The following is a 49473-nucleotide window of genomic DNA, read 5'->3' as shown; positions in this document are numbered from 1 at the left end:
TTCGGTGCTGCCTCTGCTGACTCGCTCAAAGGCTGCTAATAATGTTTCAACTTCTGTTTCTCTGCCGTAGAGTTTTTGAGGGATTTGAAACTTATCTGTAATATCTTTTTGGGCGATCGCAAAATCTGCAATTCCTCCCGTAGTTTTTAATTGTTCTAGGCATTCTTCTAAGTCAGCGATAATTCCCCAAGGGCTTTGATATCTGGCTTCAGCGGTTTTCGCTAATAGCTTCATCACAATATCAGAAACAGCTTTAGGAATTTCTCGATTGATTTGATGGGGCGGTACTGCTTGTTTAGCAATGTGACAGTGGATTAATTCCATTGCATCGCTGTAATCCCATGGCAATTGCCCCGTTAGGAGTTCGTAAAAAGTGACTCCTAATGAGTAAAAATCTGTGCGGTAGTCTATTGCTCGGTTCATTCTGCCTGTTTGTTCCGGCGATATATAGCTAAGAGTGCCTTCTAAAACATTAGGATTTTTCAGGGTAGGATTTTCGCGCTTTAAAACAGTAGAAATGCCAAAATCTATAATTTGAACTCGCCCTGTGGTTGAGTTAATAATAATATTGCTGGGATTGATATCTTTATGAATGATTTTATGTAGATGAATTTCACCTAAAGCCCTGGTTGTTTTAATACCTATTAATAAAAACTCTTCTAAGGTAAGTTGTTGAGAAGCCAACAAGAGCTTTAATGAGTCTCCACCACAATCCTCGAAAATGATAGCCAAACTGTTATGGTATTTTTCTAAGCTGTAGGTTTTAGGCACACTTTCTAGGTTAAGATTGTGTGTGATTTCGTATTCCTGCTTGTATCTAACTAACGAAGCTGGCATCGGATAATCTTGTTTGAGAAATTTGAGAATTACCGGTTGGTTGTTTTGCTTTCTCACTCCTCGGTAAACTAAAGAATTATTACTTTCATGGATTTGGTTAATAATGTCGTAGCCCGGTAAGTTAATCATTCTTACAGCCTCTTGTCAGTATTAATACTCAATTATTTTTTTTAGAAATTGTTAATTAATTAAGTAGATGTATCCTCTAATACATAAATAATATCCGAAACTTTAATAAAAACTTAAGTTTAAAAATAAAAGTTATTTTATATTAACATTTCTTAACAAGAAGACGGCTAAACATTACGGTCAGGAGTGCGATCGCTCCACAGTTTCCTGCAAAATCCGGCAAAACAGAGTGAAGTGCGATCGCCGTTAGTCTTCCTAGGAGATGTGGGCGCTGCATAATTAGAGTATAAATAGGGGAATTACCATGTAATGAAAGCGAGTACAAATCGCCTCTTTTTCCTTCTTCATTCCACATCTTCATTAGGCCTCTTGCAAAAATAATTAGGACGGGCTCTCCGGCAGATCAATTGATAAAAAGGATTTTTGCAAGAGGTCTATTACCAAGGATTGCCAATCATTGTAAAGGCTGCCCAATAATAAGGATGCAAAAGCACTCGATCGCCCCGCGCCGCAATTTCCGGAGGCAAAGTTAGACTCGTAGAAAGCCCTTCGACTCGCAGCATCCCGTCTTGAATCCGCACGCGCCCCTGCAGCATCTCCAATTGCGCGCGCCGCAAAGCCTCCGCTTTAATCATCAAATTGCCACCGCGTCTGGGGGTTCGCAACTGGCGGTAAAACTCCGTCATCAGCCCCAAAGTCCCCTCATCGCTGACTTCCCACAAACTCGCCAAAGCCGATTTAGCACCGCTAGCTACCGCCAAACCCGCAAACCCCAACTCCGCCTCTTCGTCGCCCAAAGCGGTACTGCACGCGCTTAAAACTAACAGATTCACCGGCGGTTCATTCCACCGCAACTGCCGCATTTGATCGATACGCAATTTAGTATCCCACAACTGAATGTAAGAATTTTTCGGTTCCCCAGGCTGGAATTCGCTGTGAGTTGCTAAGTGAATGATGCCAAAAGGCCGATTTGCCCGCTGAGCTTGCAAATTTCCGAGAGTAAAATCTTGATTCAAAAATGATTTTCCGCGATCGGGCGGCGCGATCGACTCTAACTCCACCGGCACCGCCGGTAATGGCGCTTTATCTTCAAATACCGACGCCCCCATCGCCAAAATTTCATCATCAGCAATATTGTCGTAGCCGATATCAGTTAAACTCAGACTCGGCATCACGCTAATGCTGTATTTCTCAACTAAAAAGCCTTTGCCGTCGTGAAGGGCCGCAAACGGCACGCTCCGCAAACCTGCTGCCGGAATTACAATTAAATTGTCAATCTTTAAAGCTGCCAATTCTGTGGCAACTGGCGCAACTAACCACCGATAAAGTTTTTGCGCCGTATCCAAATAACTAATGCTGCTTCTTTTGCGGGGATTAGTTATTTCGCTTTGAAATGCGTCAGCTAGTTGTAACACCTGCCAGCGTGTTGTCGCTGGAATTAAAACGCGCCTCGGTTCAGCGTTAGCTGTTACTAACACTAATTCTAAATGATCCCCGTTAGGAACATCGGAAACTTCTTTGCCATCCGGCTGCAACCTCTGGGTCAAGTTATGTTGTAAGGGATGAGGGGGATGGGATGCGAGGTTGGTTCTCACAGGCAATAGATTAGATAAATCCTGACTGGCCACCACTACAGAATCATTTTGTTTGGCGGCGCCTGCATCCGCTCTGCTGACCCAATTCATATAAATAATTGCCGATTTAATTCCGGTAATTTCTTCGTTTTTGCGAAGATTTTCGTAAATCACCGACATATTACTAATCGGTCTTCTTGCGGGCAAGTCTAGATATTTTTCGTATTCGCGAGTAAAGGTTTTCTCAAATGCTAAAACTCCCGACTCTACCGAATCGAATCTGCGAGAAGGAAGGAAAATATCCGGGTTAATTTGGGAAGTTTTGTCTCGACTTTGCGATCGCAATTCTACTTGCACAGATGCAGGAAGTGACAGCGCCGGATCGGGATTTACGGGGACTACTGGCACTACAGGCGGTACCGCAATTGGTGCGGGAATTGGTTCGGGAATTGGTGCAGCAATTGGTGCGGGAATTGGTTCGGGAATTGGTGCAGGAGTAGAGGGCGCGCCCGGTGTAATTAGGGAAATCTGATTTGGTAAACTTCCTTGGGTGTAAGTTTGTCCAAAAGAAAAAGTGGGCAAAATGGCGTTTCCCGCGCCAGCATTAATGCTTCCTAGGGTTCCATTGTCGATCGCGCCGCCAACTACAAACGGTCGATCGATAGCGCCTCCGTGGCGAATTGCGATCCTCCCCGCCCCCGCACCTCCGGCAGTAGAAATACTGGAAAAATTGCCCGCTATATCGTTGAAAACATTGTTCGAGCGAAACAAACCGAGGGTTGTCACATCAACGCTACCACCAGTACCGCCAGTGCCGCCTTGAGCGTTGATAAAGCCCAACTGAATGTTATCAGTCGCGTTCAGGGAAACGCCCCCGCCGTTGCCGTTTGAAGTGCTGCTGGAGTTGAGATCGAGAGCCGAAATGCCCGATGAAGAGGTGACGGCAATATTTCCGCCGATCGCCCCGGAAGCGTTCAAAGCTCCCGCAGTTAAACGGCCGGCATTGCTTTGGAGAGCGATCGCGCCTCCAGTTCCCGTTGCCGATGAAGAGTCGATCGCACCTGCTGAAACAGTATTTCCCTCAACCCGAATCCTCCCACCGTTCGAGGTAATATTACCAGTCCGAACCTCGCCGCTTCCTTGCAGGTTCACGCTGCCGCCATCCGTCCTTAAATTACCCTCTAAGAGGACATTTTCTGCCTTGATATCGGCTCCCAAAGCGGCCGTACTGTCCCCCCCGAAGGTAACAGAATCTCGCGCGTTAACGCTCAAACTGCGGGCTGTAATTGTGGAAGCAGCCGTCACGCTAGCAGCGTCAGCCGAGAGCAGGCCCAACCTCTGAGTTTGACCGACTAGGCCCTCAAAAGTAATGTTGCCGCCAGCGCGCAGCGTCAAATTATTAGCTCGGCCCGGGATGCTGTCGAGGGTATTGGCAAAAGCGATATTGCCGGTAGTGGCCGCTAGGGCGGCGCTGCGATCGACTGTGACGTTACTGTTGAAAGTCATGTCGCCAGATGTCGCAATATTGCCCGAAACCTCGGTACTGCCGGCGTGGACGTACAAACTCGCCAGCGGTGCAGCTTGACCGACTGTACCGCCGAACAGCACTCGCTGAGCGTCTAGTCTAAGGGCGCGAGCTCCGTCTAGGCTACCGGAGAACAGAATGTTGCCGGTAACTTCCGCGATCAAAGCCACGTCAGCATTGAGGGATGCGTTTCCTGTAAAAGTCAGATCGCCGCCAGATGTCGCAATGTTGGCGTTGAGATCGGTTTTGGGCGCGTCGAGAGTCAAGCTAGCGCTGCCGGTTGTGCTCAGGGGATTGTCGATCCTGATCGAGCTGCCTTGAAGTGTCAGCGGGCTGTTGAAGGTAATGGGTGCGACGATCGCGATCGACGAGCTGCTACCGTTTTCGCGCCCGATCGCGATCGAGCCGAAACCCCCCGCCAAAGCGCCGATATCCCTTGCCGTCAAGTCTAAAATGCCCAAAATATCGCCAGTGCCACCGAGCCGAATCGCTCGGTTATCGTTGGGTTGCAAGCGAATTGTTCCCCCCGCACTGCTGACGGAATTGCTGCCGCCCCTAAAGTCAATGCCGTTAGCCGTGAGAGCGATATTCCCGCCGTTAGCAGTGACTCCGCCCAGAGAGATGCTGCTGGCGAAAAAGTTGATGTTGCCACCTTGAGTCTCGATTAAATCGTTGGGGTCATTGACAAAAAACACTCCGCCCGATCTAAATGTTACGGTGTCTCCCGCGATCGCTTGCAGCGAAAGTTTGTTATCGGGCAAGTCTTGGATGCTGATGTAGCCTGGGGTTTCTAGAACCACGTTGCTGCCGGCCGCCATCTGTTCCAACTGCACTTCTGAGATCGATGTTTCATTGGGTTCTGGTGCCGCTTCGAGTCCGCCACCGGTTGATGGCGCGCTGCTGTCGCCGTTACCGCTGACGATCGTAATATTTGCCGGATCTAGCAACAAATTGCCGATCGCACCGTTAGTTGCGCGGGTATCGACCTTTCCTTGGAAAGTTAAAGCATTTTTGCCGGAAACTTCTACTCTTCCGCCGTTACCTGCGGCGATGCCCCCGCGAGCACTAATCTTGCCAAAGAAGCGAGTTGTATTGTCTGACCAAATTACCGCAGTGCCGGCATTACCGCGGTCGATCGCGTTGGCTGCGATCGTAGAATCAGGACTAATATAAGTTACCAGTGCGTTCGGAACAGGTTCCATCCCCCGGAAACCGCCTCCGACCCGCACAGTACCTCCGCCGTTCGTCCCGGAAGCATCGATATTTGCGCCGAACAGTCCGACTTTTTCCCCTAAAATATTAACTGTGCCGCCAGCATTCCCAGAAGGAGCAAATACATTTACAGAACCGGAGACGATCGCACTTCCCCCATTTATCCCCACTGTTTGGCCGCCAGTCAGTACCAATTGACCTTGTTCGTTAGTCGTTAAACCTGTGGCTGACGCTACGCCGGGGCCCGTCAGCAACTGAGGCAAAGAAACCGGGGCGATCGCATCTTTTTCCGAATGCAAAGACGGAGTAATTTCTAAACTCAACAAATTGCCGATTTGACTGATACGGACTGCATTTTTTCCCGGAACAGCAGCCACAGTAATTTGACCGTTGGGAGCGGATAATTTGCCTGTATTAATAACTGTGCCACCGACTAAAGTTAAACTTTGTCCGGTGCCCACGGCTAAGTTTCCCGCATTGACAATTGTACCAAATTGTAAGTTATTAAAATTAAGTTGATTGGGATTTCCCACTAAAGCTTTGTAATCATTAATTCCGCTAGAATTAAACCAGCGATCGCCGAAACCAATACCTGTAGCAGTTGTCGCCAAAAACGACCCCGGCACGTTTAATCTAGCATTTTGACCGAAGACAATTCCCGCCGGATTCATTAAGAATAAATTCGAGTTGCCACCGGTTACAGAAATCAGACCGTTAATTACGGAAACATTGTCGCCGGAAATCCGCCCTAAAATATTTTGAATAGTTGGATTAGTTAGAAAATTAGCTATTTGACCTTCGCTGAGATTAAATTGGCTGAAGCTGTGAAACAGATTTCCCCCGTTTCCCGACAGTTGTCCGCCGCTAATGTCTGTGCGATTTTGCTCGGACTTAACAACAGTATTCGTGCCGTCAGTAGCGGGAACGACAGGTTGCGATCGCACTGCTAGCGGTAGCAGCCCAAAACCTAATGTCAAAATTAGAGCAGAACGAAAATAGGTCATTGGAGGAAGCTATTAGTCATTAGTCATTAGTTCTTAGTCATTAGTCATTAGCCGGAAGGAAGAGGGAATTCAGAAAAGCTAATTCTCCATTACCAATTTTAATCTCTTCTCGTTTTGATTTTTTTTGAGCTGTAATGTTCCGCCAAAGTGCCAATAAACTTAAAAAGGTCGATCGAATACCGCCACAGCCGGGGGTCGATCGCACTCCAAAACCACCCGTTGCCAGAATGTCGGAAATTTAAGGCAAATTTTGTATTGATCTGTAACAAGTGTATTGACAAACTCCCCCCAGACTCCTATGATTGGAGCACGGATGGGGTGAGAAAGTAAAAACCCACACAATAACTGGCTCCTCTAATACAGTTAAAAACAAAATACTGATGCTTTTAGAGATCAACCATGCAAACTCCAGCTTTCCCATTTCTAACTGAACAAATAGTTGAGCAGATATTTTCGTCAGGCGAACTGACTCGCAATGACAGACAGCGAATTCAGTCAATGCTCTTAAATGAGTCGATCGGCGAGAATGAATTGAGCTTAATTGAAAGAGTCATGGAAGGCGTAGTCAAGGGAATACTTGACGTGCTCAATTAGTTGATAACTGGCGTTAACTTATCTAAATGTAGGGTGCGCCGGGCCGCGCACCTTACCCTAATTTTAAATAAAAAAATCGAAAAGCGAAAAGCAAAAATTCTGTCACCGTTCTAAAAATCATCATCAGGGCCGTCATCCGGACCCTCATTCGATCCCTCCTCCGAGCTCTGATCGCGACGCACAAATTCAGAAGGAGGCCTATCGTTACTCCAGGCCCACCACACGCCATCGCACTGGCAGCGGTAAAATTCTTGCCACTTGCGACGGTTGAACTCGGTATATACTGGCGATCGGCGATTAATCCAGACCTCAGTGGCATCCGTACAGCTAGCGCCGCACTTGGGGCAGCAAAACTCATTAGCGTGAACCGCCGTCGCAGTCCATTCAGGAGGATGTGGAGCAAAAGCTTCCATGTGTTAGAGTTTCTATCTAAACTGCTGGTAATTACGGCAAATCAAGGGTTGCTAAAGATCCGCAGAGTTCGGAATGACCTAAGCAATGACATAAGTACGCTGTTGAGTGCGTAATTTATCGGCCCGTTATTTTTTTTAGTATTTGCCGTCAGATGAATAGTATAACTGATGTGGTGCAAACCGTCGATCGGCATTCTTAAGTATTTCAAGGACTAGGCTTATGTCAATCTACAATCTTATCTCGTTTCTGGGAATTTTTGGCTTATGTGCGATCGCCTGGATTTTTTCAGAAAACCGACAGTCCAAGTATATTCCCTGGCGCGTCATCACCTGGGGCATTGGACTGCAATTAGTCTTAGGATTTTTAGTATTCCTGTTCCCCCCAACTCGCATCGCCCTAGAGTGGTTTACTGGCTTACTCGATGGAGTATTCACCGCTGCTGACGCTGGAGCGAGATTTGTATTCGGGAGCAATGTTGTACCTATACCGGGTAAAGATCCGGCAGTTAATTTAGGATATATTTTTGCCTTTCGAGCTTTACCGACCGTCATATTTTTTTCTGGCCTCATGGCCTTGCTATACAACATCGGCGTGATTCAAATTATCACCGAACTTTTTGCCAAAATCTTTTATACGACTATGCGGTTGAGCGGCGCAGAAGCCCTCAGCGGCGCTGCTAATATCTTCGTAGGAATTGAAGCGGCAATTGTCGTCAAGCCTTATTTGCCGAAAATGACTCGTTCGGAACTTTGTGCAATCCTCTCTTGCTGTTTTGGGACGGCAGCTTCTTCAACTTTAGCAATTTACGTTAGTTTTCTCAAGCCAGTTTTTCCCAATATTTTAGGACACTTAGTTTCAGCTTCAATTATCGCCATTCCCGCTTGTTTTGTTCTCTCCAAAATCTTAGTACCCGAAACAGGCGTGCCGCTGACAATGGGCGGCATTCCCAAGGAAGAACGGAAGCCTAAAGGCCGCGAGTTTGTGGGCGAAGAAATTTCCGAAATGGACGGCGAAGCGATTCCACAAGAGACTGTTGGGGGAGAACCCATCGAACGAGTCAGCCCTCTCGATGCAGCGATAATTGGTGCATTGGACGGTGTAAAAATGGCAGTAGCTATTGCCGCTGTTTTGATTTTAATTTTAGGCTTAGTTTCCTTAATCAATCAATTCTTTGGTTGGCTGGCCATTTTGCCCGGCCCAATTGGTGGCTTGTTCAAAGTTGTCACCTTAGCCAACATTATGGGATTTTTATTTTATCCCCTGACGCTATTAACAGGAGTCTCCATTGACGACTCTTGGCAAGCATCAGTAATCATCGGTCGCAGGCTGTTAGAAACAGCCATTCCGCCCTATCAAAGTTTAGCAGAAGCATCGGCCAAAGGACTGGTGAGCGACCGTACAGTTTTAATAGTCAGTTACGCCCTTTCCGGCTTCGCCCACTTAGCCTCCGTCGGCATATTTGTCGGCGGCACGATCGCCCTAATTCCATCCCGCCGCAAAGACATTTCCGAGCTCGGTTGGAAAGCATTATTTGTCGGCACTTTAGCGACAATGATGATCGCTTGCATCGCGGGCACCTTCGACACCGGAGACGCCAGCATTTTAGGCGCTAAAACAGCCCCTGCTGCCCCGCTAACAGCCCCTGATTCTCCCAAACCACTGCCATCCCCAGCCGCGAATTCAAAGCCATCAGTTGCCCCAGCAATTTCCAGTCCGAAGCCTTCGCCGAAGACTGAAAAAGCAACTCCGAAAGCTCAATAATGTCCCAAATCTGACTCTAAGAAAAGTCCTTAAATGAGCTACGGGACAAGGACACGGCAAGGCCGTGTCCCTACAGATTAGACTCAAATTGCAAGCATTCCCAAACAATCTAAAAATTATCTGCGTTTATCTGAGTTTATCTGCCTTGAATCTGCGGTTGACATATTAATCAAAATTTTCTGCAATAAATCTAATTACCAATAACCACTTCCCAAAAAATATGAATCCAGATCCAGAAATTCGCCGCCTGTTAGATGTGATGCCAGCCTCCGGCCGCATGACGTGTAAAATTATTAATAAGCCCCAACAATCAACGGTAATTGACTGCGATTTTCCTTTGCCTTGGAATCAATCTCGCCCGATTTATATTAATTTTGATTTGTGGCGGCTGCTATCTAAGCCGCAGCGGGATTTACTGCTATTGCGGAATGTAAGTTTTCTGTGCAATTTTAAGTGGTTTAAACCGGATATTTATCAAGGTGCGGCTTTGGCGGGAATTGTCGGGACTGTTGTAGAATTGTTGCAGGGAGATGCGATCGGCACTGCGATCGCGGGCGGTTTGACGGGACTGGCCATGACTCGAATTTGGCGCGACAACCGCAGTTCTCAAGTAGAGTTAGATGCTGACGAAGGGGCGATTAGAGTAGCGGGAAGGCGTGGTTACAACGAAGCGGAAGCGGCAGGACATTTGCTTGGGGCGATCGAGGCTGTGGCGCAAATTGAAGGGCGCAGTTTGGATTTTAATGAGTTGATTCGGTGTCAAAATTTAAAGGCGATATCGGGGATTTCGGCGGTGGGCGTACCCGATAGTGTGAGGCAAGATTGAAAAAAACCTAGATATAATCAAGATGGAAACCCATAAAATCCACAACGATGCTAATCCTGCCAAAACTGGAAAACCTGCGCGATACTCTACCTATAGAAGGAGCTGTCGGAATTGAATTAGTGGAAGGCATACCAATTTTTAGAGCATCCACCGCTGTCAAAAATCGCATCCAAGAACTGTTGGACAAACAACAAAGTTTGCCCCTCAATCCTGACGAAGAACAAGAACTCAATCTTTACGAAGAAATCGACGATTACCTCAGTTTTGTCAATCGGACTGTCCGCAATATTTTCTTGGGGCAGATTCAGCCTACTGTGTAGAAATGTCCGCTCGCCGTCAAATTCCTGAAAATATCCAAAATCAAGTTCGTCAGAGAGCAAACTGTCTGTGCGAATATTGTCATGCCTCCGAACAATGGCAGTACGTAGAGTTTACTATCGAACACATCATTCCCTTAACTAAAAATGGGACTAACGATATTGACAATTTGGCACTAGCTTGCTTTCACTGCAACCGCAAGAAATCTGATAAAACTAGAGCGATAGATGCTCAGTCAGACGTAGAAGTACCGTTGTTTAACCCCAGACAAGATAGTTGGGGCGAACATTTTATTTGGTCTGCGGATGGATTATCAATAGTTGGTTTGACTCCAATTGGACGAGCTACATTTACAGCATTAGTCTTAAATAGAGAGAGTCATTAATATTCTGACCGCTGACAAAGCTATCAAATGACATCCACCTGCAGGCGATTTAATTCAATCAGAAAGTTGAGCATACTGAGAGTGACTCAAACTTTGAGGAGCTACCTCTGCGGCAAAATTTGTACTGCAATGAAAGATCGATTCCTGCGGAAATCTTCGCTAACGCACTTATTTTAATTATTTTAATCGAAAGTGCGATCGACCGAGCCATCCCCTAAGACCTACCTATGACCTAGAACAGTGATAAACTTGATATTCATACCCATCCACCGCAGGCAACTCGCGCGATTCAAGCTGACATTTTTGTGGTTCTAGATTGACAGGTGCGCGAAAATTAACCAGCCACAAATCAAGCGGACGTTCTAATTGACTGAGCGTTTTGTCAAGTGTCCCTGCCACTATTTCCGCCCCATCCTTTCTCTGGTTAGCCAAAAGAAACAGCGGAGAATCAAAGGCTTTAACTTCTTCTTTCTTCCTAACATCCGTTACACCCGCTACAAAATCCATTGCCGAACTTCTTTCCCATTCCCACCCTATCCCCATCAACTCTCCTATTTCTACATGAGTCTTTTGAGTAGTGGCAATTAGGACGGGAACTTTCGAGAATTCGCGGATAACCGGAATTAAAAGGTCGGGTTTGTAATATTTGCGGTAGCCGAGATTGGAATTTACTGTGACACCGCTAAAAAAACCCATTACTAAAATTAGCACGACTGCTTTTTTGCCAGCAATTTTCACAGCAGGTAAATTAAACCATTGACTTTTTGTTGTAGGTGTCTTAAAAATAACCGCCAAGGTTGCTCCTAAAAGCAATATCACCCCCGGAAAGTAGACGAAATTGTATCGAGCCCCGCGAGTTAGGTCAATCCCTAGAATATATGCAAAGCTGAAAAATAGGAAAATTGAGCCTAGCACAAATCCGCCGAAAATAACAGTACCTAAACGAGTATCTGGCATTGTTAAGGAATTTTTAAGAGCGCTAAACAGGATGGGCAGCACCAATATAAAAAATATTGTCATTGCGATCGCCGATGCAACTACTACTGCCAAATTTTGCGATTCAACGGGCAGCAGAGACATCACAGTGATCCATCCAGCTAAAGCTTGAAAAATCGGATTAATCACATTTAAAAATGTGCGATCGCCGCTGACAATCCAATTAGTTAGTTCGTTGCCGTATTTATTTGACAAAAATACCGGCAGCCAAACTAAACCGCCAGCCAAAGTACCCATCGCTACGGAGAAAAGCCGCCAGAGGATGTGAAATTGCCAAATATTAGGCTGCTGGCTGTTGTCAATTGGCAACTTTCCATTAAACTGCTGCCAGATTACTGCAATTAATGCTATTGCTTCCGCACACAAAGTCAGTGCAAAAAAGTAGTGAACCGCAATTCCTAAACAATTAACCACTACCCAAAGCAGCACCGCCCAAATAGGCAATGGAGCGCGCTGCTGTAGCTTTTTGGCAGCTAATGTCAAGCAAAAAAGAGAGGCAACAACTAATAAGATTCCTAAAGTGTAATGGCGAGCTTCTTGAGCGAGATAAATGCCGTAGGGAGAAACTGCCATCATCGCGGCCGCACATTGACCGACTAAACGAGAACTAAAAGTAAATTTGCCCAAAAAGTAGATAGCAGGAACTGAAATCACGCCCAATAATGCAGGAAGAGCTCGCCCAATCCAAACTAAACTATCCTCAGTCGGCCCAAACAGTCGCATCCACCAGTGGGCGAGCATAAAATACACTGGTGGATGGTTGCTTTCTAGCAGCAAATGGTTTAGAACATCTGCAATGCCAGCATTGGGACGCAATTGTAGCGGTTGTAATAATGTAGAAAGGTCGATCGCGCGATCGAGCGGCACCCCTCGAAAACTGTTGCCCAAACTAAAAACTAGAGTCGAAAACTCGTCCGTCCACAGCGGTTTCGAGTCCAAATTGGCAAAGCGCAAAATAAAGGCGAGCGCCGTCCACAGCAATAGCAACAACAGTTGTTTGTTCTTGATCATTAATTCAGTCATTCAAAGGCATAGGGAAGAAGAGCCATTAGTCATTAGTCATCAGTCATTTTATCAACGATCAATTACTAATTACCAATTACCGATTACCAATTACCTATCTACTTCCGTTACCCGCCAGCTCAACTTCATATTAATCCAGAAGTTCCACAGAGTCACAGCCGCGATCGCAATTAAATTAGCCAAATATTCATTCATCCCAAAAACATTAAACAGCAAATTAACCAGCAGCACATTCAAAATCAAACCCATCAAGCAAATCGTATTAAATTTCAACAGCCGTTTCAATCGCTGGCGCTTTCCTGGCTGCCGCTTAGAAATATCGCCAAAAGTCCACAAATCATTCCACAAAAAGTTACTGATAATTGCCAATTCAGCAGCAACGATCAGACTGCGAGTCAGTTCCCAATTGAGGATATCCCGCAGCACGTACAAAACCCCCATATTCACAAACACGCCGCTGAAACCCACGATGCCAAACCGCAGAAACTTGCCCATCGGCCAGCGGGCAAACCGCAACCGAAGCAAATGTCGCAAATACTCAATATACTGTTTCCAAGTAACTTTGCTCTCGCCTTCTTGCCGTTCCTGAAACACGTAACCAACTTCTCCAATCCAGCGGATGTCCCCCCTGCCGAGCACTTCAATCAATATTTTGTAACCAGCAGGATTCATGGTTTTGCCCGCTATGCAACTGCGACGCACCATAAAATACCCGCTCATAGGATCGGAAACTCGGCCCACGACTCCCGGCAGGATCACCAACCCCAGAGTTTGAGCGCCCCGCGATAAAAATCGCCTGACAACGCTCCAATCGCTCACCCCGCCCTCGGCAACGTGACGGCTCGCAGCAGCTAAATCTGCTCCCCGCTGAATTTCTGCTAAAAGCTGCAACAGCGTCTCCGGGGGATGCTGCAAGTCGGCATCGATGACGCCCAAAACCTCGCCCCGAGCTGCCTGCCACCCGCGAATTACTGCTGTGGAAAGTCCCCGCTCCTCTTCCCGGCGCATTACCCGCAATTGCGGATATTCCGGTGTCAGGGACAGGGCAACTTCCCAGGTGCGATCGGGGCTGTCGTCATCGACTACAATTAATTCGTAGTTGCCGGGAATACTGCCATCGAGCAAGTGGCTCAATTTTTCCACAATACTCTTGACATTCTTGCACTCGTTGTAGGTAGGAATGACCAGGGAAAAATAAATTGGCGGTGTGCCTGCGTCTGTAAAATTTGAATTAAAAGTCTCTAAAGCAGGAATTTCCAAAGGCCCAGACGGCACTGGCAATAACTGATTTACTTGGTTGACTCCGATCATTTCAGTGTCCAGAAAATAAAGGATGGTTTTGTAAGACTTGAGATTTTAGAAGATCGTTCCTCTATAGTTGATTCGTTAAAATATAAAAACGCCTTAATTCTAGGCAGCAATTCTGTAGCTTAGCTAACAAAAAAACTGTGGATGCAATTCTCGATCGAGCTTTACAAGGTTATAACATCTCTTCCGCAGAGGCCTTGATCCTTTTGCAGCAAAGAGACCCAGACGCGCGAGCTTCTATTCAAACAACCGCTGATTTGCTCCGCCGCCGACAATCAGGGGATACTGTCACCTATGTTATCAACCGCAATATTAACTTCACCAATATTTGCGAGCAGCATTGCAGTTTTTGTGCATTCCGCCGTGACGAGGGAGATGAGGGCGCTTTTTGGTTAGATGCAGCTCAAATTCAGGAAAAGGCAACTGATGCAGTGCAGCGGGGTGCCACGGAAATTTGTATGCAGGGCGGCTTAAATCTTCAAGCTAAGCTGAACGGCGCATCTTTGCCTTATTATGTGCAATTGGTGAAAACTATTAAGGATAAATTTCCTCAGTTGCACTTGCACGCTTTTTCACCTCAAGAGATAGAATTTATTGCCCGAGAAGATAATCTCTGTTTCAGCTATGTAATTTCGGCTTTGCAGGATGCGGGAGTTGGTTCGATGCCCGGAACTGCTGCAGAAGTTCTCGACGATTCTGTGCGACGGGTAATTTGCCCGGAAAAACTAAATTCGGCAACTTGGCTGGAAATTGTGGGAACTGCTCACAGTCTGGGTTTGCCGACAACGAGTACGATGCTGTGCGGGCATATTGAGACAGCCGAACAGCAGGTTTTGCATTTAGAAAAAGTACGATCGCTCCAACAAACTGCGATCGACCAAAACTATCGAGCACGCATCACAGAATTTATTTTACTACCATTTGTCGGGCAAGAAGCACCGGCTCCTTTGCGGAGTAGAGTCGGTCGCGACCAACCAATTTTAGCAGATACATTGTTACTCACCGCTGTATCGAGAATCTTCTTAGGCAATTTGATTTCCAATCATCAACCGAGTTGGGTAAAATTAGGTTTAGATGGAGCTACAGAAGCGCTGAAATGGGGTTGCAACGACATCGGCGGTACATTGATGGAAGAGCACATTACAACGATGGCCGGTGCGGTTGGCGGCAGTTGTCAATCTGTGGAAGATTTGCAAAATGCGATTAGTTCTTTGGGGCGGAGTTATCAGCAAAGAGATACAATTTATCGACCTTTAGGGGTTGACAATGTGGCAGTAAGTGTGTGATTTTTTGGATGCGAAGTGCGAAGTGCGTAACGTCTCCTACGAGTTTAGCCGTTAGCGAAGCCCTCGGAGAGGATCGCACTTTCAAATTCTTCTAGCGCTTGCAAATTTCCCACCTGCCAAGCACGTTCCACTGTAGCCGGAATCAGTTGCGCGATCGCAATTCCCGGAAAATTCGGACTCATATCCGATTCTACATACTCTCCATCTTGCAGCAAATAAATGCGAAGTCTGCCGCTGTCGTAAACCCATACTTCTGGAACTCCAATAATTTTATAGGCCTCGATCTTTGTTTTAGAAGTTACATCCGTCTCAATTGCTAAATCGGGCGGCGGATCGTCCGGTAAAAGTCGACGGCGGTTAATCATCCGCTGATAATTTAGAATATAAAAGCAAGCATCAGGTTCAACTCCTGCTGCACCTTCCCGTTTGAAAGTAGTAGAACCGAAGGGTTGGTATCTTATGCCCGCCGACTTGAGTAAAATTTTGACAATATCAGAGATTAAATCTCTGGGAATTTCGTGTTCGGGTAAAGGAACCATAATTTCTAAAGTCTCTTGGCTGTAAGCAACTCGTGCCGATCGCTTTTCTCCCAATTCCTCCAAAATTGACTCAAATTCCAGCCAAGTTATATTGGGAATAGTTACGACACTGCCGGGAGCAAGCTCGATCTGGCTAACAGGTTTGAGGACGGGAGTGATAACAATCATAAGCTGAATTGCGAGCTAGTTGTTAAGTTTGTGCCAAGGGCAGGCAGGATGCCTACCCCACAAGAGTTTTTGGATATATCTGTTGAGTTTAGCACGGGCAACGAGAAGAGATTCGCGATCGCACTTTTGACTCAATTCTAGAAACATTGATCGCACATTTATGAATTCATTGCAGCCGGATTAATTTGACTAACAGACTCATGATTTCTCCCTGATCGGGTGTAATAATGATGCGATTGTCGGGAATGGCGATCGGATGAGTCCAACGAACAGCTTCCTCGTAGCGCAATGCGTGCAGTTGGTGGATAGTTCGGCGTACCCCCAGCGGCGAACCGATGATGACGTGACGGACTGCTTCGCGATCGCCCTCAAAGGTTTGGTTGGTTAAAAGATTGGGCGATGTTTGGTTCGATGATGAATCTTGCAACATAGCTTTGACTAATAATTTTGGATTGGTTTGATGCTTTGTAACGGTAAAACCGCGTACAATAACAAGTTGAAGAAAAGACAGCAATTCCCCTACAGCACAAGTGGCTTAGCTGGTGCTGTCTAATCTCTATTGGGTTAAATCTAAATTAATTTAGGGTAGATGTCAATCATTTTAGGCAAAACCCAAATAAATTAATATAACTTAACAAATAGCCTATGGAAACCTCAGAAAGAGCCGATCGATCGCCCCTAATGCGACTGAGAGTTCAGCGGTTTATGACTCAAAAGCAGCTAGCAGAAGCACTTGGCGTTACGGAAGCGACGGTAAGCAACTGGGAAGCTGGGCGATCGGTACCGAAGCTAACGCCTGTTCAATACAAGAAGTTGTTAAAGATTTTGCAAATTACTTCCGATGAATTACCAGACCAATTTGGTTTTCCCAGCGAGGGCGATCGATAGAATATTAAGAGTGGCAAATAATAATGATACTGTTTACCTTCTCAGCCAATTAAAAATGTGGTGGTTCATCAAAATGACAACTCTGACCGTAGAAATTCTTTGTTCTGAGGCGGCAATATTTTCAGCAGCCGAGTCTCAACACCCGGAACCTCTGCTTTACGGAATCACAGACGGAAAGGCTGTTGGAACATATTTGGAGCAAAAGTTCAGACTCTATCTCAAGCAGCAATATGAATTTATAGATGGCAATTCAGCAAGCGGCATCGATTTCCCAGGGATATTGGTTGACGTGAAGGTAACAAGTGTTAGGCAACCGCAGTCGTCATGTCCTTTCAAATCTGCAAGGCAAAAGATTTTTGGGCTGGGATATTCACTGATTATCTTTGTTTACGAAAAGACAGACAACAGTACCATCCGAACTGCAACGCTGAATATTTTGCATACAATTTACGTTAGTGCCGAAAGAACAGCAGATTTTCAAATGACCCGTGGAATTCGCTATATTTTAGATAACGAAGGCAATAAAGATGATTTGCTTGCTTTCATGTTTGACAAAAATCTACCTGTTGACGAAATTGAAGCAGGTAACATTGCAGACGAAATACTGAGAAACCCACCCTTGCAAGGTTTTTTGACCATTTCTAATGCGTTGCAATGGCGACTTCAGTATGGAAGGGTCATTGAGCGTGCCGGACAACAGGAAGGTGTTATCGCAGTTTATAAATCTAACCAATGAGTTCTAACAATCGCAAAACCAAACTAGAATACGGCGATTTTCAGACACCGCCGGCATTAGCCGAGATGGTATGTCGAAAATTAGTAGAACTTAATGTCAATCCTGGCACCATAATTGAGCCGACGTGCGGTATCGGTAATTTTATTCAAGCTGCTGCACGTTCGTTTCCATCCGCAGCCAAAATTATTGGGGTTGAAATAAATCAAAATTACTTAAAAGAAGTCAGACTAAATAAGCAATTATTTCAGGATGAGAGATGCGATATTTGGCACGGAGATTTCTTTGATTTTGATTGGAAATCATTAGTCGATCGATGTAGCACTCGACTGCTTGTACTCGGCAACTTTCCGTGGGTGACCAACTCGCAACAAGGAACTATTGGTAGCGAAAATTTACCTAAAAAAAACAATTTTCAAAATCACAGTGGCTTAGATGCTCTCACAGGTAAGAGTAACTTCGATATCTCAGAATGGATGCTGATTCAGGCGGTGCAATGGCTGCAAAAGCGCGATGCCGATCTAGCGATGCTTTGCAAGACTTCGACTGCTAGAAAGTTATTGAATTACCTTCACTCTCAAAAACTCAATCTCGCTGACTGTGCAACTTACAAAATAGATGCTAAAAAATATTTTGATGCAAATGTTGATGCTTGTTTGTTAGTCTGCAAATTTGATGCTCATTCGCGAAACTACTTCTGCGATGTATTTAGCAGTTTAGAAACTTCAGACTGTCACCGAATTGGATATCACAACAATCTCTTGGTTAAGGATATAAATTCTTTCAGTAAATTGAGTAATTTATATGCTGTGAATTCAGGGACAAAATGGCGATCGGGTGTAAAGCACGACTGTTCTAACGTGATGGAGTTTCGCAAAATAGACAATTATTTTGTAAATACATTCGGAGAAGTTGTCGATATTGAGGACACTTATCTGTTTCCGCTAATCAAAGGCTCTGGTGTTGCTCAAAATCGAATTAATGCTACCGATCGATATATGCTCATTACTCAAAAATTTATCGGGGAGTCAACTGAAAATATCAAAAAAATAGCTCCTAAAACCGGGCGCTATCTGGAGGATTGCGGGCAATATTTAGATAATCGAAAAAGCAAAATTTATCAAAACAACCCTCGATTTTCGATTTTTGGAGTTGGCGATTATACCTTCAAACTTTGGAAAATTGCGATTTGCGGGCTTTATAAAAAACTGGATTTTAGGTTGATCGGTGAAATAGCTGATAAACCTGTGGTTTTTGATGATACTGTTTACTTTCTCGGCTTTGACGACGAGGAAGTTGCGCGTCAAACTTTTGAGCTTTTGAATTCACCGGCGGCGATTAACTTTTATTCAGCGATCGTATTTTGGGATGAAAAGCGCCCGATTAAATCCAGTATTTTAAATTGTCTGAATCTGGCACTACTGGCAGATTGGGAGTTTGTAACTGCAGATGCACGCAGATAAACGCAGATGGATAGAGATATAATTTATATTATCAGTAATTCTGAAAACCTATAACTCTAACTTTACCCAAGCTCGTCAACTTCGAGGAATTTGTGGAGTGGCTGCCTGAAAATTCGGCAGTAAGCTGATTATAACTCACATTTTTCAGCATTTGCATGAACAGGCAAGATGCCTGTTCCAGAAGAGATCAATTTTCTTGTGGGGTGGGCCGAAGAACCCGGCCCCAAAAAGATTTATCTCTCCCCCTTTTACACCTTAAACTTCTCCACAATCCGTCTCATCGCCTCCTCCACATTCTCCCGACTATTAAACGCCGAAATGCGGAAATAACCCTCACCCGCCGCACCAAAACCAGAACCCGGAGTTCCCACCACATTGCAAGTTTCCAGCAACTTCTGAAAGAAATCCCAACTCGACAAACCGTGAGGCGTTTTCACCCACACATAAGGTGCATTTTCGCCACCAAAAACCTCGATTCCCGCCGCTGTCAACTTCTCGCGAATAATCGCAGCATTTTCCATGTAAAAATTGACTAATGCCTGAATTTGTGCCTTGCCAGCCTCAGAATAAACCGCCTCAGCACCGCGCTGCACGATGTAAGAAACTCCGTTAAACTTAGTAGATTGGCGGCGGTTCCACAACTTCCAAATTTCGACATTGGACCCATCTGCAGCTTTTCCAGTCAAAGTCTTCGGTACAACTGTTAGCGCACAACGAGTACCCGTAAAACCAGCATTTTTGGAAAAAGAACGAAATTCGATCGCACAATCACGCGCCCCTTCAATTTCGTAGATAGAATGCGGTAAACTCGGATCGGTAATATACGCTTCGTAAGCCGCATCGAAGAAAATAATCGAACCGTTAGCTTTAGCATAATTTACCCAAGCTTGCAAGTGTTCCTTGGTTGCAGTTGCCCCCGTCGGGTTATTTGGGAAACACAAGTAAATTAAATCGACTTTTTTGTCGGTGGGAATTTGGGCAGTAAAATTGTTTTCCGCTGTAATTGGCAGGTAAACTAAGCCGCCGTATTCGCCATTTTCGTTCGCATCTCCCGTGTGTCCAGCCATCACGTTAGTGTCTACATACACCGGATAAACTGGATCGGTAACTGCGATCGTGTTATTGTTGCCAAAGATATCGAGAATATTGCCACAATCGCACTTAGAACCATCAGAAATAAAGATTTCTGAAGCATCAACATCGCATCCCCGCGACTTAAAATCGTGCTCGGCAATTTTCTCCCGCAGCCACTCATAACCTTGTTCCGGGCCGTATCCTTTAAAGGTATCCCGCGAACCCATGTCTTCCACCGCCTTCACCATCGCCTCCCGACAAGCAGCCGGTAGCGGTTCAGTTACGTCGCCAATCCCCAGCCGAATGATGGGCGCTTCCGGATTCGCCTCTGCATAGGCTTTCACCCTGCGCCCAATTTCGGGAAACAAGTAGCCGGCTTTGAGTTTGAGGTAGTTGTCGTTGATAGTTGCCATAGTTCGATCGCTACAAATGTCGTAGAATAGCTTACTCCCAATTGTCTCTCTCAAGCAGCAGCAAGTTCGGCAACCAGCAGTCTACGGGATTTAACGGATGTAACGGATTGATGTTCAGGGAAGAGAAAAATTTTCCCCACTCGGACACTCGAACACTCCGCCAATCCGCTATTACAGGCAATCTGCGTAGTTGCTCACCAGCCATTGACCAAAAAATCAAATCAGCTTGTATAATCAGAATAGTATGCACTGCAGAAACAATTATGGACGAGATCGAGTACGCCAAACTCTATCAAGAACTGGCGGCAATTCTGAATGAGTTTAATTTGGGTTGGGTAGTTGAACAAGTAGCGGATACTGTAGAGATAGGCAAAGTAATAGAAGAGCGATCGCTCAAAAGAAAAACACCTCTACTCAAGATAGAAGATTATACCGCAAAAGAACAACTTTTGCTGTTAATTAATGCTGTCGAACAAGCGACGGTCAACACTTCCGAAATGGAAGACGAAATTGCTTATTTCTTGAAAGTAGAATCAGAAACCTCTCCCCTCGGCACAAAAATTACCTTTGCCAATTCAGGTGCCGAAACTGCCAAAACAATCGAGTTTACTTCCAACGTCACAGCGCCCCGTCACAAACAGGCGATCGCCCTCAAGCACTTGCTCGAAAAACTGCCATCCGGGCCCAGCAACTACGCCATCAATTCCGAAATTAAAAGCAAATTAAAAAGCTCGATTGATCCCGAGTTTAACACAGCGGCAGAACAAGCCAGAATTTTTGATACTTACCTCTTCACCATCTTGCTAAAAGCAGTTGCTAATGAAGGCGGTACTATTTATTACAACAATGTTTTAGACGACGAAACACCGAAATATTTAACATTTAGAAAAACGGCGGGAAAAATCCACGGAAGTGCACATCCATACACTCATGCTGTTGTGGAATTTCCCGACAAACCAGCCCTGGAAGTTCACCTAGGAGTAAAAGTCCAAGGTAGAGCCGGAGTTTTGCACAACTGCAACGTTTTAATTTTGTACCAAAAAGAAGCCAATATCTGCCGCTTGCTCAACCGCGAACCCCGGCACTCGCAGGTAATTTTAGCAGTAAAATCGGAACACAGCACCTCGGAACTAAAACTAGAAATGGCTGGTGCTTTTATCGGCTTAGCGTCAGACATTCGCTACGAAGGCGGTAGCTATTTCATTTCTAATAGTTACTCCCAACCCATAGCGAAACTGCTAACTACTGCTCGCAAAAAATGGGAACTCAACATTTTTCCTAGAGCCACAAACGATGTCCACCGACTGATGTACTCGTTTCAAACTATCTTTAAAGACTTTAAGGCCAGAAACTGATTCAGTTAATACCATTTCACAAAAGTCTAGCCACATTTTTTGTGGGGGGTTTCGTTCCACAGACTTATATCAAATCCGGTAGCATCGTTCTGGTAAAGTCTCCTTCAATCTGCCACCAAATATAAGCACAATTTTCTGTTTTTAGGCTCACAGTCAACAGTCAACAGTCAACAGTGAACAGTCAACAGTCAACTTTCCTAGATTTGCCCGGTTAAGTGTATCTGCTAATGTATCTGTTACATGAGCCAAGAAAATAATCTATCATGTTGCGAGCACCAGAACCTTACGAATAATGTTTAAGAAAGATAAATCTTCCCTGCTGTTTACGATCGGAGCCGCCACACTTCTGATCGGTTTAGGCTTTGTCACCTACTACCTAGTCATCTCCCGTGGGCCCGCCAAAGATTTGCCGGCGGGGGCAACCGTTGTCCCGCAAGATACGATGATGGCCCTATCCATCAGCACCGATCAATCGCAGTGGAATAGACTGCGAGAGTTTGGCACGCCCGAGTCAAAAGCTTCGTTTGAAAGGTTTTTAAGCGAAATGCGCGATCGTCTTCTCACCAGCAACGGCTACGCCTACCAGCAAGACATTCAACCCTGGGTCGGTAACACAGCAATGGTAGCCTTTCTCCGCAACAAAATAGCTATACCAGCCCCCCCGCCCGCACCCAATGCGCCCCCGTCTCCGCCAATTCAACAGTCAGTGGCAATTATCCTGCCAATTGCCAACCCGATCAAAGCCAAAGAATTATTAACAAAACCCAGGCCTCTCAGCCAAGGAAAAATAGTTGAGCGTAACTATAAAGGCGTCCAAGTCACAGAAACTCAAGGCGTACCCGATCGCAATTTCTCAGTCGCGGTACTCGGCACCAGCTATCTAGCAGTCACCACAGATTCTAGCGCTACAGACAGAATAATCGACACCTACAAAGGCGAACCTTCCCTAGCCAAAACCCCTGGCTATGCAGACGCCATAGACAAAATAAAAAGTCCGGGCGCCTTCGGTCAAATCTACGTCAATATGCCCGTTGCCGCCGCCTATGCCGCGGCTAACTCAGCTCGCGAAATTTCGCCAGAGAGCCTCGAAAAACTGCAACAAAATCAGGGATTTGCCACCACAGCGACGCTGGATACAGAAGGAATTGGATTCAAATCAGTCTCTTGGCTAAAACCAGATTCTACCAGAAGGATAGCAGTAGAAAACAATGCTCTAAAAATGGTTAATCGCCTGCCAAGCAATACAATAATGATGGTATCCGGCGGCAACTTGCAGCGTTTGTGGCAAGACTACGTATTGGGAGCCGATGCGAACCCGATTTCCCCGATTAATCCCCAAGTTTTACGCACAGGTTTAAAATCCACTACCGGCCTGGATTTAGATAAAGACTTAATGAACTGGATGGCAGGAGAATTTTCTCTATCATTAATACCAGCCCCCGCCCAGAATCCCAGAGAAAAATTTGCTGCCGGATTTGTATTTATGGTGGAAACAAACAACCGGGGCGCCGCCGACAAATCCCTGAAACAGCTTGATGAAACGATGAAAATGAAAGGGTTTAGAGTGGAGGAAATTCAAGTCGGCGGCAAACCGGCGATTAAATGGACATCGCCGTTTGGAGGGATTACGGTAACTCGCGGTTGGATGAACGATGTAGCGTTTATGACAGTAGGAGCTCCAGTGGTTGATACAATCGTTCCGGCACCGAAAAGTCCGCTTTTAAGCAGCGAACTGTTCCAGAAAACTGTACGATCGCAACTTAAACCCCACAACGGGAATTTCTTCATCGACACCGAGAGTGCGTTTAACCCCAAAAACCTAGCTTTACCGGAGTTTCCTCCCAGCCAAAAAATGTGGATTGATGCCACGCGGTCGATCGGCGTTACAGCGGCCGTCATTGGCGATCGTACCACCCGTTATGACTTTTTTGTCGGTCTCAAAAAATCCACCCAATCCACTCCTTCTGCAACTCCTTCACAGCGGCCTGCTTCACCGCGCCCTGCTTCACCCAGTCCCTCGCCCACTGTCCAAACTTCACCCAATTAACTCTTAAATCCTTCCACAAATCCGCCTGCACACCCCCTTAAATACCAACAGGGCGACAGATTAAAACCGAAAGGCAGCCGCCAGAAAGAACAAGCAAGAAGCAAGGACAGGACTTACGGATAAATACTAAAGAAACCGGGTTTTTTTATCGTTTCTGCAGGCTGCAACTAATTATTTTCGTTAACAAACCCGGTTTCTATGCAGCCTTGCGTCTAGGACTACCAAAGAAACCGAGTTTTTTAAGCCTTGGACTGCAACTAAGTGTTTTCGTAAAAAAAAAGGGTTTCTGCGTCCAGGAATGAAGAAGCAATCGACCGTTTCTGAGGCACCCTACACTTTATATACGCTTTGCGTCCAGGACTTCTTATTTTTGTCATAATTTTAACGGTCGGCAATTGTAGAGCCGGCTTTTTTTGTTCTTTGTTATAAAAGGAAAAGAAAAAATTTTTACGTGGATTTTTCCCGGTCAGTTCTGGGCGCAGAAGCCGATTTTTTAAAGGGCCATACTTCCTTCAAACTCTCACTAATGTAAAAAAAACGGTTTCTAGGGGTCCGAGTGCGTCTAGGAAAGCCAGCTTTTTTTATATGTCATCCGGAAGATACAGCTTCTAGGCATTGCGAGTTATATTTAGATTGGGGAGAAGATACGCTCGGGGAATTGCAAATGCAGAGGCAAATTTTACAGGGAAATTTTCCTCAGTGAGTCGGGAAAGTCAGTCTGGAACGCACTTGCAGTCCGAAACCCGGTAGCTTCATAAATATACAGCCTTTAACTCCAATTTTTCAGAGAAACTAGGTTTCTTTACCTAATTTTTGTGTATATATTTTACCTTTAAAAACCTATGGAAACCGCCAAAAATATTCAAATAAAGGCAAAATTGCTGTCCAAAAAAAGAATAAGCAAACTGGCAGTTTCTCTGCCAATTATCTTAATAAACCTTTACTTTTTGCAAGCAAAAGCCGAAGCTCAAACAATTGTTCCAGCGGCGGAGGCAACGGGCACTACCGTCACTCCGGCAGCCCAAAACGGAACTCCTGGGCAGCAAACTCGCTTCGATATTGAAGGCGGACAATTATCGAGCGATCGACAAAATCTCTTCCACAGCTTTACAGAATTCGGCTTGTCGGAAAATCAGATTGCCAACTTTATATCAAACCCCAACATTCGCAACATTTTAGCGGGCATAGGCGGCGGCAACCCCTCGATTATTAACGGCTTAATTCAAGTAACCGGCGGCAATTCTAACTTGTTTCTAATGAATCCATCCGGCATCATATTTGGCAACAGTGCCAGCTTAAACGTGCCGGCTTCTTTCACCGCAACCACCGCCACCGCTATTGGATTTGGTTCTAACTCGTTTAACGCTGTCGGTAGTAGCACTTACACATCTCTGACAGGCGCGCCCAATTCCTTTTCTTTTGGGGCCGATCGGGCAGGGGCAATTATCAGCACGGCAGACTTAGCAGTCAAGTCAGGACAGAACTTAACCTTGCTCGGCGGTACCGTTGTCAGCACAGGCAGCCTTTCTGCCCCAGACGGTCAAATTACCGTAGCATCAGTCTCCGGGACAAATTTAGTGCGCGTCAGCCAGCGAGGCAATTTGCTGAGTTTGGAAATCGAGCCGCTCTCAGCGACCAGCAGCACAGAAACATCCAGCACAGCTTCGACATTCTCGATCGCATCCTTGCCCGAACTGCTCACAGGCATCGGTGAAACAAACGCCACAGGCATCAGCGTCAATGCCAGCGGTGAAGTGGTACTCACGGCGTCTAACCGAGCCGTAGCGGCGGGGGACGTTGCACTAAAAGATGGAAACGCTCGGGCGATCGACATTCAAGCAGCCAACAGCATTGGAGTCAGCGGAAACCTGACAACTTCCCAAGGTGGCCCAATCGCCCTAGAAGCTAGTGGAGACATTAGCACTGCGGATCTCGACTCCCACTCCGACACCACCGCAGGCGGCAACATCACCGTCACCAGCCGTACAGGAAAAGTAGAAACAGGCAATATCAACGCAGGGTCGATCGACAAAACCAGCAACGCCGGAGACGTTAGTATTGCAGCACCCTCAAGCAGCATTCAAACAGGGTTCATAGACGCCAACTCCGAAGAAAAACAAGGAGGCGCAGTCACTCTCAACGCCCGCAACGATATCGAAGTAACCCATATCAACACCGAAGGCCGAACAGGCGGAGGAGAGATTGACATTACAGCCGGCGGTAATTTCCGAGCTACAGGCACTTTCACAAACGATAACAACTGCTTGTCGCAAGCTTGCAGCATTTCCGCATCCACGACTGGTAGCGCCAATGGTGGAGATATCACCATTCGCCACGGTGGCGAAGCCTCGAACACTCCTTTCGCCGTCGGGCCAGACTATAACAGACTCAACGGTACTGCTGGCAGCATTGCCACCGGCGGTCCAAAGAAGGAAAATGTGATTACACAGGGAAGTTATTTCAGCCCGGACCCTCAGATAGTACAGCCGACCCAAATTAACATTACGGCTTCTTCAGTATCGCCAGCACCGACACCAACACCAGCACCAGCACCTGCGCCAGCACCTGCGCCAGCACCTGCGCCAGCACCAGCACCTGCGCCAGCACCTGCGCCAGCACCTGCGCCAGCACCAGCACCTGCGCCAGCACCAGCACCGACACCAGCGCCAGCGCCAGCGCCAGCGCCAGCGCCAGCACCGACACCAGCGCCAGCGCCAGCGCCAGCACCAGCGCCAGCACCAGCGCCAGCACCAGCGCCCGCGCCAGCGCCAGCACCAGCGCCAGCACCAGCGCCCGCGCCAGCACCAGCGCCGACTCCCCCACAAGCCTCCCTACCAACTCCAGCACCAGCGCCAGCACCTGAACCAGCGCCAGCGCCAGCGCCAGCACCTGAACCAGCGCCAGCACCTGAACCAGCGCCAGCACCTGAACCATCACCAGCGCCAGCGCCCGCGCCAGCACCTGAACCATCACCATCACCAGCACCAGCGCCCGCGCCAGCACCAGCACCAGCACCAGCACCAGCACCAGCACCTGAACCAGCACCAGCACCTGAACCAGCACCAGCGCCAGCACCAGCGCCAGCACCAGCACCAGCGCCCGCGCCCGCGCCAGCACCAGTCTCAAATTTGCCACCAGCACCGACCATTACTCAAAATCCAGCACCAGTCTCAAATTTGCCACCAGCACCAACTGTTACTCAAAATCCAGCACCAGTCTCAAATGTGCCACCCGCACCGACCATTACTCAAAATCCAGCGCCAGTCTCAAATGTGCCACCCGCACCGACCATTACTCAAAATCCAGCGCCAGTCTCAAATGTGCCACCAGCACCAACTGTTACTCAAAATCCAGTGGTTGCGCCTGTTGCTGCGCCGATAAATCTCGCACCGATACCGACACCGGAGCTCGCAGCAAACCAGCCACCCAGCACAAATCGTTTATTTTCGCCCAGCCTGCAAGAGCAAAACCAGATATCTAATTCCTTGCAACAGCGCATTTCACCTCCCGCGTCTGGGAATCTTGACGCTTCCAATTTGCCAACTAACGTCGAAGCCGTTATTTTTCCCGTGGAGGAGAGATTTACCAGGGAGTTTGCCGATTACCTAAATTTGCCATCAACAAATGCGATCGCCACCCTAGAAGATGCCCAAAATACCCTTCGCAGTGTCCAACAAGCCACAGGCATCAAACCAGCTCTCATTTATATCAGCTTTGTACCCAGGGGTTCTACAGTCGATCGGCCTTACAGCAGTTCCTCCATCTTGCGCGTAGAACAGCAAATTCAAGCCTCTGACGAACTGGAAATGATTGTGATCGCGCCGGAAGGTGTGCCCGTTCGCCAGCGCGTCCCTGGAACCTCTCGCGCCGAGGTAATGGAAGCTGTTCGGAAATTTCGCGATGAACTGACTAATCCGGTAAAGCGCAACACTAAAAGTTATTTGCCCTTGGCTAAGCAACTCTACCAGTGGATGGTAGCGCCGCTGGAAGCAGAACTGCAAGCCAAAGGCATTGAGAATTTATCTTTTATCTCAGATATGGGGTTGCGATCGATACCGATGGGTGCCCTGCACGACGGCAAAGGCTTTCTGGTAGAGCGTTACAGTGTTGGATCGATGCCGAGTCTGAGTTTGACCGATACCAGCCCCGCCAATTTCAAAAATACCCAAGTTCTGGCAATGGGGGCGTCGCAATTTCCAGATATGAGTCCTTTACCTGCTGTGGAAATAGAAGTATCGACAATCACGCCGCAGCAGTGGCCGGGTAAGTCTTTCTTGAATGAAGCTTTCACCCTGGCCAATTTGAAATCGCAGCGCCAGCAGCAGCCTTTTGGGATGATTCACTTGGCTACTCACGCCGAATTTCGATCTGGAGATCCGAGCGAATCCTTTATTCAGTTGTGGGATACTAAACTGCGTTTGGATCAGTTGCGGCAAATGAATTGGCACAGCCCGCAAGTTGAAATGTTAGTTTTGAGTGCTTGCAAGACTGCGGTGGGCGATCGAGAGGCCGAGTTGGGTTTTGGCGGGTTAGCCGTGCAAGCCGGGGTTAAATCGGCTATGGCGACTCTTTGGTATGTCAGCGACGAGGGCAGTTTGGGGTTGATGACGGAGTTTTACGGCCAGTTAAAAACTGCTCCGATTAAAGCAGAAGCACTGCGGCAAGCGCAATTAGCGATGTTGCGTCAAGAGGTGCGAATTGAAGGGGGGATGCTGCACACTTCTATTGGCAATCTGCCGTTACCCCCGGAATTGGCAAACACGACGAGTCAAAATTTCTCTCATCCTTATTATTGGTCTGCTTTTAGAATGATTGGCAATCCTTGGTGAGTCGATCGCCCACTCGCACCTCAACAACCGCTAACCACTCATAATTGCCACAAAAATTCAAAATCCCAAACCCAAAACTGCCCAACCCCAGTACGATCGATCTAGTTAGCAAAAATAAGTAAAAACACTACCGGAGTAATTTTTATGGATCTGGTCGTACTCCAGAACTGGCTGGACAACATCTCCTTTGCCGTTTTGTTCTCCACAATGCTCATTTACTGGGTTGGCGCAGCATTCCCCGGCATTCCCTACCTGGGGGCCCTAGGAACCGCAGGAATGGCCGTCGCCAACTTATCCATCGCCGCTTTACTCGGTTCTCGATGGATAGAAGCCGGCTACTTCCCCTTAAGCAATCTCTACGAATCCCTATTTTTCCTAGTTTGGGGAATCACCGCCATCCACCTAGTCGCGGAAAACATGAGTCGTTCCCGCTTAGTAGGAGTAGCCACATCCCCCGTAGCAATGGCAATATCCGCCTTTGCAGCCCTGACTCTGCCCGCCGCCATGCAATCGGCAGAGCCCCTAGTACCGGCCCTCAAATCCAACTGGCTGATGATGCACGTTAGCGTCATGATGCTCAGTTACTCAACTTTAATGGTAGGAGCGCTACTGGCGATCGCCTTTTTAATCGTCACCCGCGGCCAAAAAATCGAACTCACCGGTAGTTCCTTCGGCACCAACAGCAACCGCAACAGCAACTACCGCCTCCAACGCCCTCAAAACCCCGAACCTCAAAATGCAGAAACCAGCGCCGACAGCGCATTAGTTTTCAGCGAACCCTCTTTCAACTCCAACAATAACGGTTCGGCCACGACCGCAGTCCTTGAATTAGCCACCGTTCAAACCGCATCAACCGCCCCAACTCAAACCGCAGAACTTCTCTCGCCCCAGCGATTGAATCTAGCAGAAACTCTTGATAACATTAGCTATCGCATCATCGGTTTAGGATTCCCCTTACTGACAGTTGGCATTATTGCCGGTGCGGTTTGGGCTAACGAAGCTTGGGGATCGTACTGGAGTTGGGACCCGAAAGAAACTTGGGCGCTAATTACTTGGTTGGTATTTGCTGCCTACCTGCATGCCCGCATTACTCGCGGCTGGCAGGGAAGACGCCCAGCAATTTTAGCAGCCACAGGTTTTGTGGTAGTTTGGATTTGCTATCTAGGCGTTAATTTGTTAGGCAAAGGTTTGCATTCCTACGGTTGGTTTTTCTAATTCCCGATCCACCAAGAGGCCACAGAAGAACAGGATAAGTCAAAGAATCGGGATTAATATCATCTCCGGTTGTAGGGTGGGCAATTCCCACCTTACTCAACCAGCGAGATTCTAATAATTAACTCCATCTTCCTTCTTCCCTTTTTTATCCGATAATGTTCGCCGAAGACCCTTCTTCCTTCTTCTAACTTGGGTCTTCCTGACATCCGTTGCATCCGTTACAAAATCTGTTGCCGAACTTCCTTCATTCATTAAAATAAGGACAATTAATATGGACGAATCGCCAATATTTCCCCAAGAAGACGATGTTGTATCTGCCCCTACCAGTGCTTTGATGTATCAATGTACATTCAAAGTCAGCGAATTTATGGCAATTATGCAGGCGAAATTGGTAGACGAAAAATTATTTTCAGACGGTCTGGATTGCGAGCTATTAAGTGCTGGCAAAGACTGGACAAAAGGAAAACTTAGAATGCGTCTGGAGTTCATTCCGCTTGAATCTGAAATCAAAGAACAAAAAGCCCTTCCTGCCGCGGCCGACAGATCGGACACCGTACAAAACTACGCCGTAGATAGCTCAAATGAAACCGATATAGATGAGCCATTAAAGCAATGTGACTCAACAGAAATAAGTAATAATTTTCCTATTTCTAGGTATCCAGACCGCGACCCCCAAAGTATAGGAATGTGGAGCTAGAAAGGCAAAGGCTGAGAGATTGGGAGAGGGGGATGCTTCCCCTTCTTTGCTCAAAATCCATCGGTTAAATCCCGTACACTGCTCGTTTTCTAACTTCCTGCTTTTTGCTTAATGAAAAACTGGTCTCATGGCTGAATCTTCCAATTGGACGCACCTGCACGCTCAAGTTCACAGGACGCTGCTGTACCGACAAATATTGCCATCGAATCAGCGCTTGCTAGTAGCAGTATCCGGCGGACAAGATTCTCTGTGTTTAATTAAATTACTGCTAGATTTGCAGCAAAAATGGGGGTGGAACCTAGCAATTGTTCACTGCGATCATCGTTGGCGTTCTGACTCGCAAGCGTCGGCCAATCATGTAGAACAATTAGCTAAAAACTGGGGAATATCCTACTATTTGGAAACAGCCTCGGACATCCCCAAAACAGAAGCAGCGGCCAGACAGTGGCGATATCAAGCTTTAACCGAAATTGCGATCGCCCACAACTACCCCTACATTGTTACAGGCCACACAGCCAGCGATCGCGCCGAAACACTCCTCTACAACCTGATTCGCGGCAGTGGCGCCGATGGACTTTCTGCCCTCACCTGGACACGACCCCTGCTCGATTTTCGATTGCCGATTGCCGATTTTAGATTGGGGAATTCCGGCGAAAATCCCAACTCCCAAATATCTGCCGATTTTAAATTGGAAAATCAGGATGAAAATTCCCAATCGAAAATCCAAAATCGAAAATATAAAATCTATTTAGTTCGTCCCTTGCTCGAAATAACTCGCTCGCAAACAGGTCAATTTTGTCAAGAGCAAAAACTACCAATTTGGGAAGATTCCACAAATCAAGACTTGCAATACACGCGCAACCGCATTCGATCGGAATTATTGCCTTATTTGGAAACTCATTTCAATCCAAAAGCCCAACAAGCGCTAGCTCAAACAGCCGAACTCCTCCGCGCTGACGTAGAATATCTCGAACTTGCAGCCAGCGACTTGCTACAGCGAGCAATGTCTCCAATTGGAGACAGCGCGCAGGTGAATTTTCAACTTCCCGTCAAGTTAAACCGCCCGATTTTGCGAGAAGCACCCCTGGCATTGCAGCGACGGGCAATGCGGCGACTACTGCAACAAATATTGTCCTCGGCGCCCAGTTTTGAAAGCGTAGAAAAACTAACCAGCTTAATCGTAGCGCCCAACCGATCGCAAACCGATCCATTTCCTGGAGGAGCGATCGGTCGAGTCGAACACCCTTCGATAATTTTAGATATTAAATTTTAAGCTGTTATCAAACCCGAAAGGACTTGTCGCAACTCAGAAACTACCCGATCTTGCTCCTCTCCTGTCTCCTGCACGCGATCGAGTTCCCCCGCCGCCGCTTCGAGCTTTTGGCGTAGCGCAGTCAAGTTGTCCTGCACCGGCTGCAACATTTCTTGATAAACATTCACCCTGCCCCAGAGTTGCGCCACTGCACCTTTCTGGTTGAACAAATTCTGCTCTAACTGCTTGAGTTCGTAGCGTTTCGCCTCACTTTCCCCATTTTGGCGGTTGACATTTGCCTCAATTTGGGATAATGCTTCCCGCACCTGCTGAATTTCGTTTTCCAGTCTTTGCAATTCTTGGCTTTGCTGCTGCCGCTGAGTATTGAGCTGTGCGACAATCGGTCCCAAATCAATATCTCCTCGCTCTTGTTTGGGAGCATTACCAGTACCCAACCGCCGCCACAGCACCGCCTGATGCTGCTTTAAAACATCTTCCCGTTCCTGCAACCGGAGGCGCTGTCCCACCAGAGTTTCGTTTAACATCTGATAACTTTCGAGTTCATCTGCCATTTCATTTTCCAAAGCCATGCGATCGTACTCGCTAGCAGCTTGAATTTTCCCTTGCAGCTCCTCGATTGTCTCCCGCTGCAGACTCAACTCCTCCTCTTGATCGTTAACAAACCGGAACACCTTTTCCAAATCGTGTTGCAGGTGTTGCACCAGCCCCTGTAACTCATCAACAGGCATCTTCTCCAAAGCTGACACATCTACTTTTTGCTCCGTACCGCCAGCACCCGAAGCAGATGCGAGCCTGGAAACTTGCTGGTAAAGATCCTCAACAGCCCGCACCTGCAAAGACATTGACTGAGCCTGGTCCTGCTTCGCGCTGAGGGTACTTTGCTGCCCTTTAAGCTCCGCCCGAGCCCCGGCCAAAGCATCTTGAGATTGGTACCACTCTTGCCAGCGGTTTTGGAGGCTCTGATTTTGTCGATCGACCTCTTCTTGTTGCTGTTGAGCTATGCTTTGTTTTTGCTCCAACTGCTGCCAGTGCTGATCCAGAATTGCCTGTTGAGCGCCCACGGCACTAAAAGACTGATTCAGTTGTTCCCGCACACCTTGGGCAGAAGCAATTGCCCCTCCCAGCTTCTGCATCAACTCCTGAATCCTCTGAGTCTGCTGCTCATCAACTACTGCCCCCTGCGGAACCTCAGATTGCTGCTGGGCCACCCGTTGCTGCTCGCCCCGCAACTGTTCCCAAGCGGTCTCAATTTCCACACGACTGCGATCGACTTCTTCTCGCAGTCGGTTAGCTTCATCTCGAGTATTTTCAATTTCTGAGCGCTGAGCCTCCAGTCGCTCCAACTCCTCTTCCATTTGAGCCAACTGCTCTTCGCGGGCTTGCATTTCCATTTCCCGGCGATTGAGTTCCTGACTCGAAAACGTCAGAGAAGCCTTCCACTGTTCAATTTCCTCTTCCTTATCTTTAAACTTGTCCTGCAATCGCGAGAAATTTTGCAGAATGCTCACCAACTGGCGGGCCGCCTCCTGAATCCGCTGCACTTGCTTGCTAGCGCTCAACTCAACCAGCACCAGCGTGCCGTCGTTAAACTTATTAGCTTCCTCAACTGGGATCGCGTCATCGCCTGGTACGGCGCTCCAGTTATGTTCGCCCCGCTGACAAGCTAGCAGTTTCAGTTCAGCCTTACCGCCACCGAGACCAAAGCCGCTTCTCTGTTTTTGTACTTCCGCTAGATACAGCACACTAATAGTCCTCTGCTTCGTAAAACCTATCCCAACTTACTTTAAGTTACTTAAAGGCCTAAAAGATAAGTGGTGTTTACTTCCTACGCTGTTGGGTAGACGGCTAATCCCAAGATAAGTAGGCTATCCCCCTTAAGCCAAAGGTTCTTGACTAAACATAGCACTGCGTGCGATCTTTAGTCAACTTACCTAAAGTAAACAAGTATAGGCAAGTAAGGATAACTTTTTGCCAATTAAGTCTTACTTTTTGGTATCGTTTGCCCAATCGGGGGATAGCATTTTTTTCTAACTTTAGCAGCACTCACGCATAGCACGTTCTCACGGGAGAACTTCTAGAAAGTACCGCCGCCGCCAGTTGTCTGGAGGAATGAGAGAGCAGTACCAATGCCGCTTGATTAAAGAGTAGCTCTCACTGCGGAGACTGCCATAGCCCAAACCTGAAAAAGGTCAGTCCTTGAACCTCCCCACGTCTAAAGCCGGAGGATTCTTGCCCACCTTCTAGACGACAATGGGACGTTCAAATATCGCTCTACTCACTCAAAGAACTTTACTTCTCCCGGAGCGCAGACTTGCTGAGTCCTTCATATTTTTAAGGTTGAACGTGACCTATGCTGCAATTATTTGCCCTTTAACTAATCCGAATTAATCGGATTAGTGCGTTGCCGGGGTTGCTCGCCGTCTAGGATATTTCAATGGGTTGAAAGTTATTCTTACTCTGGCGAATCGCTCTCTGCCAATTATACCACTCTGGTTTTAGCAACACAATCGTTTCACGAGACTTAAAAGTCACGAGACTTAAAAGTCCCTACCGACCGATCCCCAGGTCTAACTCCCCATGTCGTTAGCCTAGGGCTTGCCTCTGGCGTTTCGATCCAAAACTTTGTATTGATTTTACAACTCTTTCGTTATGGGTCGATCGCGTTCGAAGCCGTTGCAGCCCCCAAGCTGGGGCCTTGCTCCGGCGGACTAGGGATTTGAACCGCGCTGCCTTAGAATAAGGTAATGACGCGAGCCTACGACGCTCGCCGCGGGCGAGCAAAAAGGTCGATCGGCACTGAGGGTTTTCCTGACAATTGCCAACAAAGGTTCATTTTGACAGCACCTAATTTTAGGGCTGTGGCAAACCCAAAAAAACCTCGATCGCAACTCATCCAACCCAACAGACTAGCCTCAAGTTCCCATTGGGGCTTGATTGGCACTTGCTGCTGGAGCAGCGGTAAAACCAGAGAATCCTCGGTATTTTGAAGTTGCCCTACGCCAAGATGTGTTGGATAAACTGACGGCATACTCAGCCAAAAACTTCAAAACTTTGGCTATCGAAGACTTGAACCAGTCGGGAATGCCAGCGTTGCACACTCGAAGAACCCGTGCCATCGTGCGATATGGATTCTACGAGTTTAGGCAATAGTGGGAATACTAAGGTGAAACTCTACACTTAGAGAATGCCGCGAGTTTCGCGGTTTCAGCTTGTGGACTGGTAGCTCGACCGAGGAGCAGCAGCAAGTATCGCCCTTTCGTCAATTCCCAATTGTGAGATTGGCATCAGCGCGTAAATTATTGACGGAAACTAAAGTCAATCTTTTCGCCAGCACACAGTCTTTCCGAGCTCAGACGCCAACGGTTTTAAGGAGGACACTTTAGCTGCATGCAGGGAAATTTGAGTGAAATAGACATCCGCAGCATCCTGCAATTGATTGAGTTAGGTCAGCGAACCGGAGAACTGTTCGTAGAGGCCTACACCTCCACCGGCAGCAGCACGGGTACTCAACCTACCTCGCGCTCTCTTGCAGGACAATCCTGGTATGTCTTCTGCTTCAACGGTCAGATTATTTACGCTACCCAGAGTGCGGGCAGTTTGTTTCGCTTGCGCGACTACCTGCGCCGCTACAAAGCAGATACCGCCCTCGACAAAATCCAAGTTCCCTATATGGCATCTACCAATGCCCCAGAATACGGCTACCTATGGGCCCTGCTAGAAAACCACATCCTCACCCCAGCTCAAGGCCGCAACATCATCCAGAGCATGATCCACGAAACCCTATTTGACTTGCTGAGTCTCCACCAGGGTTCCTTCACTTTTGAAATGGGCCCAGCTTTGGCTCCTCAACTGACCAGCTTAGAAATTAGCTCGCTGCTGGCCAAGATTGTCAAACAGGTGCAGCAGTGGAAGCAGTTTCACCCTCACATTCAGTCGCCCAACCAATGCCCGGTGATTTCAGACCCCTCCGAGCTGCGAGTCGCGCTTCCTGTCAATACCTTTAATACTCTCAGACGCTGGGCCGACGGGCACACTTCGATCCGCCAAATGGCGCGCTACCTCAACCGAGACGTACTCACTGTCGCTAAGGCGATTTACCCCTTTGTGCAGCAGGGATTAGTGCAAGTATTTTACGAACCCTCTGTTGCCCCGGCCAACAATAAAAAAGAATGGTCGTCCCCAGAAACCAAAGTTCCGAGAGTTGTCTGTATTGACGACGACAATACTATTCGCAAAACAGTTGAGTCAATTTTAAATGAACACGGTTACGAAGCTACTACGATCGGCAATCCCCTCCAAGCATTGAGTTTGGTGTTTCAACTCAAACCAGATTTAATTCTGTGTGACATCGCCATGCCGGAACTCGACGGGTACGAAATTTGCGCTATGCTGCGTAGTTCTAGCGCTTTCCGGCAGACGCCGATCGTGATGCTGACGGGTATCGACGGATTTATCGATCGCGTTAAAGCCCGCATGGCCGGAGCTACAGACTTTTACACCAAACCTTTTGGTGAAAGCGAATTATTGATGCTGGTAGAAAAATATGTGGGTCCGGGCTACCCTCGGCTCAATCTCTCGGAAAAATTATTAGACCGCTCGCTAGAAGACCAATTAGAAGAAAAATAAATTTCGCACCCATGCCCAGATGGGAGCTTTTTTGTACCTGCGGTTAGATAGAGTCTCGGCCGCCACAAAGAGAAAGCTGGGGGTACTATTGGCGATCGCACCATAAACTAGAATGTATTAATCCGCGCGCTGGCATAAGGGCGTCGGTAAAACTCTGTTCAATTTCTAGGCCAAAGTGGGTCTAACACGCTCAAAGTGCAAATATAATATACTTGTTCTCCACTTGCAGCCGCTCCGAAAAACTGATGCACAGAGTTAGACTAAATGGCCAAATAGTTTTCTAAACTTGTCTATAATTGAGCAAAACCGCAACTCTAGGTAAGCTTAACTATGTTTGCCGTCAAACGAGCGCTAAAATTGAATAACAACGAAGCGACCTTGATGGCAAAACACGCAGGATTTAGGCGGGTCGTCTTCAATTTCTGGTTAAGCTTGCGGACTCAAATGTATAGTGAGGGCAAGCTTTCGGACTCGATGGCGATCGACGAAGTTAAAAAAGTTCTCACCAACCACGTCAAGAAACAGCCTGAATTTGCTTGGATGAACCAGTTGTCTAGCCGCGTCTACCAAAACGCATTAATTGACTTGAAAGATGCGTTTAGTCGATATCGTTCTGAGAAAGCAGGTCATCCGAAGTTTGCCAGTCGCCGAAACGGTCAATCTTTGAGGGTGGATTCATCCAATGGGAAAGTTCTACTAAGTGCTGGCAACACAATTAAGATTCCTATCTTGGGAACGTGTCGTCTTCACGAGCCACTAGAATGCGGTTACGTGTCTCAAACTTTTACTATCTCAAAAGAAGGAAGTCGCTGGTTTATTTCATTCTGTGTTGATGCAGAACGTTTACCAGTTCAACAGCCCAAAAGCTCTGTAGGAATCGATGTAGGTATTAAATCTTTTGCCATGCTGTCAAACCAGCAAGTTTTTGACGCACCAAAACCGTTGAAGCAAGCGAAAACCAAACTTGCAACTTTACAACGTCAAGCTTCAAGACAGGTAAAAGGTTCCAATAACCAGCGTAAAACTTACAACAAAATCAGGCGACTTCACGCGCAAATAGCTTGTATTCGTAAAGATTTCCTGCACAAGTTAACAACTTACTTAGCCCTGAATTTCAAGCTCATCAAAATACAAGACTTGAATATAAAAGGCATGATGGCAAATCACAGGCTGGCGGGGGCGATATCCGACCTGGGCTTTTACGAGTTCAAGCGTCAACTCGATTACAAATGCCTTATGTATGGAGCGAATTTAGTGCTGGTAGACCAATGGTTTCCTAGTTCTAAAACTTGCTCGAATTGTGGCAGCAAAAAAGATATGCCACTGGGTTTTGGGACTTATGATTGTCCTGCTTGTGGTAGATCTATAGATCGCGATTTCAATGCCAGCGTTAATATTTTGAACTGGGAACCCTCGGCGGTCGGGGGATAGCCTAGTGATCTTGGGATAGCCGACTACCCAACAGCGTAGGAAGTAAACTCGGATGCTCTAAAGATGGCTTTAGATAAGTTTAGGTAAGTTTTACAAAGTGGCAAATTTATTGCCAAGGACCTCCGGCCGTCGCGCCATTCACCCCTTGGCTGTGTCAAGCTTGGCTGTGTCAAGTTTCGACCATCGAAGTTTCGATCGGGTTATTCTTGGCGGGAAACCTCAACAATTTGCTAGAAATGCAGGTGTCAGAATTATGATTAGCGGTAGCCCAGACTTTATATTACCAGGACTAGGCGTAGATCCGGCTCCGGAATTCCAAGAACTAGAAACTCCCGAAGGCGAGCTGCACCTGCGGTTCTACGTTCCTTCGGGGAACGAGTTCGCACTGCCAGCGACAGGGATTAGAGAGGTACTATCCCCTTCCCCAGACCGCATGACACCGATCCCCAACGTTTCCTCTTTGCTTTTAGGTACGCTAAATATGAGAGGACGAGTAATTTGGGTGGCAGACCTCGGCCAATTTCTGGGAGATCAAACACCTCTGAACACAGATAGACCCGAAATCCCGATCGTAGCTGTGGAAGACCAAGACACGATTTTGGGGCTGGCAGTCGATCGAATTGTGGGGATGGACTGGCTCGACGTAGAGCAACTGCACTCTCAGAACAATGCACCAGACGGCATGATTCCATTTCTGAGGGGAGAATGGATGTTAGGTGCACAAGCTCAGAAAGTGCTCCGACTGCTAGATCAAGTGAAAATTCTGCGCTCGGCGCGGTGGGCAGCGTGAAATCGATTTTAGATTTGCGATTTGCGATTTTCGATTGGGGTCTAACCATCAACAGTCACACAACTTGAGGCGCGCATCTAAACATTCAATTCAAGATAAAAATCTAAAATCTAAAATCTCAAATCTAAAATCCAAAGAGGGCGGCAAATGGCAACAAGTACCAACTTTCAGCAGGACTACCAACGGGCAGAAGCGGCCTACATGGATGGCAATTATTCAGAAGCCGCAGCCCTAGTTTATCAATTAGTAGAAGATTTTCCCGAAGACCCCAGCGCTCGCCTGCTGTGCGGACACATTTACTGCTACGGACTGCAACAGTATGAGGTGGCGCGGGAACAGTACACGGTTGTGCTAGGCCTGAGTGACGACCCGAGTTTGGTGGAACACGCTCACAACGGAATTACCTACACAGACCAATTCTTATCTGGAGAACTGCAAACGGAAAATTTCGAGGCTTTGTCTGCTGAAACTGAATTAGAATTCTACCCAGACTTATCTCTTGATGAAGGGTTAGAAGACCCGGATTTGGGACTTTTCCAAGGAAATTCACAATCCCTTTCCTATACAAGTCAATCCCCAGACGACATGGAAAACGAGGACTTGGCCGACTTAGGCATGAGTGGCTTGGGGTGGGAAGCAGAAGATGACGATCGCGCAGGCTCAGTCCCAGATTTAGCCTCACATTCTAACCCGTTTGGTGGCGACAGCGGCGGAATGGCAGCTTATGCTGAGACCTCCGACTCGCTAGACGACATAGACGAGTTTGCCGACTCGGGCTTTGGAGACCCTTTTGCCTTAGATGATGGAGGGTTTGATGCTGCTGAGGTGTCTAGCAGCAAAGCGTCTGGGAAAAGCCCACCTTACTCAGGAGATTCGTTTTCCGAAGCTCCGACTCAGATGCTCAACGGTCAAAGTTTTGCCTCTTCAGAAACCGGGAATTCCTTCGACTCAAACCAACTAGACTCCCCCATCGATCCCTCGGACAATTTTGGCGAACCTTTTGCTGGGCTCGATTTGCCGGACGAATTCGACGATAACTCCGACTACGACTACCAATCCCCGCCCCAGAGCGGCCAAAATTACGGTCATAACGCACCTCTGGCAGAAGAGGAAGACCCGTTTGCCGAGGCGATGCCCTCGTCGGGTTTTGGGTCTTCTCGACCTCAAAACAAACAGCCGAATAACGGTTCGGACTACTCGTCAAACTATTCGCTGGCGGAAGACGAAACGCTGTTGATGGGAGGTGCTGTCCCCAACTCTCAAAGTCAAAGGTCGAGCCGGGGACAGTTTAATTCAGTCGATCCAGCATCCGCCAACAGCAACGGTTACAGCGACTCGGAACCCCCGGCATTTAGCTCTAGAGACAACTTCGAGTTAGATGCTTTTGAAGACGACGCTTTTAGCGATTCTTTCTCTTTCGACGAAAACGAACAAGCGACAGCTTTCGGCGCGTCCGACAAGAACAACAGTGGCTGGTCGTCAAAAGCAGGGAACGGTCAAGAACACAGCGACTTTTTAGACGAATTTGACGAGTTTGACGATTTGGGCAATTTGCCGGACTTTGATATCTCAGAAGATGCCACGAGTTCGATCCTGACTAGAGGTAACACCAATTTCGGCAACTCGACCAGCGGAATGATGGGGACGACCGGCAGCAGCCTGGACTTTGACAACAGCGATGGCTCAGCAATTCGGGATGACGAAATATTTAGCATAAGCGGCCCGGCTGATGCGTCTGTGCCGACTTTTTCTCCCACCGAAACAGAAGCGCTCGATACTTCGGTAACGGTAGAACAGGGGGGACTGGCTTTCTTGGAAAATGCCCCTTTGTTTACAAAACAGTTGTACACGGCAATCGGGGCGGGACTGGTTTCTCTGGTAGCTGTGGCTTTCGTCACCAACATTGCCTCCTATCAAGCTCTGCGGCAAGACAAACCGGAGGCGATCGTTTACCTGCGCCAAACAGGCTGGGTAATGACCGCAGCCGCAGGCTTTACCAGCTTTTTAACTTCTTGGGGCATCGGCCAGTTGATCGCCAAGCAGGTACGCAAGTCCTCGGATAATTTGCAAGCTCAGTTCGATGCCGTATCTCAAGGAACTTTGGATGCTCGCGCTACGGTTTACTCGGAAGATGAATTTGGCAAAATGGCTGCTAAATTCAACCACATGGCGAAGGTCATCCAAACCACGATTAGCGATACCAGGCGCAAGTCTGACGAGCAGGAACAGGCAAAAGAAGACTTGCAGCGCCAAGTGATTCGCTTGCTAGACGACGTGGAAGGAGCTGCCCGGGGCGACTTGACGGTGACTGCGGAAGTGACCGCAGACGTTTTGGGTGCTGTGGCTGACTCGTTTAACTTGACAATTCAAAATCTGCGCGAAATTGTCCATCAGGTGAAGCAGGCGGCTCGGGAGGTCAGCAAAGGCGCTACAGATAGTGCTAAGTTTGCGGGCGATTTGTCTTCCGACGCGCTGCGGCAAGCTGAGGAACTGGCGGCAACGCTCAATTCGGTGCAAGTCCTCACCGACGCGATTCAGCGGGTCGCAGAGAGCGCTAGAGAGGCGGAAGAAGTGGCCAGGGGCGCGGCGGCAACGGCTCTGAAAGGGGGCGAAGCTGTGGAGCGGACGGTGGCCGGGATTTTAGAAATCCGAGAGACGGTAGCAGAAACCACTAGAAAAGTCAAGCGGTTGGCGGAAGCTTCTCAAGAAATTTCTAAGATTGTGGCTTTAATTGCGACGATCGCCTCCCGGACGAACTTGTTGGCCCTCAACGCCAGTATTGAGGCGGCGAGAGCTGGGGAAGCGGGCAGGGGTTTTGCGATCGTGGCAGACGAGGTGCGACAATTGGCAGACCGATCGGCTAAGTCTTTGAAAGAAATCGAACAGATAGTGATGCAAATTCAAAGCGAAACCGGCGCGGTAATGACGGCGATGGAAGAAGGGACGCAGCAGGTTATTGAGGGGACAAAATTGGCAGAACAGGCGAAGCGATCGCTTGAAGATATTATTCAAGTAACTAACCGAATTGACGTGTTAGTGCGATCGATTACTGCCGACACTGTAGAGCAAAACGAAACAGCTCGCGCGGTCGCCAGTGTGATGCAGGCTGTCGAATTAACTGCTCAAGAAACGTCCCAAGAAGCGCAGCGAGTTTCTGGTGCTTTGCAAAATTTGGTGGGCGTTGCTCGCGACCTTTTGACATCGGTAGAAAGATTCCGAGTAGAAACAGCAGAAAGACAATAATCAATTGTCTAATGCTTGTTTTGCGGCATGATTTACAATTACCTTTGTGTGGCAAGAATGGCATACAAAAAGCAACCTCGCAGTCTTAAAACCGCTGCGGGGCTGCTAATTCAACACCTAAAGGAAGTAGGAGTTGCACAGATGGACGACAACATAGTAGAAGTAATTCCTGGCATATTTGGTGAGATTCAGCCGACGGGCTGTATTATCTGTACCATCTCAAAAAACACCAGGGGCTATGCCACCAAAAGACTTCTGATTAACGGTGAAGGGAAAACGTTTACTGTCCACCGTTTAGTATTAAAAAATGTTTTAGGTCGTCCGATTAGAGCGGAATACTTTGCTTGCCACACTTGCGATGTCCGCAACTGCATCAATCCCAACCATTTATGGGAAGGTTCTAGACTTAAAAATTCTCAAGATAGGTTTAAGAAAGGACGGATTAAAGATGTAGGAAGTACATCGGCTCCTCAACCTCAAAAACAAGTGCGAGGGATAGAAATAATTCCCGGCATTCGGGCTGAAATACAGCCGAATGGCTGCATGATTTGTACGTTGGCTAAAAGAAGTGATGGTTACTCGGTGAAAACTATTAAGATTAACGGGAAAAATCAAAGTTTCTATCCCCACAGACTTGTACTGGAACACAAACTGGGAAGACCTGTAAAACCCGGTTATTTTGCGTGCCACAGTTGCGACGATCGCGGTTGTATCAATCCCGACCATTTGTGGGAAGGAACCCCCGCCGATAACTCCCGCGATGCTATAGAAAAAAACCGCTTTCCTTTCGTTCCAGGCAAGATATGTCCTAACCGCAAACTCAAACCAGAACAAGTGCAGCAGATTCGCTATCTTTTAAGTGAGGGCATATCGAAAGCAAAAATAGCCAGGACATTTGCCATATCTCGCAGTCAGATTATTCTCTTGGCAAGGGGCGAGATATACAGAGAGCTTCTCTAGAACTACTAACATAGACCCAATACAATAACGCTTAAAATCAGGAATAAAACTATGCTACCGGAGCAACAACAGAGGATAATGGGCTACTTTATTGAGGAGGCCAAAGACCACCTCAATACGATCGAACAAGGGTTGCTGAATCTGCAAACCACGATCGAAGACCCAGAACTGGTCAACGAAGTATTTAGGGCCGCTCACTCTGTCAAAGGAGGAGCAGCAATGCTGGGGCTGACGAGCATTCAGCAAACAGCTCACCGACTAGAAGATAGTTTTAAAGTTTTAAAAGAGTGCAGCGTTAAAGTAGACCAACAGCTAGAGTCCCTGTTTCTGCGAATTTTTGACACCTTGCAAGGGCTGTTAGAGCAACTGTCAGGGCCATTTGGACTGACAGAAGAATTGGGAGAACAGATGGTTCGAGAATTAGAACCAGTATTTGAAGAGCTTAACGGGCACTTGGGGGGACTCGTTGGACACGGAGAACACCATGCAGACGAGAGCTACGCGATGTCAGTACCCGAACCAGTTATGGCGGGGATGGGAGTCGGGGCGTTTGCCTCATCAAGGAGTATTCCGGATTCGCGGTCAGTTTACGCACCTGATGCCAGAGCAACAGAAGACAGCGCGCTGCAGCTAGTATTTGACTCAGACGTGCCGGCGAGGATGCGGGAACTCCTGCAAGAGTTCAAACAGCCCGAGGGGCCAGAAAGCAGGCGACAACTCAAGAATATTTGTCGGAATTTGCTCAGGGCAGGGGAAGAATTTGAACTGCCCTGCTGGATAGAATTGATCAAAACTGTATCAAAGGCGATCGCCAACCCAGAAAATAGCTACCGTACCTTAGCCCCAACGGTAATCAAAGACATCAAACAAGCGCAAGAACTGGTAATTTCGGGTCTAGAATCCTCGATCGCACCAAGCGCAAAACTTCTGGCGCTGCAGCCGGCTGTTTTGGTTCCAGAAACGGATTTTGAAGATTTGCTGGCCTTCGCTCAACCGAGTAAATCCGGGACAAATGTGGTTTCGGTTGAGGATGAGGCGTGGGATCTGGTGGGATCGGGCGATGCCGCGGATGGATTGAACAAGTTGCTGCCGACTATTTCTGGGCTGAGTATAGACGAGCTGTTCGACCAACTCGACAGTGGCGACAGCAACGAAGACAGTGGCATTCGATCCGTCCAGTTCGACGAGGATTCCGCCTTCGCAGACTCGGATATGGAGACGGGTGCTTTTAGAGGCTCGACCCGCACTGGCCCGGAAGTGGGCGCGGCAGAACTCAACACTTTAGCTGACTTGTTTGACGGCGAGTCCCCGGAACTCGACGGCGCTTGGGAAGAAGAAGAAGACCTCGACTACGCACAGTCTTCTGGGATATCGGCGGCGGGAATGCTGGGGTCAGACGATGATGACAATTCCGGCGATTTTACTGATTTGTTGTTTGACGAATACGATGCGGAAACTTCCGAAACGAACACAAAGCCTCCGATTGATGACCTGACGAGTTTGTTTGGGGAGGATTTGCTGTTTGGAGAAGAGGCAGAGGGATCGGCAGTAGCTGCAGGTCAGAAAAATGGCGGTTCGAGCCAGCGGTTAACTCGCAAACAACTTAAAACGGGTAACGGTAAGGGGGGTTTGGAGCGGCGAGAGGACACGGTTGCCCCTGGCAGGGGACAAGCGGAGGAAGATGCTCTCGGTACGCTTTTGGACGAAGTGGCTGCCCAAACTTCTGCTGGTGGTACGGACAATGCTGATTTCGATAACTTGTTCGGCGATTTAGGCTTATCTGAGGCAACGGGTGTGCCAACAGTCTCTTCGGAGTACTCCCTGAAATCGGAGGGTTTCGACGCAGGATCGAAGGAGCCTGCAGCAGGGGGGGGCAATAATGATTCAGCGGATGCCGAAGCGTCTGCTCTCCCTGAAATGGATGATTTCGACTTGTTCTCTGAGGTTGGCGAGGACTCGGATTTGAGCGAGCTGTTGGGGATTACTTCTAATTTCCTTTCTTCAGAAGACGAAGGTGGGGAGAACGGGGGCGATCGAGATCAAGCTGCGGGCATCCCACAAAATGAGGAAATGGGCAACGTTCTTAACATGACATCAAATTCTGATTTAGATATCTCTGCGGATGAAAACTGGCTAGAAGATGCTTTCGGCCTGGAAGACGAGTCTGTGCAATCGCTCAACCTGGAGCTGGACGATACGGATTTAGATGCGCTGTTTGGGGATATGACCTCGGGTTCGATTTCTGAGGATGAACAGACTGTGCGGGATCGGCAAGGAGCGGCTACTTCCCGAGAAGCGGCGGATTTGGCTGAGCTGTTCGGTTCTGTACCTACGGGTACCGAGTATGACGGAGAAGCTTCGGGGCAAGCCCGCGGGGGTTGGCCCAATGATGGGGATTCAGAATTGCTGAGTGCGGATGTGGGAGTTGATGAGGGCGACTTGGGGAGTTTGTTCGAGAACAATGGTGCGGCTGTTTCCGACCGAGGCTTGGCAAATTCAGCAGAGGTTGAACTTGGGGCTTTGTCCGACGATCGTCCTGAGTCGGAAATTTCAAGTGTCGAGTCTGATGAGGGCGCAGTTTTCGACTTTTTGGAGGATATGTTTGCCGAAGGCATGGTGCAGCAGCCAGATGCTGTAGCGGCGCCAGATGAGGGCGCGGCTCATGACGAGGAAGAATTGTCTGCCCAGCCTCCCGAAGGTTTGTTCGACGAGGTGGGTGCGGATTTGTTCGATCGAGCCGAAACAGATGGCGCCGGGGAGTCGGAGGGCGAAGATGATTTGTTTGATGCCCTGGAAACGGATTTTTTAAGTGCCGATTTAGAGCCGCTGCCTGCCGAATCTCTTGATGGTATGTTTGATGGCGATGCTGACTTGCTCTCGGCGATGGAAAACGGGGCTACTCTCAACAGCGAAGAGTTGGAGGGTTTTGATGATTTGTTGGATTCGATCGATGCTGAGGTTCTGGTGACTTCGGAACTGACGACGGGCTTTTGGGACGCTGAGGACGAATCGGGCGAGGCCGATTCCTCGGAGTTGGAAGAAGGGTCGCTGGCAGACTTTTTTGCCGAGGGCGAATCAGGCGATGAGGATGCCGAAGGCAATTTTGACGATTTAGAAGCACTGTTAATTGCAGGGGGTGCTGGAGCTGTCATAGCAGCTTCTGGGAGCACAAATCAGAGTCCGGTAAATACAGAAGTTTTCTCGGATCTCGAAGAGCTCCTCAGCGAGAGCGCAACTATGCCGGAAATTCCTGCACCGGCGACAACTGCCAGTAAAGCTCCGCGCGCTGCTGCCGATGAGAGCGACGACGAATTTGGCGATTTGGAAAAACTGCTCGAAGATCCCAAGGACAGCGGCCGCCAAGGGGAAGGCAATATGGGGCCGTCGGCGATCAACAGACCCAGGCGCAATATGCGCGCGGGCGGGTTCGGCGACCAAACGATGCGGGTGCCGATCAAGCAACTGGATAACCTCAGCAATTTGATGGGGGAACTGGTGGTAAACCGCAACAGTTTGGAGCAAGACCAAGAACGGATGCGGCAGTTTTTGGACAATTTGCTGCACCAGGTGGCCCTGCTGAGCGATGTGAGCCAGCGGACTCAGGATTTCTACGAGCGGAGTCTTTTGGAGATTGCTTTGCTGGCAAACCGTCAGGGACACCGATCGGCCTGGCGCTCTGAGGATTCGGCCCACACGCGGGAAAGTGCCTGGAGACCAGAGGAAATGGACAGGTTTACTCCTTTCCACAGTTTGGCTCAGGAGATTATCGAGCTGATCGTGCGGGTGCGGGAGTCGGCGGCGGACATTGAGTTTTTGGTGGATGAGGCGGATCAGGTGACTCGCCAACTGCGGCAAGTCACGACTCAACTGCAAGAAGGTTTGACTCGCGCCCGGATGAAGCCGTTTGCGGAGACGACGGACAGGCTGTTCCGGGCGGTGCGGGAAATTGCGATTAAGTGCGGCAAGCAGGCTCAGTTGCAGGTTGAGGGTAAGGAAATTTTGATCGACAAGATGATTGTGGATCAGCTTTATGACCCGATGACTCATTTGGTGAACAATGCCATTACTCACGGGATCGAACCGCCGGAGGTGCGTCTGGCGGCTGGGAAGCCTGCTGTCGGCAGGATTACGATTCGCGCTTTCCACCAAGGAAACCAAACCGTGGTTTCGGTTTCTGACGACGGGGCGGGAATTGACCCGCAAAGGGTGAAGGCGAAGGCGATTAAGCAGGGTATGCTGACTGCGGCTCAGGCTCAGAGGATGTCTCGCTCGGAAGTTTACGATTTGCTGTTTATGCCCGGTTTCAGCACTCAGGAACAGGCGACGGAGTACGCCGGCCGGGGGGTCGGTATGAATGTGGTGCAGACTTCCTTGCAGGAGATTCGCGGTACTGTGTCGATCGATTCAACCATCGGCAAGGGGACTGTGTTTACCATCCGTTTACCTCTGGTGTTGAGCATTTCTAAGGCTCTGACTTGCATTAGCGATCGCGCTCGCATTGCTTTCCCGATGGATGGGGTGGAGGATATGATCGATGTGCCTCGCGATCAGGTGACGACGGGGGCGGACGGTTTGCCTTGCATTGAGTGGCGGGGTCAAAGCTTGCCGTTCCGGCCGCTGCGGGATTTGCTGGCTTACAGCCGCCATTTGGGTCGGGGCAGTGTTTACGGGTTTAATACTGACGATGACATGATTTCGGTGATCGTGCTGCGGTCTGCTGGCAATTTCTTGGCGGTGCAGGTGGATCAGGTTTCGACGGAACAGGAAATTGTGATCAAACCGTTGGAGGGGCCGGTGCCGAAGCCGATCGGGATTGCGGGTGCTACGGTGCTCGGAGACGGTCGGATCGTGGCCATTGCGGACGTTCTGGAACTGATCGATTTGGCTACCGGAAGGCTGCGGAAGGACACTGGCGGTACGCTTTGGGATGAGAGCGAGAAGGCTACTAAGGAGGCGGAAATCGAGAAGACTGAGCCGACTGTGCTGATTGTGGATGACTCAATTACGGTGCGATCGCTGTTGTCGATTACTTTTGAGAAGTCTGGCTATCGTGTGGAAGAAGCTCGCGACGGTAAGGAAGCTTGGGAAAAGATGAAATCTGGTCTGCCTTGCGATATCGTTTTCTGCGATATTGAGATGCCGAGAATGGATGGTTTGGAACTACTTTCTCGGATGCAGAAGGATGCGGTTTTGTGTGAATTGCCGATCGCGATGCTAACTTCTCGCGGTGCTGACAGACACCGCCAAATGGCTTACAGTTTGGGCGCGAAAGGCTATTTCACTAAGCCTTATTTGGAGGAGCAATTGCTTGATGCTGCTTCTCGGATGTTGAAAGGTGAGGTTGTTGGTGCTCCGGTTGGTGTGTAATGTGTTTATCTGGGTTTCTCTGCGGTTGAAAAATGCGAATTTGTTAACCGCAGATGAAAATGGATTAACGCGGATTAACGCAGATAATGTCTAATTTATCTGCGTTAATCTGTGTTTATCTGCCTATATCTGCGGTTGCAAAAAGGGAATTTGTTAACCGCAGATGAAGATGGATTGACGCAGATTAACGCAGATTTAGATCGCGCTTTCGGTTTTGGTGGTAGGCTGGGAAAGTGGGGTGTAGCGAAAGGGCGATCGGTGATTTATGGATGCTGAAGAACTTTTAGAAGAATACGCTAAAGGCGAACGGAATTTTAAGTCGGCTATGCTCAGAGGTGTAGACCTCAAAGGTGCAGACTTGAGTGGGATAGATTTAAGCTCTGCAAACTTGACAGCAGCAGAGTTGAATGAGGCGAACCTAACCGGAGCAACGCTTAATAGTACAAACCTCACCAAGGCATCTCTGACAGGTGCAACTTTGAAGGGGTTAGTAGCAGCTTCTTCTGCAAATTTCACTGATGCAGATTTGTGCGGTGCTGACTTCAGTAAGGCTAATTTAAATTATGCTAATTTTAGTAATGCCAACTTGAAGGAAGCAAACTTAAGTGATGCCCAACTAACTGGTGCAAACTTCACTGAAGCATCCTTGATTGAAGTGTGTTTGAGTAGAGCTAAACTTAACAGTGCAAACCTGACTCAAGCAAACTTGACTGAAGCAGACTTAAGTCGGGCAGATATAACTGCCTTAACAATCAAAGATACTAATCTTCAGGGAGCAAAGCTGCGCGGTGTGAATTTGTCTAAATATGACTTGTCTGGTATCAATCTAGCAGAAGCAGATTTAGCTGGAGCCGAATTGATACAAGTAAATCTAAGAAACGCTTGTTTGCGGGGTGCAAATTTAGAGAGAACAGGTCTTCAAAGAGCTAATTTGATGCGAGCAAATCTGGAGAAAGCCAAGCTTAAAAGAGCAGATTTGACTGAAGCACAGACTTATGGTATGAACATCAAGGATGCAGACTTCACTGCTACCATCATGCCCGATGGAGAATTTTACAAACCGGAAATTTATCAACAAGAATCCCAAAAAGTGACATCTATGACGCGCAAAATTATTCGTACTGACAAAGCACCGGCACCCGTGGGCCCTTACAATCAAGCGATCGCCGC

At 47.9% G+C, this 49473-nt stretch carries 34 protein-coding genes; 23 read left to right on the top strand and 11 right to left on the bottom strand.

What is annotated here, in order from left to right:
* From QUA45_RS13810 to QUA45_RS13800, 3 genes are all read right to left on the bottom strand, one after another.
* Positions 1–966: protein kinase domain-containing protein (locus QUA45_RS13810; protein ID WP_333221120.1), on the bottom strand; the 966-nt coding region annotated here is incomplete at its 3' end.
* A gap of 142 nt (positions 967–1108) precedes the next feature.
* On the bottom strand, positions 1109–1327 hold the full coding sequence (locus QUA45_RS13805) for a hypothetical protein (RefSeq protein ID WP_333101002.1): 219 nt from the start codon (positions 1325–1327) through the stop codon (positions 1109–1111).
* Between the two features lie 76 nt (positions 1328–1403).
* Complete coding sequence (locus QUA45_RS13800; RefSeq protein ID WP_333221118.1) at positions 1404–6281, bottom strand: CHAT domain-containing protein; 4878 nt, start codon at positions 6279–6281, stop codon at positions 1404–1406.
* 399 nt (positions 6282–6680) lie between these two features.
* Here QUA45_RS13800 and QUA45_RS13795 point away from each other — a divergent pair, with 399 nt between their 5' ends.
* Positions 6681–6875, top strand: a complete 195-nt coding sequence (locus QUA45_RS13795; protein ID WP_333066438.1) for a hypothetical protein — start codon at positions 6681–6683, stop codon at positions 6873–6875.
* A 110-nt stretch (positions 6876–6985) separates the two neighbouring features.
* Here the strand turns inward: QUA45_RS13795 and QUA45_RS13790 are convergent, their stop codons facing one another.
* Entirely contained in the window at positions 6986–7288 is a 303-nt protein-coding gene (locus QUA45_RS13790) for a hypothetical protein (protein ID WP_333221116.1), read from the bottom strand.
* A 220-nt stretch (positions 7289–7508) separates the two neighbouring features.
* On the opposite strand from QUA45_RS13790, the gene QUA45_RS13785 reads away from it, so the two are divergent.
* The 4 genes from QUA45_RS13785 to QUA45_RS13770 all read left to right on the top strand — a co-directional run bounded on the left by QUA45_RS13785 (position 7509) and on the right by QUA45_RS13770 (position 10579).
* The gene (locus tag QUA45_RS13785; RefSeq protein WP_333221114.1) at positions 7509–9050 is read left to right on the top strand and encodes a nucleoside transporter C-terminal domain-containing protein; all 1542 of its coding nucleotides are present in this window, start codon (positions 7509–7511) and stop codon (positions 9048–9050) included.
* 220 nt (positions 9051–9270) lie between these two features.
* Positions 9271–9876 carry a DUF3318 domain-containing protein gene (locus QUA45_RS13780; RefSeq protein ID WP_333066433.1) on the top strand — a complete coding sequence of 202 codons (606 nt, stop codon included), beginning with the start codon at positions 9271–9273 and terminating at the stop codon, positions 9874–9876.
* A 47-nt stretch (positions 9877–9923) separates the two neighbouring features.
* A complete protein-coding gene (locus QUA45_RS13775) occupies positions 9924–10196 on the top strand; it encodes a hypothetical protein (RefSeq protein ID WP_333100998.1) in 273 nt (90 codons plus the stop codon).
* Between the two features lie 2 nt (positions 10197–10198).
* Positions 10199–10579, top strand: coding sequence for an HNH endonuclease (locus tag QUA45_RS13770; protein ID WP_333221112.1), 381 nt, complete (start codon positions 10199–10201; stop codon positions 10577–10579).
* Positions 10580–10804: 225 nt separating this feature from the next.
* Here QUA45_RS13770 and QUA45_RS13765 read toward each other — a convergent pair whose 3' ends face one another.
* Both QUA45_RS13765 and QUA45_RS13760 read right to left on the bottom strand, forming a co-directional pair.
* Positions 10805–12598 carry a glycosyltransferase family 39 protein gene (locus QUA45_RS13765; protein WP_333221110.1) on the bottom strand — a complete coding sequence of 598 codons (1794 nt, stop codon included), beginning with the start codon at positions 12596–12598 and terminating at the stop codon, positions 10805–10807.
* Between the two features lie 90 nt (positions 12599–12688).
* Entirely contained in the window at positions 12689–13909 is a 1221-nt protein-coding gene (locus QUA45_RS13760) for a glycosyltransferase (RefSeq protein WP_445305313.1), read from the bottom strand.
* A 137-nt stretch (positions 13910–14046) separates the two neighbouring features.
* Between QUA45_RS13760 and cofH the strand changes: the two genes are divergently transcribed.
* Positions 14047–15192, top strand: a complete 1146-nt coding sequence (gene cofH, locus QUA45_RS13755) for a 7,8-didemethyl-8-hydroxy-5-deazariboflavin synthase subunit CofH (protein WP_333221108.1) — start codon at positions 14047–14049, stop codon at positions 15190–15192.
* Positions 15193–15236: 44 nt separating this feature from the next.
* Here the strand turns inward: cofH and QUA45_RS13750 are convergent, their stop codons facing one another.
* The gene (locus QUA45_RS13750) at positions 15237–15899 is read right to left on the bottom strand and encodes a Uma2 family endonuclease (protein ID WP_333221106.1); all 663 of its coding nucleotides are present in this window, start codon (positions 15897–15899) and stop codon (positions 15237–15239) included.
* Between the two features lie 166 nt (positions 15900–16065).
* Positions 16066–16329: a hypothetical protein gene (locus QUA45_RS13745; protein WP_333221104.1), complete on the bottom strand. Its 264-nt coding sequence runs from the start codon at positions 16327–16329 to the stop codon at positions 16066–16068.
* Positions 16330–16544: 215 nt separating this feature from the next.
* On the opposite strand from QUA45_RS13745, the gene QUA45_RS13740 reads away from it, so the two are divergent.
* From QUA45_RS13740 to QUA45_RS13730, 3 genes are read left to right on the top strand one after another with little or no spacing between them, the layout of a single operon-like run.
* The gene (locus QUA45_RS13740; protein ID WP_333221102.1) at positions 16545–16787 is read left to right on the top strand and encodes a helix-turn-helix transcriptional regulator; all 243 of its coding nucleotides are present in this window, start codon (positions 16545–16547) and stop codon (positions 16785–16787) included.
* Between the two features lie 10 nt (positions 16788–16797).
* Complete coding sequence (locus QUA45_RS13735; protein WP_333042058.1) at positions 16798–17523, top strand: restriction endonuclease; 726 nt, start codon at positions 16798–16800, stop codon at positions 17521–17523.
* Positions 17520–18983, top strand: coding sequence for a class I SAM-dependent methyltransferase (locus QUA45_RS13730; RefSeq protein WP_333221100.1), 1464 nt, complete (start codon positions 17520–17522; stop codon positions 18981–18983). The genes QUA45_RS13735 and QUA45_RS13730 overlap by 4 nt, the downstream gene beginning before the upstream one ends.
* A gap of 248 nt (positions 18984–19231) precedes the next feature.
* On the opposite strand, the gene QUA45_RS13725 is transcribed toward QUA45_RS13730, so the two are convergent.
* Complete coding sequence (locus QUA45_RS13725) at positions 19232–20470, bottom strand: LL-diaminopimelate aminotransferase (protein ID WP_333221099.1); 1239 nt, start codon at positions 20468–20470, stop codon at positions 19232–19234.
* A 263-nt stretch (positions 20471–20733) separates the two neighbouring features.
* Between QUA45_RS13725 and QUA45_RS13720 the strand changes: the two genes are divergently transcribed.
* The 6 genes from QUA45_RS13720 (at position 20734) to tilS (ending at position 31886) form a co-directional block, all read left to right on the top strand.
* Complete coding sequence (locus QUA45_RS13720) at positions 20734–21825, top strand: hypothetical protein (protein ID WP_333221097.1); 1092 nt, start codon at positions 20734–20736, stop codon at positions 21823–21825.
* Between the two features lie 292 nt (positions 21826–22117).
* The gene (locus QUA45_RS13715; protein ID WP_333221095.1) at positions 22118–23872 is read left to right on the top strand and encodes a DUF3352 domain-containing protein; all 1755 of its coding nucleotides are present in this window, start codon (positions 22118–22120) and stop codon (positions 23870–23872) included.
* An 842-nt stretch (positions 23873–24714) separates the two neighbouring features.
* Positions 24715–28701, top strand: a complete 3987-nt coding sequence (locus QUA45_RS13710) for a CHAT domain-containing protein (protein WP_333221093.1) — start codon at positions 24715–24717, stop codon at positions 28699–28701.
* Positions 28702–28845: 144 nt separating this feature from the next.
* Complete coding sequence (ccsB, locus tag QUA45_RS13705; RefSeq protein ID WP_333097417.1) at positions 28846–29916, top strand: c-type cytochrome biogenesis protein CcsB; 1071 nt, start codon at positions 28846–28848, stop codon at positions 29914–29916.
* 271 nt (positions 29917–30187) lie between these two features.
* Positions 30188–30613, top strand: coding sequence for a KGK domain-containing protein (locus QUA45_RS13700; protein ID WP_333097416.1), 426 nt, complete (start codon positions 30188–30190; stop codon positions 30611–30613).
* 127 nt (positions 30614–30740) lie between these two features.
* Positions 30741–31886: a tRNA lysidine(34) synthetase TilS gene (gene tilS / locus QUA45_RS13695; protein WP_333097415.1), complete on the top strand. Its 1146-nt coding sequence runs from the start codon at positions 30741–30743 to the stop codon at positions 31884–31886.
* Here the strand turns inward: tilS and hmpF are convergent.
* Positions 31883–33628, bottom strand: coding sequence for a pilus motility taxis protein HmpF (gene hmpF / locus QUA45_RS13690; protein WP_333221091.1), 1746 nt, complete (start codon positions 33626–33628; stop codon positions 31883–31885). The genes tilS and hmpF overlap by 4 nt on opposite strands.
* Positions 33629–34641: 1013 nt before the next feature.
* A complete protein-coding gene (locus QUA45_RS13685; RefSeq protein WP_333097412.1) occupies positions 34642–34914 on the bottom strand; it encodes a hypothetical protein in 273 nt (90 codons plus the stop codon).
* A gap of 359 nt (positions 34915–35273) precedes the next feature.
* On the opposite strand from QUA45_RS13685, the gene QUA45_RS13680 reads away from it, so the two are divergent.
* The 8 genes from QUA45_RS13680 to QUA45_RS13645 all read left to right on the top strand — a co-directional run.
* The gene (locus QUA45_RS13680; RefSeq protein WP_333066407.1) at positions 35274–36512 is read left to right on the top strand and encodes a response regulator; all 1239 of its coding nucleotides are present in this window, start codon (positions 35274–35276) and stop codon (positions 36510–36512) included.
* Between the two features lie 330 nt (positions 36513–36842).
* On the top strand, positions 36843–37943 hold the full coding sequence (locus QUA45_RS13675) for a transposase (RefSeq protein WP_333221089.1): 1101 nt from the start codon (positions 36843–36845) through the stop codon (positions 37941–37943).
* A 256-nt stretch (positions 37944–38199) separates the two neighbouring features.
* Positions 38200–38733 carry a chemotaxis protein CheW gene (locus QUA45_RS13670; RefSeq protein ID WP_190661936.1) on the top strand — a complete coding sequence of 178 codons (534 nt, stop codon included), beginning with the start codon at positions 38200–38202 and terminating at the stop codon, positions 38731–38733.
* Positions 38734–38880: 147 nt separating this feature from the next.
* On the top strand, positions 38881–41976 hold the full coding sequence (locus tag QUA45_RS13665) for a methyl-accepting chemotaxis protein (RefSeq protein ID WP_333221087.1): 3096 nt from the start codon (positions 38881–38883) through the stop codon (positions 41974–41976).
* Positions 41977–42033: 57 nt separating this feature from the next.
* The gene (locus QUA45_RS13660) at positions 42034–42936 is read left to right on the top strand and encodes an HNH endonuclease (RefSeq protein WP_333221085.1); all 903 of its coding nucleotides are present in this window, start codon (positions 42034–42036) and stop codon (positions 42934–42936) included.
* 51 nt (positions 42937–42987) lie between these two features.
* A complete protein-coding gene (locus tag QUA45_RS13655; protein WP_445305311.1) occupies positions 42988–48303 on the top strand; it encodes a response regulator in 5316 nt (1771 codons plus the stop codon).
* Positions 48304–48453: 150 nt separating this feature from the next.
* A complete protein-coding gene (locus tag QUA45_RS13650; protein ID WP_333221082.1) occupies positions 48454–48579 on the top strand; it encodes a hypothetical protein in 126 nt (41 codons plus the stop codon).
* A partial coding sequence (locus QUA45_RS13645) for a pentapeptide repeat-containing protein (protein ID WP_333221080.1) occupies positions 48569–49473 on the top strand: 905 nt, incomplete at its 3' end. The genes QUA45_RS13650 and QUA45_RS13645, both read left to right, overlap by 11 nt.

The organism is Microcoleus sp. Pol12A5 (assembly GCF_036701435.1).
Lineage (GTDB): Bacteria > Cyanobacteriota > Cyanobacteriia > Cyanobacteriales > Microcoleaceae > Microcoleus.
Note: the sequence above shows the minus strand (reverse complement) of the source record. Positions and strands in the feature narration are given on the sequence as shown.

Excerpts from the sequence above, each read along its gene's own strand:
- QUA45_RS13795 (WP_333066438.1), top strand. The coding sequence starts at position 6,681 with ATGCAAACTCCAGCTTTCCCATTTCTAACTGAACAAATAGTTGAGCAG.
- QUA45_RS13740 (WP_333221102.1), top strand. The coding sequence starts at position 16,545 with ATGGAAACCTCAGAAAGAGCCGATCGATCGCCCCTAATGCGACTGAGA.
- QUA45_RS13715 (WP_333221095.1), top strand. The coding sequence starts at position 22,118 with ATGTTTAAGAAAGATAAATCTTCCCTGCTGTTTACGATCGGAGCCGCC.
- QUA45_RS13805 (WP_333101002.1), bottom strand. The coding sequence starts at position 1,327 with ATGAAGATGTGGAATGAAGAAGGAAAAAGAGGCGATTTGTACTCGCTT.
- QUA45_RS13760 (WP_445305313.1), bottom strand. The coding sequence starts at position 13,909 with ATGATCGGAGTCAACCAAGTAAATCAGTTATTGCCAGTGCCGTCTGGG.
- QUA45_RS13665 (WP_333221087.1), top strand. The coding sequence starts at position 38,881 with ATGGCAACAAGTACCAACTTTCAGCAGGACTACCAACGGGCAGAAGCG.
- QUA45_RS13770 (WP_333221112.1), top strand. The coding sequence starts at position 10,199 with ATGTCCGCTCGCCGTCAAATTCCTGAAAATATCCAAAATCAAGTTCGT.
- QUA45_RS13655 (WP_445305311.1), top strand. The coding sequence starts at position 42,988 with ATGCTACCGGAGCAACAACAGAGGATAATGGGCTACTTTATTGAGGAG.
- QUA45_RS13710 (WP_333221093.1), top strand. The coding sequence starts at position 24,715 with ATGGAAACCGCCAAAAATATTCAAATAAAGGCAAAATTGCTGTCCAAA.
- QUA45_RS13660 (WP_333221085.1), top strand. The coding sequence starts at position 42,034 with ATGGCATACAAAAAGCAACCTCGCAGTCTTAAAACCGCTGCGGGGCTG.
- QUA45_RS13685 (WP_333097412.1), bottom strand. The coding sequence starts at position 34,914 with ATGCCGTCAGTTTATCCAACACATCTTGGCGTAGGGCAACTTCAAAAT.
- QUA45_RS13725 (WP_333221099.1), bottom strand. The coding sequence starts at position 20,470 with ATGGCAACTATCAACGACAACTACCTCAAACTCAAAGCCGGCTACTTG.
- QUA45_RS13730 (WP_333221100.1), top strand. The coding sequence starts at position 17,520 with ATGAGTTCTAACAATCGCAAAACCAAACTAGAATACGGCGATTTTCAG.
- QUA45_RS13780 (WP_333066433.1), top strand. The coding sequence starts at position 9,271 with ATGAATCCAGATCCAGAAATTCGCCGCCTGTTAGATGTGATGCCAGCC.
- QUA45_RS13775 (WP_333100998.1), top strand. The coding sequence starts at position 9,924 with ATGCTAATCCTGCCAAAACTGGAAAACCTGCGCGATACTCTACCTATA.
- QUA45_RS13680 (WP_333066407.1), top strand. The coding sequence starts at position 35,274 with ATGCAGGGAAATTTGAGTGAAATAGACATCCGCAGCATCCTGCAATTG.
- QUA45_RS13800 (WP_333221118.1), bottom strand. The coding sequence starts at position 6,281 with ATGACCTATTTTCGTTCTGCTCTAATTTTGACATTAGGTTTTGGGCTG.
- tilS (WP_333097415.1), top strand. The coding sequence starts at position 30,741 with ATGGCTGAATCTTCCAATTGGACGCACCTGCACGCTCAAGTTCACAGG.
- QUA45_RS13750 (WP_333221106.1), bottom strand. The coding sequence starts at position 15,899 with ATGATTGTTATCACTCCCGTCCTCAAACCTGTTAGCCAGATCGAGCTT.
- ccsB (WP_333097417.1), top strand. The coding sequence starts at position 28,846 with ATGGATCTGGTCGTACTCCAGAACTGGCTGGACAACATCTCCTTTGCC.
- QUA45_RS13720 (WP_333221097.1), top strand. The coding sequence starts at position 20,734 with ATGGACGAGATCGAGTACGCCAAACTCTATCAAGAACTGGCGGCAATT.
- QUA45_RS13745 (WP_333221104.1), bottom strand. The coding sequence starts at position 16,329 with ATGTTGCAAGATTCATCATCGAACCAAACATCGCCCAATCTTTTAACC.
- QUA45_RS13765 (WP_333221110.1), bottom strand. The coding sequence starts at position 12,598 with ATGACTGAATTAATGATCAAGAACAAACAACTGTTGTTGCTATTGCTG.
- QUA45_RS13700 (WP_333097416.1), top strand. The coding sequence starts at position 30,188 with ATGGACGAATCGCCAATATTTCCCCAAGAAGACGATGTTGTATCTGCC.
- QUA45_RS13790 (WP_333221116.1), bottom strand. The coding sequence starts at position 7,288 with ATGGAAGCTTTTGCTCCACATCCTCCTGAATGGACTGCGACGGCGGTT.
- QUA45_RS13785 (WP_333221114.1), top strand. The coding sequence starts at position 7,509 with ATGTCAATCTACAATCTTATCTCGTTTCTGGGAATTTTTGGCTTATGT.
- QUA45_RS13675 (WP_333221089.1), top strand. The coding sequence starts at position 36,843 with ATGTTTGCCGTCAAACGAGCGCTAAAATTGAATAACAACGAAGCGACC.